The sequence below is a fragment of the Klenkia sp. PcliD-1-E genome (genome assembly GCF_024124375.1).
In the GTDB taxonomy this organism is placed as follows: Bacteria; Actinomycetota; Actinomycetes; order Mycobacteriales; family Geodermatophilaceae; genus Klenkia.
The window spans coordinates 1-57671 of record NZ_JAMXRZ010000004.1 but is presented as its reverse complement, the minus strand read 5'-3'; the positions used below and the strand labels follow the sequence as shown (position 1 = coordinate 57671).

50 protein-coding genes and 1 pseudogene (1 of these 51 running past the window's edge) are annotated in these 57671 nt (G+C 71.0%); 24 read left to right on the top strand and 27 right to left on the bottom strand.

Going from position 1 to position 57671, the window contains the following annotated elements; genetic code table 11:
• Window positions 1–2816 carry the 5' portion of a MobF family relaxase gene (mobF, locus tag NH342_RS01995; RefSeq protein WP_305884817.1) on the bottom strand. The gene continues 2305 nt to the left of window position 1, outside the view, so only the first 2816 of its 5121 coding nucleotides appear in the window; its start codon is at window positions 2814–2816; its stop codon lies off the left edge, out of view.
• Between the two features lie 42 nt (window positions 2817–2858).
• Here mobF and NH342_RS01985 point away from each other — a divergent pair, with 42 nt between their 5' ends.
• Entirely contained in the window at window positions 2859–3521 is a 663-nt protein-coding gene (locus NH342_RS01985) for an HU family DNA-binding protein (protein ID WP_253010728.1), read from the top strand.
• Between the two features lie 222 nt (window positions 3522–3743).
• Here the strand turns inward: NH342_RS01985 and NH342_RS01980 are convergent, their stop codons facing one another.
• From NH342_RS01980 to NH342_RS01960, 5 genes are all read right to left on the bottom strand, one after another.
• Entirely contained in the window at window positions 3744–4148 is a 405-nt protein-coding gene (locus NH342_RS01980) for a PaaI family thioesterase (RefSeq protein WP_253010726.1), read from the bottom strand.
• Complete coding sequence (locus tag NH342_RS01975; RefSeq protein WP_253010724.1) at window positions 4148–5242, bottom strand: ABC transporter ATP-binding protein; 1095 nt, start codon at window positions 5240–5242, stop codon at window positions 4148–4150. Before NH342_RS01975 ends, NH342_RS01980 begins: the two co-directional genes overlap by 1 nt.
• Window positions 5239–6138 carry an ABC transporter permease subunit gene (locus NH342_RS01970; RefSeq protein ID WP_253010722.1) on the bottom strand — a complete coding sequence of 300 codons (900 nt, stop codon included), beginning with the start codon at window positions 6136–6138 and terminating at the stop codon, window positions 5239–5241. The genes NH342_RS01975 and NH342_RS01970 overlap by 4 nt, the downstream gene beginning before the upstream one ends.
• Entirely contained in the window at window positions 6135–6968 is an 834-nt protein-coding gene (locus NH342_RS01965; RefSeq protein WP_253010720.1) for an ABC transporter permease subunit, read from the bottom strand. Before NH342_RS01965 ends, NH342_RS01970 begins: the two co-directional genes overlap by 4 nt.
• Window positions 6969–7045: 77 nt before the next feature.
• Window positions 7046–8188, bottom strand: coding sequence for an ABC transporter substrate-binding protein (locus NH342_RS01960; protein ID WP_253010718.1), 1143 nt, complete (start codon window positions 8186–8188; stop codon window positions 7046–7048).
• 698 nt (window positions 8189–8886) lie between these two features.
• Here NH342_RS01960 and NH342_RS01955 point away from each other — a divergent pair.
• Window positions 8887–9477 carry a TetR family transcriptional regulator gene (locus tag NH342_RS01955; protein WP_253010716.1) on the top strand — a complete coding sequence of 197 codons (591 nt, stop codon included), beginning with the start codon at window positions 8887–8889 and terminating at the stop codon, window positions 9475–9477.
• Here the strand turns inward: NH342_RS01955 and NH342_RS01950 are convergent.
• From NH342_RS01950 to NH342_RS23120, 11 genes are all read right to left on the bottom strand, one after another.
• The gene (locus tag NH342_RS01950; protein ID WP_253010715.1) at window positions 9451–11889 is read right to left on the bottom strand and encodes a cytochrome P450/oxidoreductase; all 2439 of its coding nucleotides are present in this window, start codon (window positions 11887–11889) and stop codon (window positions 9451–9453) included. The genes NH342_RS01955 and NH342_RS01950 overlap by 27 nt on opposite strands.
• Before the next feature lie 283 nt (window positions 11890–12172).
• Complete coding sequence (locus NH342_RS01945) at window positions 12173–12799, bottom strand: TetR/AcrR family transcriptional regulator (RefSeq protein ID WP_253010714.1); 627 nt, start codon at window positions 12797–12799, stop codon at window positions 12173–12175.
• Window positions 12796–14556: an acyclic terpene utilization AtuA family protein gene (locus NH342_RS01940; protein ID WP_253010713.1), complete on the bottom strand. Its 1761-nt coding sequence runs from the start codon at window positions 14554–14556 to the stop codon at window positions 12796–12798. Before NH342_RS01940 ends, NH342_RS01945 begins: the two co-directional genes overlap by 4 nt.
• Window positions 14553–15338 (bottom strand): TIGR03084 family metal-binding protein, encoded by a 786-nt coding sequence (locus NH342_RS01935; RefSeq protein ID WP_253010712.1) that lies wholly within the window; start codon window positions 15336–15338, stop codon window positions 14553–14555. Before NH342_RS01935 ends, NH342_RS01940 begins: the two co-directional genes overlap by 4 nt.
• A gap of 1 nt (window position 15339) precedes the next feature.
• The gene (locus NH342_RS01930; protein WP_253010711.1) at window positions 15340–16098 is read right to left on the bottom strand and encodes an enoyl-CoA hydratase/isomerase family protein; all 759 of its coding nucleotides are present in this window, start codon (window positions 16096–16098) and stop codon (window positions 15340–15342) included.
• Complete coding sequence (locus NH342_RS01925) at window positions 16095–18095, bottom strand: biotin carboxylase N-terminal domain-containing protein (protein WP_253010710.1); 2001 nt, start codon at window positions 18093–18095, stop codon at window positions 16095–16097. The genes NH342_RS01930 and NH342_RS01925 overlap by 4 nt, the downstream gene beginning before the upstream one ends.
• 5 nt (window positions 18096–18100) lie before the next feature.
• Entirely contained in the window at window positions 18101–19732 is a 1632-nt protein-coding gene (locus NH342_RS01920) for an acyl-CoA carboxylase subunit beta (RefSeq protein WP_253010708.1), read from the bottom strand.
• Entirely contained in the window at window positions 19729–21333 is a 1605-nt protein-coding gene (locus NH342_RS01915; protein WP_253010706.1) for an AMP-binding protein, read from the bottom strand. The genes NH342_RS01920 and NH342_RS01915 overlap by 4 nt, the downstream gene beginning before the upstream one ends.
• A gap of 11 nt (window positions 21334–21344) precedes the next feature.
• Complete coding sequence (locus tag NH342_RS01910; RefSeq protein WP_253010704.1) at window positions 21345–22499, bottom strand: acyl-CoA dehydrogenase family protein; 1155 nt, start codon at window positions 22497–22499, stop codon at window positions 21345–21347.
• 424 nt (window positions 22500–22923) lie between these two features.
• Entirely contained in the window at window positions 22924–24006 is a 1083-nt protein-coding gene (locus NH342_RS01905) for a BtrH N-terminal domain-containing protein (RefSeq protein ID WP_253010702.1), read from the bottom strand.
• Window positions 24007–24221: 215 nt separating this feature from the next.
• A complete protein-coding gene (locus NH342_RS23120) occupies window positions 24222–24707 on the bottom strand; it encodes a PaaI family thioesterase (RefSeq protein WP_256479168.1) in 486 nt (161 codons plus the stop codon).
• A 271-nt stretch (window positions 24708–24978) separates the two neighbouring features.
• Between NH342_RS23120 and NH342_RS01895 the strand changes: the two genes are divergently transcribed.
• Window positions 24979–25563, top strand: a complete 585-nt coding sequence (locus tag NH342_RS01895) for a TetR/AcrR family transcriptional regulator (RefSeq protein ID WP_253010697.1) — start codon at window positions 24979–24981, stop codon at window positions 25561–25563.
• 113 nt (window positions 25564–25676) lie between these two features.
• Here the strand turns inward: NH342_RS01895 and NH342_RS01890 are convergent, their stop codons facing one another.
• Complete coding sequence (locus NH342_RS01890; RefSeq protein ID WP_253010695.1) at window positions 25677–27086, bottom strand: acetyl/propionyl/methylcrotonyl-CoA carboxylase subunit alpha; 1410 nt, start codon at window positions 27084–27086, stop codon at window positions 25677–25679.
• A 314-nt stretch (window positions 27087–27400) separates the two neighbouring features.
• On the opposite strand from NH342_RS01890, the gene NH342_RS01885 reads away from it, so the two are divergent.
• The 8 genes from NH342_RS01885 to NH342_RS01850 all read left to right on the top strand — a co-directional run bounded on the left by NH342_RS01885 (window position 27401) and on the right by NH342_RS01850 (window position 36964).
• On the top strand, window positions 27401–27628 hold the full coding sequence (locus tag NH342_RS01885; protein ID WP_253010693.1) for a biotin/lipoyl-binding carrier protein: 228 nt from the start codon (window positions 27401–27403) through the stop codon (window positions 27626–27628).
• 93 nt (window positions 27629–27721) lie between these two features.
• Window positions 27722–29242, top strand: coding sequence for an acyl-CoA carboxylase subunit beta (locus NH342_RS01880; RefSeq protein WP_253010691.1), 1521 nt, complete (start codon window positions 27722–27724; stop codon window positions 29240–29242).
• Between the two features lie 27 nt (window positions 29243–29269).
• Window positions 29270–30436 carry an acyl-CoA dehydrogenase family protein gene (locus NH342_RS01875; RefSeq protein ID WP_253010689.1) on the top strand — a complete coding sequence of 389 codons (1167 nt, stop codon included), beginning with the start codon at window positions 29270–29272 and terminating at the stop codon, window positions 30434–30436.
• The gene (locus NH342_RS01870) at window positions 30433–32190 is read left to right on the top strand and encodes a class I adenylate-forming enzyme family protein (RefSeq protein ID WP_253010687.1); all 1758 of its coding nucleotides are present in this window, start codon (window positions 30433–30435) and stop codon (window positions 32188–32190) included. The genes NH342_RS01875 and NH342_RS01870 overlap by 4 nt, the downstream gene beginning before the upstream one ends.
• A gap of 5 nt (window positions 32191–32195) precedes the next feature.
• Window positions 32196–33548, top strand: a complete 1353-nt coding sequence (locus tag NH342_RS01865; protein WP_253010685.1) for a phenylacetate--CoA ligase family protein — start codon at window positions 32196–32198, stop codon at window positions 33546–33548.
• A 78-nt stretch (window positions 33549–33626) separates the two neighbouring features.
• Window positions 33627–34433 (top strand): enoyl-CoA hydratase/isomerase family protein, encoded by an 807-nt coding sequence (locus NH342_RS01860; protein WP_253010683.1) that lies wholly within the window; start codon window positions 33627–33629, stop codon window positions 34431–34433.
• Between the two features lie 170 nt (window positions 34434–34603).
• Complete coding sequence (locus NH342_RS01855) at window positions 34604–35578, top strand: hydroxymethylglutaryl-CoA lyase (RefSeq protein ID WP_253010681.1); 975 nt, start codon at window positions 34604–34606, stop codon at window positions 35576–35578.
• A 222-nt stretch (window positions 35579–35800) separates the two neighbouring features.
• Complete coding sequence (locus NH342_RS01850; protein ID WP_253010679.1) at window positions 35801–36964, top strand: acyl-CoA dehydrogenase family protein; 1164 nt, start codon at window positions 35801–35803, stop codon at window positions 36962–36964.
• A 61-nt stretch (window positions 36965–37025) separates the two neighbouring features.
• Here the strand turns inward: NH342_RS01850 and NH342_RS01845 are convergent, their stop codons facing one another.
• Window positions 37026–37646, bottom strand: a complete 621-nt coding sequence (locus NH342_RS01845; RefSeq protein WP_253010677.1) for a TetR/AcrR family transcriptional regulator — start codon at window positions 37644–37646, stop codon at window positions 37026–37028.
• Between the two features lie 67 nt (window positions 37647–37713).
• Between NH342_RS01845 and NH342_RS01840 the strand changes: the two genes are divergently transcribed.
• From NH342_RS01840 to NH342_RS01810, 7 genes are all read left to right on the top strand, one after another.
• Window positions 37714–38592, top strand: a complete 879-nt coding sequence (locus NH342_RS01840) for a CoA transferase (protein WP_308200596.1) — start codon at window positions 37714–37716, stop codon at window positions 38590–38592.
• Window positions 38589–39764: a thiolase family protein gene (locus tag NH342_RS01835; protein WP_253010672.1), complete on the top strand. Its 1176-nt coding sequence runs from the start codon at window positions 38589–38591 to the stop codon at window positions 39762–39764. The genes NH342_RS01840 and NH342_RS01835 overlap by 4 nt, the downstream gene beginning before the upstream one ends.
• Before the next feature lie 11 nt (window positions 39765–39775).
• Entirely contained in the window at window positions 39776–41473 is a 1698-nt protein-coding gene (locus NH342_RS01830) for a long-chain-fatty-acid--CoA ligase (RefSeq protein ID WP_253010670.1), read from the top strand.
• The gene (locus NH342_RS01825; protein ID WP_253010668.1) at window positions 41470–42246 is read left to right on the top strand and encodes an enoyl-CoA hydratase-related protein; all 777 of its coding nucleotides are present in this window, start codon (window positions 41470–41472) and stop codon (window positions 42244–42246) included. The genes NH342_RS01830 and NH342_RS01825 overlap by 4 nt, the downstream gene beginning before the upstream one ends.
• A gap of 10 nt (window positions 42247–42256) precedes the next feature.
• Window positions 42257–43411, top strand: a complete 1155-nt coding sequence (locus NH342_RS01820) for an acyl-CoA dehydrogenase family protein (protein WP_253010666.1) — start codon at window positions 42257–42259, stop codon at window positions 43409–43411.
• Between the two features lie 193 nt (window positions 43412–43604).
• Window positions 43605–43868, top strand: a complete 264-nt coding sequence (locus NH342_RS01815) for a type II toxin-antitoxin system Phd/YefM family antitoxin (RefSeq protein ID WP_253010664.1) — start codon at window positions 43605–43607, stop codon at window positions 43866–43868.
• Window positions 43865–44125: a type II toxin-antitoxin system RelE/ParE family toxin gene (locus NH342_RS01810; protein ID WP_253010662.1), complete on the top strand. Its 261-nt coding sequence runs from the start codon at window positions 43865–43867 to the stop codon at window positions 44123–44125. The genes NH342_RS01815 and NH342_RS01810 overlap by 4 nt, the downstream gene beginning before the upstream one ends.
• A 961-nt stretch (window positions 44126–45086) precedes the next feature.
• Here NH342_RS01810 and NH342_RS01805 read toward each other — a convergent pair.
• Window positions 45087–46712 (bottom strand): recombinase family protein, encoded by a 1626-nt coding sequence (locus NH342_RS01805; RefSeq protein WP_253010661.1) that lies wholly within the window; start codon window positions 46710–46712, stop codon window positions 45087–45089.
• On the opposite strand from NH342_RS01805, the gene NH342_RS01800 reads away from it, so the two are divergent.
• From NH342_RS01800 to NH342_RS01790, 3 genes are read left to right on the top strand one after another with little or no spacing between them, the layout of a single operon-like run.
• Window positions 46695–47282 (top strand): HhH-GPD-type base excision DNA repair protein, encoded by a 588-nt coding sequence (locus NH342_RS01800; RefSeq protein ID WP_308200595.1) that lies wholly within the window; start codon window positions 46695–46697, stop codon window positions 47280–47282. The two genes, NH342_RS01805 and NH342_RS01800, sit on opposite strands and share 18 nt — an antisense overlap.
• Before the next feature lie 58 nt (window positions 47283–47340).
• Window positions 47341–47676 carry a DUF3099 domain-containing protein gene (locus NH342_RS01795; protein ID WP_253010657.1) on the top strand — a complete coding sequence of 112 codons (336 nt, stop codon included), beginning with the start codon at window positions 47341–47343 and terminating at the stop codon, window positions 47674–47676.
• Window positions 47673–47897, top strand: coding sequence for a DUF3039 domain-containing protein (locus NH342_RS01790; protein WP_091062594.1), 225 nt, complete (start codon window positions 47673–47675; stop codon window positions 47895–47897). The genes NH342_RS01795 and NH342_RS01790 overlap by 4 nt, the downstream gene beginning before the upstream one ends.
• A gap of 69 nt (window positions 47898–47966) precedes the next feature.
• Here NH342_RS01790 and NH342_RS01785 read toward each other — a convergent pair whose 3' ends face one another.
• The 5 genes from NH342_RS01785 to ppgK all read right to left on the bottom strand — a co-directional run bounded on the left by NH342_RS01785 (window position 47967) and on the right by ppgK (window position 54230).
• Entirely contained in the window at window positions 47967–49022 is a 1056-nt protein-coding gene (locus NH342_RS01785; protein ID WP_253010655.1) for a YihY/virulence factor BrkB family protein, read from the bottom strand.
• A 56-nt stretch (window positions 49023–49078) separates the two neighbouring features.
• Window positions 49079–51190 carry a VanW family protein gene (locus NH342_RS01780; RefSeq protein ID WP_253010653.1) on the bottom strand — a complete coding sequence of 704 codons (2112 nt, stop codon included), beginning with the start codon at window positions 51188–51190 and terminating at the stop codon, window positions 49079–49081.
• 352 nt (window positions 51191–51542) lie between these two features.
• A complete protein-coding gene (locus tag NH342_RS01775; protein ID WP_091062590.1) occupies window positions 51543–51755 on the bottom strand; it encodes a hypothetical protein in 213 nt (70 codons plus the stop codon).
• 319 nt (window positions 51756–52074) lie between these two features.
• Entirely contained in the window at window positions 52075–53340 is a 1266-nt protein-coding gene (locus NH342_RS01770; RefSeq protein ID WP_308200593.1) for an RNA polymerase sigma factor, read from the bottom strand.
• A 146-nt stretch (window positions 53341–53486) separates the two neighbouring features.
• Entirely contained in the window at window positions 53487–54230 is a 744-nt protein-coding gene (gene ppgK, locus NH342_RS01765; protein ID WP_253010651.1) for a polyphosphate--glucose phosphotransferase, read from the bottom strand.
• Between the two features lie 73 nt (window positions 54231–54303).
• On the opposite strand from ppgK, the gene NH342_RS01760 reads away from it, so the two are divergent.
• The gene (locus NH342_RS01760) at window positions 54304–55119 is read left to right on the top strand and encodes an inositol monophosphatase family protein (protein WP_253010649.1); all 816 of its coding nucleotides are present in this window, start codon (window positions 54304–54306) and stop codon (window positions 55117–55119) included.
• Between the two features lie 58 nt (window positions 55120–55177).
• On the opposite strand, the gene NH342_RS01755 is transcribed toward NH342_RS01760, so the two are convergent.
• Both NH342_RS01755 and NH342_RS01750 read right to left on the bottom strand, forming a co-directional pair.
• Complete coding sequence (locus tag NH342_RS01755) at window positions 55178–55726, bottom strand: LytR C-terminal domain-containing protein (protein WP_253010647.1); 549 nt, start codon at window positions 55724–55726, stop codon at window positions 55178–55180.
• A gap of 52 nt (window positions 55727–55778) precedes the next feature.
• Window positions 55779–56825, bottom strand: coding sequence for a phosphotransferase (locus tag NH342_RS01750; protein ID WP_253010646.1), 1047 nt, complete (start codon window positions 56823–56825; stop codon window positions 55779–55781).
• Window positions 56826–57078: 253 nt separating this feature from the next.
• Between NH342_RS01750 and NH342_RS01745 the strand changes: the two genes are divergently transcribed.
• Complete coding sequence (locus NH342_RS01745) at window positions 57079–57378, top strand: DUF4193 domain-containing protein (RefSeq protein WP_091062581.1); 300 nt, start codon at window positions 57079–57081, stop codon at window positions 57376–57378.
• Between the two features lie 21 nt (window positions 57379–57399).
• Window positions 57400–57671 (top strand): annotated as a pseudogene (locus NH342_RS01740) (hypothetical protein); the annotation flags it as partial.

Below are 57671 nucleotides of genomic sequence, written 5' to 3'. Positions count from 1 at the left end.
TAGAGCTGCTGGCGGGACTCGGTGCCGGCAATGACGGTGTAGCTGGTGTCGGCGGTGACGCCTTGGGCGCCGTGCACGGTGCTGGCGTAGCCGAGGGTGACGTGGGCGGCGACGTAGTCGGTGGGCAGGGTGACCAGGGCCGCGGTCTGGGTGTGGACGACGTCGAGGGCGCCGGAGGGGCGGACGGCGGCGATTGTCCACCGGTCGCCGTTGGTGACCCAGCCTGAGGTGCCGTTGGCCAGGGTGCGGTCGTTGCGTCGGGTGATGACGACGTCCCCCGCGGATCCCGCGGTGCCGTCGGCGAAGGCGACCTCGCGGCCATGCCGGCCTTCTCCAGCGAGGCGTTCGGCTCGGGCGCGTTCGTTGAGCTGGCGGACCAGGTCGCGGGTGGGGGCGAGCATGAGCGCGTCCTGACCGGCGGCCCGGTCGCTGGCCCAGGCCTGGAAGGTCTGGTCCAGGCAGGTGCCGAGGTCGCCGACGTGAAGTCGGCCGCGGTCGGCGTAGTAGGCCAGCGCTGCCGGGTCGCCGTCGCGCAGGGCCAGGGAGACCGTGCCCTCGACGGTGTTGGGGGCGCCGGTGTCGGCGTGGGTGAACCGGACGACCTCGGTGAGGTGGACGGCGCCGTAGGTGCGGGCCAGGTCGGTGAGCAGGCCGCCGGCGCCGATGGCGCCCAGCTGCTGGTCGTCCCCGACCAGCCGCACCGATCCGCCCGCGGCCACGACGGCATCGACGACAGTGGCCAGGTCGCCGGTGGCCGCGGCGCCCGCTTCGTCGACGATGATCAGCGAGTCCGGCCCCAGGGATTCAAGCCAGTCGGGGGTGTCCGCGCCGGTGCGGAGGGAGTGCACGAACTTGGCGACGGTGTCGGTGGTGTCGGCGAGCTGGTGACGCAGAACGGCGCTTGCTGCGGCAGAGGGAGCCAGCCCGATGACGCTGCCGCCGCCGGCTCGCCAGGCTGCGGCCAGGACGCCGAGCGCGGTGGTCTTGCCGGTACCGGCGGGAGCTAGGGCTGCCTGGACCCGGGCGCCGGAGGTCGCCAGTTGCCGTACGAAGTCGGTCTGCCCGGTGTTCAGCGGCAGGTCTGCGTTCTCCAGGGCCACGTGCAGTGGGTGCGTCGGTGTGACGTGTCCGTCGAATCGTCCGGCGGCGTCGATGATCAGCCGTTCGGCGTTCAGCACAGTCGCCGAGGTGTGCACGCCGGCGCCGTCGACCTCGAACACCGAGGCGCCGTCGACGCGGCGTAGCGGATCCGGTTCGCCGTCGTCCCGGTCGGGGGTGACGCGCAGGGAGAACGGGGGTGACAGGGCGCGGGTGACGACCCGGTCGACGGTGGTGTCGAGTTCGACGTGGGGGACGCCGGCCTGCCGGGCTCGCCGTTCGGCTTCGGCGCGAAGGTGGGGTTCCTCCCAGGTGGCCCGGGTCAGGGCCACACGGTCGACCGTGGCACGGGCGACCTCGTGCACCCACTGGTCGGTGATGGCCGGTGGGGCCGATCGGTGCGCGGGGTGCAGGGCGCCGTCCACGTACCGGGTGAGCCCATCGGCGTCTCCGAGGACGACCAGGGCTTCGGCGCGCCAGGTAGCGCGCTGCTCGGCGTGGGATCGGGGTTCGTGCTTGTCGTCCCGGGTCTCCAAGTTGGCCTGCTGAGCGAGTTGGATGGCTTCCCGCGTAGTCGGTGGCCGGCCGTGGTCGGTTTGGAACTGGGCGGTGAGGACGGCGCGGCGGGTGTCGACGGCGGCGCGGCGGGAGGACCAGAGGCGGGGGAGGGGACCGTCAATCCCGACGATCTCCCGGATCGGACGCTTGCTGGGGTCTCCGTCGCGGCGTTCGGCGAAGCGCACCCCGAGGCGTTCGGTGAGCAGGGCCTCGATGCGGGTGTTGTAGCGCTCGGAGGCGGCAACGGTGTTCTTGTAGATCGGCCGGCCGTCCAGGGCCAGCCAGCGCCCGCCGACCAGGGTCTGGACCTTGTTGCTGATGGCGACATGGGTGTGCAGGTCCGGGTCGCCGGCGCGGGAGTCGCGGTGGGTGAAGGCTGCGGCGAGCAGTCCGTGGACGTCGACCTGGGCGATGCCGTGCCGGCCGGTGCGGGTGTAGGTGGCGTGCTCCTCCAGCCAGCCGATGACGTCGCGGACGGCGTCGTCGTGGGCCTGCTCGATGACCGCGGCGATCTCGGGTGGGGCGATGGCCCACAGCGTCGAGACGCTCTTGACCGGGCTGAACGTCAGGTCGTAGCCGGCGACCGCGGTGGTCGACTGGCGGGAGATCCGCGCCAGGTGCCCGGACAGCTCCCGGGGGTTCAGCGGCGCCCGGCCGTAGGTCTCGGAGAACATCTCCGTGGCGATTGACGTCCGAATCCGGGCCCGGTCGTCCGCCGGAATGGGTGTGCCACGGGCCTCGCCGTGGGCGGCGTTGTGCTCGCGGTAGGCGACCGAGCACCGCTGCCGGAACTCACCGGCCGCGGCGTAGACCCGGTACGGGGCGCCGAGCCGGGTCGCCCGCTCGACCTCTACCGCAGTCGCTCCCGCGGTGGTCAACGCAGCGGCAATGCGGTCGCGGTCGGGGTGACACCCCTCCCCGAACAATGCCCGCATCTGCGCCTCGGTGACCTGCGGACCAAGACCCTCCTCGGCGAGGGCCTCGATGCCGCGGCCCAGCCACCGGCCCGGACACTCTCCCTTGGCCGTGTAGTACGCAGACAGACCGCCGACGCCTGGGCCGTCGGCGTCCTGCGCGGCCACTTGCTTGCTGAGGTAGGTGTACCCATCCCCGGTGGTGAGCTTGTGCACCGTCATCACGAACACCGCAGGGCTCGTCAAGGGTCCGTGGGTGTCACCCGGCGTGCAGGAGGTGTGTCGGCCGTGTTCTGCAAGGCTTTGACGGGACATGCGGCCGAGCGGATCTCACCGCCGATCGCCGAGTCGCGGTGGCCGCAGTTTGGGTGGACGCTGTCCGTTCTCGCCGGGGCCAGCTCGGCATCCGGCGGCAGAGGGAAGAGCGCGTTGAACAAGACCGACCTGGTCAGCAAGCTGACCGAGCGTCTCGGCGGAGATCGTGCGACGGCCGTCGCTGCGGTGAACGGCGTCCTGGAAGAGATCGGGAACAGCGTGGCCCGCGGTGAGCGGGTCGCGTTGACCGGCTTCGGCACCTTCGACCGCCGCGAGCGCGCGGCCCGAACGGCACGGAACCCTCGTACCGGTGAGTCGGTCGACGTGAGAGCAACGACGGTCCCGGTGTTCCGGGCCGGGACGGCGTTCCGAGCTCTGCTGACCGAGGCCGACAACGCATCGAGTTCGCTGCGCTCGACATCGGTCGACGAGGACGAGCAGCAGGCGGCAGGCACGGAGACGGTCCCGGCCTCCATCGAACCCGACAAGGCCGACCCCGGTGCGGACGCCAAGAACGCCGTGCAGAAGGCCCGCGGCAAGACTGGCGAGAAGAAGAAGTCGAAGAACGCTGACGGGGCCCAGGCCGACGGGAAGGGCAGCAAGAAGTCGGGCAAGAAAGCGAAGAACAGCAAGTAGGACTTCGGACGGCCGCGCCGTCCTCGTCGATCGTCGGCAGCTGGCCGTCCGCGGCTCCGGAGCTCGCATCCTCCGGCTGCGCGTCGGTGTCCCCTCGACCGGGGTGGTGGACCCGGGCCGCTCCTCGAACCATGCCGTCGTCATGACCCTGGTCTGCCCGCTGGCGGGCGGGGCGTACCTGTCGGCAGACGAACACCCGGCGTTGCTACCCCGTCCGCCGGCTCAGCCCCAGGGCACGACTGTCTTGGTGATCTGGGCGCGGGCGACGACGACGTCGTCGACCTGGGCGACCGCGGTGACGAAGGCGCTCCGGCGGCCTCGGCGGTCGAGCTGACCGGTGGCGCGCACCTGGCTGCCCGCCGGGGCGGGGCCGATCAGCTGCAGCGCGACCGCGTGGGAGACGGCGTGCTCGTCGTCGGCGAGGGCCGGTGCCAGGGCGAGGTAGCCGGCCAGTTCCAGCACCGCGGACAGCGCCGAGGCGTGCGCGCCGCCGGCCCCGTTGGCCGACAGCGACCCGACCGGCAGCCACACCCCGGCCGAGGGCCGGGCGGGGTCGAGCAGCTGCACCCCCAGTGCCGCGACGAGCGGGACCGACAGCGCCAGCTGGACCCGCTGCTCGGCCTCCATCACGCCTCCGCGGCGGGCACGAGCAGCACCGGCCGGGCAGTCGGGGTGACCTGCACGGCGGTGCCCGGCACCAGCTCCGTGGACTCGGTGCTGACCACGTCGGCGGCGACCTCGGTGCCGTCGGGCAGGACGGCGGTGACCCGGGTGGTGCCGCCGGAGAACGTGCGGGTGACCACCCGGGCCGGTCCGCCGGCGTCGGGGCGCAGCACCACCTGCTCGGGCCGCAGCAACGCGACCACGTGGCCGGCGGGTGCCTGACCGGCCACCGGGCGGCTGGTGCCCAGGAGGTCGACCTGGCCGTCGGGGCGCACCTGCGCCGGGACCGCGCTGGTGGTGCCGACGAAGCGGGCGACGAACCCGGTCGCCGGCCGGGAGTACAGCTCGTCGGGGGAGGCCACCTGCTCCAGCTTCCCGGCCCGCAGCACCGCGACCCGGTCGGCCACCGACAGCGCCTCGGCCTGGTCGTGGGTGACGAAGATCGTCGTCGTCCCCAGCTCGATCTGGATGCGCCGGATCTCGTCGCGCAGCTGCACGCGGACCTGGGCGTCCAGTGCCGACAGCGGTTCGTCCAGCAGCAGCACCTGCGGGGCCACCGCCAGCGCGCGGGCCAGCGCCACGCGCTGCTGCTGGCCGCCGGAGAGCTGGTGCGGGTAGCGGTCGCCGCGGTCGGCGAGGCCGACCAGCTCCAGCAGCTCCGCGGCCCGGGTGCGCCGCTCGGCCCGCCCGCGCCGCCGGACGGCGAGGCCGTAGGCGACGTTGTCCGCGGCGGTCATGTTCGGGAACAGCGAGTAGGCCTGGAACACCATGCCCATGTCCCGCTTGCTCGGCGGGACGGTGGTGACGTCGCGCCCGCCGACGGTGATCGTCCCGGCGTCGGGCAGCTCGAACCCGGCGATCGCCCGCAGCGCCGTCGTCTTCCCGCAGCCCGAGGGCCCGAGGACGGCGAGGAACTCCCCGCCGGCGACGTGCAGGTCCAGGGCGTCCAGCGCGGTGGTCGTGCCGTAGGTGCGGGTCACCCCGGACAGGACGACGTCGGCCGGGGCCCGCTCCTGGAGCTCGGCGACCGCGGCCGGCCGGGCGGGTGCCGTGGTCACGGCGCGGTCCCGGTGCGGCGGCGGTCCAGGGCGGAGATGAGCACGAGCAGCCCCCAGGTGAGCAGCAGGGAGAGCACCGACACCGACACCGACAGCTGCGGTGAGGAGCCGGAGATCTCGACGATCCAGGTCGGGAAGGTGCGGAAGCCCAGCAGCGAGGCGATGGTGAACTCGCCGAGCACCAGGGCCAGGGTGAGGAAGGCGGCGTTGAGCACCGCGGTGCGCAGCGCGGGGACGACGACGGTGAGCAGCACCCGCGGCCACGAGGCGCCCAGGTTGCGGGCGGCCTCGGTCAGCGTGCGCAGGTCGACCGCACGCACCCCGGCGTCCAGGGCGCGGTGCACGAACGGCAGCGCCAGCACGACGTAGACCAGCACCAGGATCCAGGGCAGGTCCGGCTCCTGGAGGGCGAAGAGCGCATCGGCCAGCGGGGTGCCGTAGAAGTAGTCGGGCGCCCAGGACAGCACGCTGCGCACCCCGACGACCAGCGCGATCGGCGGCAGCACCAGTGGCAGCAGGCAGAGGAACTCCACCGTGCGGCGCAGCCGCGGCAGCCGCAGCACCACCAGCACGACCGTGGGCAGCAGCAGGAGCAGCGTCCCCGCCACGGTGAGCGCGCCGAGGGCCAGCGACCGGCCGAAGGTCTCGGCGAACCCGTCGGCCGAGGGGATGCCGGTGTACCAGCGGGCGGTGAGCCCACCGGTGCCGCGGTCCCGGACGGTGAACGCCACCGACGCCGCGATCGGGGCCAGGAAGTACAGCCCGAGCACGGTGAACAGCAAGGCCCGGGCTACCCGGAACCCGGGGCGTCGCGGGGCCCGCCGTCCGGCCGGTGCCGGGTCGGGGTCGACGGCGACGGCCGCCCCGAGCCCGGCCGCGGTGTCGACGGCGGTCACGCCGACCACCGGCTCGCCCGGCGCTGCAGCCAGCCGTAGACCAGCATCACCGCACCCACCAGGACGACCATGCCCAGCGCCAGTGCCTTGCCCTGCGCCTCCGAGCCGACCAGGACGTTGGAGGACAGCGCGTCGGCGATCTGCAGGGTGACCAGCGGGATGCTGCTGCCGACCAGCGCGCGGGCCGTGGCGTAGGCGGCGAACGCCGAGGCGAACAGCAGGACGAACGCCCCCAGCACCGAGGGCAGCAGGACGGGGCCGCCGACGCGGCGCCAGTACTGCCAGCCCGACCCGCCGAGGACGTCGGAGGCCTCCCGCCACTGCGGCCGCAGGCCCTCCAGGGCCGGGGTGATCGTCAGGACCATGAGCGGTACCAGGAAGTAGAGGTAGACCAGCGCCAGGCCGGTGGTGGAGTACAGCGAGGTGCCCACCGTGATGCCGATGTGGGCGAGCAGGGCGGTGAGGATGCCCTGCTGTCCGATCGCGGCGATGAAGGCGAAGGCCAGCGGGATGCCGCCGAAGTTGGCCAGCACCCCCGACGCGGTGAGCAGCAGCCGGCGCAGCAGCCGGCCGCGGCGGACCGACAGCATCGCGACCGCCAGCCCGAGACCGAGCACGGTCGCCAGCGCGGCGGTGATCAGGGACAGCTGCAGGCTGCCGAGGTAGGCGCGGCCGTAGGCGCCCGAGGTGACCGAGGTGATCGCCGAGGTGGACCAGACGTCGTCGTAGGTGACCGGGTCGGTGACCCGGAACGCCTCGACCGCGAGGACGACGACGGGCAGCAGCAGCACCAGCCCGACGAGCAGGAAGAACGGCAGGGTGCCCAGCACCGCGGGCAGGGCCCCCCGACGCCGGGGGCGCCGGGGGACCGCTGCGGTCGTGCGGGGGGTGGTGCCGAGGTCGGTGCTCAGCCGGAGATCTCCGTGTTCCACCGGCTGGCGACGACCTGCTGGGCAGCGGAGTTCTGCTCCTGGGTCGGGAACTCCGCGGTGCCCTCGACGGCGGGCAGCGCGGCGAGGGACTCGGCGTCGGCGGTGCCGGCCTGCTCCATCACCGGCAGCCGGACCGGGCGGGCGCCGCCGGCCAGCCAGATGTTCTGGCCCTCGTCGCTGTAGAGGAACTCCTGCCACAGCCGCGCCGCGGCCGGGTGCGGGGCGAAGGCGCTGATGGCCTGGCTGTAGTAGCCGCCGAACAGGCCGTCGGTGGGCACGTTGACCTCCCACGTGACGCCCTGGTCGGCCAGGTCGGACGTCAGCGCGGCGTTGAGGTAGTCCCAGTCGATGGCCAGCGGGGTCTCCCCGGACTGGATGGTGGCCGGGGTGACCTCGACCGGGTTGAAGTTCCCGGCCTCCTTGACCTGGCGGAAGAAGTCCACGCCCGGGCCGATGTCGTCCAGGCTGCCGCCGTTGGCCAGCGACGCGGCCCACACGCCGCCGAAGGCGGCCGCGGCCTGGGTCGGGTTGCCGTTGAGGGCGACCTGGCCGGCGTACTGCGGGTCGAGCAGCTCCTCGAAGCTGGTCGGGCAGGTGGTCACGACCGAGGCATTGCAGCCGATCGAGACGTAGCCGCCGTAGTCGTTGTACCAGAGGCCGGAGGCCTCCTTCTGGTCGTCGGGGATGTCGTCCCAGGTGGCCACCTGGTAGGGGGCGAGCAGGTCCTGGGCGGCTGCCTGCTGCGCGAAGGAGGTGCCCAGGTCCAGCACGTCGGGACCGCGGTCCTGGCCCCGCTGGCTGGTGACCGCGTTGAGCTCGTCCTGGCTGGAGCCGTCGGGGTTCACCGAGTTGATCTCGATGCCGTACTTCTGCGAGAAGGTGTCGAGCATCTCGCCGTAGTTGGCCCAGTCCGGCGGCAGCGCGATCACGTTCAGCGTGCCCTCGGCCCGCGCGGCCGCCACCAGGGCGTCCATGTCGCCGAAGTCGGCCAGCGAGGTCGCCGACGCGGCGTCGGCGTCCCCGCCGCCACCGCTGCCCGAACTGTCCGAACCGCAGGCCGTCAGCGCCATCGCCGCGGTGAAGAGCACGGCCGCCGGCCGTACCAGGGTGGTCCTCACGTCGTCTTCTCCCGTGCGCACAAGGGGCATCGCCCGGATCCCGCGACCCGGTGCGGTGGGCCCGGCTGAAGTAGGCGGTGCGCGACTGAACCGGCACCCACACCGAGGCGGGCAGCAGGTGAAGAACCGGTGACCGGAGCCCTCCGGGTCGGCCGTCGTCCGGCGTCACCAGATGTTCATCCGGCTCGCGCCGCGCGGGACGTGCAGCAGTCCCGCGGCAGTGTGGCCATCGATCTGTGCGCACCGGCGATGACGCGCCACGTGCGTCCGCTGCGGCGTCCAGCGGGACGGAGGTCCGTCGCGCCCGAACGCCACACCCTGGGAACAGGTACCCCGCCAGACGCGTGACGCGCATCAGGAGGGTGATTCCGACACGTGAAGCCGCCCCCGCCCTACGCGGCCGACCTGGCCCCGCCAGCGGCCTGCCACTCCAGCCGCCGGGCTGCTCAGGGCGAACCATAGATCGGGCTCACCCATGCGCGGGTGCAATCGACTACGGGGGGAGGGAGAAGAACCGATGTGCGCTGGCCTGTTCAACGTCGAGCAGCATCCCGGTGCGGCCGTCGTCGGGTGCGATTCAGTCTGCAGCCGGAGCTCCGGAGCCAGAACAGTACCCCTGCACCCGGTGCGCTCTCCCGGCCTCAGCCCAGCCTGCTGCGTACGGCGGTCGCACGAAAGGGGGGCCTAGGCTCGGAGTTGTGAGTGCGTCCGATTTCAACGCCGAAGTGCGTCTCCTGCGTCTGCATCGGGTGCTCGACGCGTCGGTGGAAATCATCACCGAGCGGGGCTGGGACGGGCTCAGCATGACAGCGGTTGCGCGGCGGGCGGGCGTGACCCGCCAGGGTCTGTACAAGGACGTGGGCGACCGAGCGGCACTCGGGAGGGCCGTCGTGGCCCACGAGGTGGCCCGCTTCCTCGGGTGGGTCCAGGAGGGGTTCGAGGCTCATCCGGGGCGCGTGGAGGACGGCATCTCGGCTGCGGCGCGTATGGTCCTGGAGCGAGGCCGGGACAACGCTTTGGTCCTGTCGATCCTCCGACCAGATCGCGACTCCGGGCTTCTTGCGCTCGTCACCGTGGACCCTGACGTCGTGCTTGGACACGCGATCGGCTTGATCCAGTCGATGGTGGGGGGTGCAGTGCCCGACGCCCTCATCGACTCTGTGGTGCGGTTGACGGTGAGCCATTTGCTGCAGCCCACCGTCGGCGTCGATGAAGCCGTCGACCGCATCTCGATGGTGGGCCGGGTCTTCGGGCGGGCGGCGCTACAGGTCGAGCACGAGCGTCGGTGAGAGCGACCTTGAGACGCAGGTCATGAGTGTGGCCCCGCGCTCCCTCTCCCGGCGGGACAGCACGGAGTCCCGGTGGTCGGGTACACCCAGCAGGACGTCGGCTTCGCAGGTCCCGCAGACGCCTTCCATGCAAGATCCGATCACGTCCACGCCGGCCGCGCCGACCGCGTCGAAAATTGTGGTGCCGTCGGGGACTGTGACGGTGACCCCCGATCGGGCGCACTCGACTGCGAAAGTGCCCAGCGCGGCCTCCGGAACTGCAATCTCCGCAGCAGCGAACCGTTCGGTGTGCAGGCTCCCGTCAGGCCACGCCGTGCACGCTTGTTCGACTGCGTCGAGCAGGGAGCCCGGACCGCAGCAGTAGATGGAGGCACCAGGTTCTGGATCACCGACGAACGCGCCCAGGTCAGGCCGATGCCCGTGCTCATCCGTGGCCCAGCAGGTGATCCGGTCGTTACTGTCGAGCTGGTCCAGGAAGGCCATCGAACCCCGCGAGCGTCCGACGTAGAGGAGGTTCCACTCCATCCCTGCGGCTTGAGCGGCCGCCACCATGGACCGGATAGGGGTGATTCCGATGCCGCCGGCGATGAAGAGGTAGCGCGATGCGGGGACGAGCGGGAATCGGTTCGTTGGACCTGTGACTTGGAGCGAGGTCCCCGCGCCGAGTTCGTCGTGGACGTGGATCGAGCCGCCGCGACCGTCGGGTTCACGCAGGACAGCGACCGACCACGACGACGTGTTGGCAGGATTTCCGCAGAGGGAGTAGTGCCGGCTCAGACCGGGGCGGAGGAACAGCTCGACGTGCGATCCGGGCGTCCAGGCAGGTAGGGGGTCTCCTGACGGGTCGACCAGGGTGAGCTCGACGACGTCGCGGGCGATGGTGCGCCGGTGTAACACCTGCAGCTCGCGGCGGTCGCCTTCGGCGTGACCGGGCCGGTCCGGAGAGGCCGGGCTTGAGTGTCGCGGTGTGCGCGATGGGTGCTGGGGGTCTGCTGCTTGTCCCACACGGTAAGGGCCCGGAGAGGGACGTCGTTCGCCCTTGCGCGTGAGCACCACCGACATGGAGCTGTACCCGCGCACGAAGTTCGATTGCACGCGCGCCGGCTCGGCCAGCACCTCGATGTCATCGAACCGGGCGAGCAACTCCTCCCAGAGGATCCGCAGTTGCATCTCGGCCAATCGACTGCCCATGCACCGATGTGTTCCGATGCCGAAGGCCAGGTGGCGACGGGCATTTGGTCGGTCGATGACGAAGGCGTCCGGGTCCTCGAAGATTCGCTCGTCCCGGTTGGCTGAGGCATACCACATGACGACCTTGTCGCCTTTGCGGATGAACTGGCCACCGACGACGGTGTCGCGTGTCGCGACGCGCCTCATGTAGGCCAGGGGTGTCTGCCACCGCAGTATCTCGTGGACGAGCTTCGTGACCAGGTGGGGGTCGGCACGAAGCCGGTCGAACTGCTCGGGAAACTGGTTGAGGGCCAACACCCCCCCGGTCATCGAGTTCCGCGTCGTGTCGTTGCCCCCCACGACGAGCAGGACCAGGTTGCCCAGGAACTCCATCGGCCGGTTGATCAGGTCCTTCGTGTCCTCGGAAAGCTGCATGAGCGTGATTAGGTCATAGCCGGGCGACTCGCCGGCCTGCAGACGAGCGGCCTTGGCGTGCCAGAGCGCGCTGAAGGCGCGGGCCATCTCGGCGGCCCCTCGGTAGATCTCGTTCGTGTTGTTCGAGCCGCCGGTGGCCGATGCGCTGGTGGCCACAAGGTCCGTCCACTCCACCAGCTTGCGTCGTTCGGCGTAGGGGAAGTCGAGCAGAGTGGCCAGCATCCGCGAGGTCAGCTCGACGCTGACCCGGTCGACCCAGTCGAATGGCTGTCCCACAGGTAGGCTATCGAGGACCTCCTGGACGCGCCCGCGAATCAGACCTTCCATCTCCTCCAGGTTCTCCGGTGCGACGACGCCCTGCACGGCGGCGCGTTGCTGGTCATGGCGCGGCGGGTCCATGGCGATGAACATCTCGATGTCCAGACCGCTGGGTGGCGCTCCGAGGATGATCTGCGGCTCAGCTGAGAACGTCGCGTAGTCCTTGTCGACCGCCACGACGTCGTCGTAGCGGGTCACCGACCAGAAGGGGCCGAAGGCGCTGGTGGAGTTGAAGTGAACCGGCGCCTCGTCGCGAAGACGGCGGAAGTAGCCGTGCCACTGCCCTTGCCGCCACAAGAACGGGTTGCTGACGTCGATCTCGGTCAGCCCGAGCTCCGAGACATCCGGGATGACGGACTCGGAGAACCGGGGCTGGTCATCCTGAGTGAACAGCTTCCTGGCCCTGTCGAGGACATGGAGGGCCTGGACCTGCCGACCCATCGGGACGGTGGACTGGGCTTTCATGACGAACCTGTCGAGGAACCGCATGACTGTCGCCCTCCCTATGGACGTCGGGTGACAGAAGTACATCATGTGTAGGCGCTGTTGACAAATGATCTACATCTGTCTCGGATGGGGCCAGTTGGTTGCTGAAGCCTTCCCAGCCGGAGCGACGGTGGGAGGCTCGTTCGTGCACTCGATGGATTGCACGATGGTCGGCGGTAGTGGTGTCGTGTTCTCGCGAGGTCGAGGAGGAGATCCGCACCACCTGTGCAGCCTTCCTTGTCCTGCGGCACCGCCAGGATCCGAATCATCACCCGCAGACTGGCGGTCAGGTCAGGGCTGAAGTCTCGTTGTTCGCCGTCGATGGGTCGTCGGCGAACAGACACGCCAACGCAACTGATTCCAGGAGCTCGTGCATTTGATGGCGCGGGAGGCCGCTGCGGTGCGCGGCGACCGACTGGATGGACCCGAATGCGCTGTGGACGAGGGTACGGGCGACTCCGTCGTCGAGCTGCGGGCGCAGCTCGAGCAGGACGTGCATCCACTCCTCGAGGTACCGACGCTGGCGACGGCGTAGTCGACGTTGATCGTTCTCGGGAAGGTTGTGTGCCTCTCGCAGGTACAACCGGAGGAGGGCTCGGTCATCGATCGCGAATGCCACCTGAGCGCCGACCAGATCTCGCAGTACGAGGTCCACAGGGTTCTGGGAGGTCGCAGCCAGATCGGCTGAGAGCTGCAGGCGGTCCATGACGTCGTCAAGCAGGGCGACGAGGACGGCGGCCTTGCTGTCGAAGTGCCGGTAGACCCCGGAGCCCACGATGCCCGCGGCGCCGCCGATGTCGGCCATGGAGACGCCGTGGTAACCGCGTTCGGCGAGCAGGTCGGCCGCGGCGCGCAGGATGCGGTCGCGCCGGTCGGGGTCGCGGGTGCGGACCGCTCTAGTACCAGTCGTCATGACTGGAGCAGTCTGACCGGGACCTCGACCATCCGGGACCGCAGATACTCCCCAAGCCCCTTGGCCTGCGGGTCGGGCCGGGTCGCCGAGGCGACGCCCTCGCCGAGCAGGCCCACGACCACCAGGTTCAGCGCCCGCAGGTGCGGCAGCTCGTACCGCCGGACGGCGAGCCCGGCGGCCTCGGGCAGCAGCTCGCGGAACCGCTCCGTGGTCAGCGTGGCGCGCAGCCAGGCCCAGCCTGCGTCGTCGCGGGCCCAGAGGCCGACGTTGGCGTTGCCGCCCTTGTCCCCCGACCGCGCGCCGACCACCCGTCCCAGTGGGACCCGCCGGGTCGGCTCGTCGGCCGGCTGCGCGTCGCCGTCGCCGGGTTCGACGACGGGCAGCGGACCGGTCGGTGGGTCCGCGATGACCCGCGACGTCCCGTCGGGCAGGACGACGACGTGCTCGACGGCGTCGCGTGGCACCAGGGCCGGCCAGTACACGCCGTAGGCGCTCTCGGCCGACGGCGGCGTGGTGGTGTGGAAGCCGGCGTAGCCGCCCAGGGCCAGCTGCATCGTGGCGTCGGAGAACCGGCGGCCGACCTTCTTCCGGTCGGGGTCCTTCACGGTGATTCGCAGGTGGGCGGTGGCGTGCGCGTTCAGCGCGGCGTCCGGGCTGTCGAAGCGCAGCAGCTGCACGTCGGTCTCGGCGAACGAGTCGCGCCCGCCGAGGATGTCGAACAGCTCGTCGACGGCCCAGGCCGCCTTCTCCTCGATGTCGAGGCCGGTGAGCACCAGGGTCATCGTGTTGCGGTAGCCGCCGAGGTGGTTGAGCGCGACCTTCAACCGGTCCGGGGGTGCCGACCCCCGGGTGCCCGAGATCAGCACCCGGTCGGGGGCCTGCTGGGTGACCTGGCAGCTGGCGAAGTCGGCGACCACGTCGGGGTTGGCGTACGCCGGGGAGTCGATCTCGTAGAGCAGCTGGGCGGTGACGGTGCCGACCGAGACGAGGCCGCCGGTGCCCTCGTGCTTGGTGATCACGCTGGAGCCGTCCGCGGCGACCTCGGCGATCGGGAAGCCGGGGTAGCGGCGGTCGACCACCTCGTCGAGGAAGGCGTAGTTGCCCCCGCACGCCTGCGGGCCGCACTCGATGACGTGCCCGGCGACGACGGCACCGGCCAGGGCGTCCCAGTCGTCGCGGGCCCAGCCGTGCCACCAGGCCGCCGGCCCGACCACGAGCGCCGCGTCGGTGACCCGGCCGGTGACCACGACGTCGGCCCCGGCGTCCAGCGCCTCGGCGATGCCCCAGCCCCCGAGGTAGGCGTTGGCCGAGACGGGCTCGACGCCGGCGTCGGCCAGCCGCTGCCCGGTGTCGAGGTGGGCGAGGTCGACGCCGTCGGCGAGCAGCTGGGGCACCCGGGGCAGCAGGTCGTCACCGTGCACGGCGGCCACCTCCGGGTGCAGGCCGAGCCGCTCGGCCAGCGCACCGATCTGCCCGGCCAGACCGGTCGGGTTCAGCCCGCCGGCGTTGCTGACGATCCGGATGCCCCGGTCCAGGCAGGTGCCGAGCACCTGTTCGAGCTGGATGAGGAAGGTGCGGGCGAACCCGGCGCCGGGGTCCTTCTGGCGGGCCTTCCAGAGGATGAGCATGGTGAGCTCGGCCAGGTAGTCGCCGGTGAGGACATCGATCGGCCCGCCCTCGACCATCTCGAGGGCGGCGGCCAGCCGGTCGCCGTAGAAGCCGGAGCAGTTGGCGATGCGCACGGGGTCCCGTGTCATGCGGGGGTCCTCCCGGGGCCGGGCGGGCCGGCGAAGGCCTGCGCGACGTCGAGCCAGTGGTCGGCGACCGGGCCGGTGGCGTGCAGCGCGAGGTCGGCGCGGTGCCGGCGCTGGGTGACCAGCAGGCAGAAGTCCAGCGCCGGCCCGGTGACCCGGTCGACGGCGTCCGCGGGGCCCCAGGTCCAGACCTCCCCGTCCGGGGCGGTGAGCTCCACGCGCACCGGCTCGGCCGGGAGCTCCTCGCCGCGCACCCGGTGGCTCCAGCCCCGGGTGGCGACGCCGAGGTGGGCGATGTTGCGCAGCCGGGCGGTGGGCTCGCGGGTGGCGCCGACGGCGTCGACGACGTCCTGGCCGTGCGCCCAGGTCTCCATGAGCCGGGCGGTGACCGAGGACGCCGCGCTCATCGGCGGGCCGTACCAGGGCAGCGGGGTCGAGGGGTCCAGGCCGCCGAACACCTGCAGGTACTCCGCGCGGGCGCCGCGCAGCCAGGCCAGCAGGTCGGCCGGCGTCCGGCCGCGGTTGGCCTGCGTGACCACCTCGGTGAAGTCGTCGCCGTGCGCGGTGAGCGCGTCGGCCTCGGCCCGGAACCGGTCGGGGTCGACGGCCGCGGTGGTGGCGGTCTCGTCGAAGTGGGCCAGGTGCACCACCTGGTCGGCGACGCTCCACCCCGGCGACGGCGTGGGCGTCGCCCAGGCGGCGTCGGGCAGCTCGGCGAGCACCCGGTCCAGGTCAGCGGACTCCGCGGCCAGGTCGGCGACCAGCGCGGCCATGTCGACGGCCACCTCAGCGGCCCTGCCAGACCGGGGTGCGCTTGTCCCGGAACGCGGCCGGGCCCTCCTGCGCGTCGGCCGACAGGTACACCGGCTCCCACAGCGCCTCGGCCTCGGCGTAGGCCTCGGCGAACCGGTGCCCGGCCATCAGCCGCACGGTCTGCTTGGCCGCGGCCACCGACAGCGGGGCGTTGGCCGCGATCCGCTCGCCGAGGGCCTGCGCGGCCTCGTGCAGCTGGTCGGCGGGCACGACCTCGTTGACCAGGCCCACCTCGCGCGCCCGCTCGGCGGTGATCGGGTCACCGGTGACCAGCAGCTGCATGGCGACGCGCGGGGGCACCAGCCACGACAGCGGCGCCGCCCAGGGGGCGCCGCGGCCGAGCTTGGCCTCGCTGACGGCGAACCGGGCGTGCTCGGCGGCGATCACGAGGTCGCACTGCTGGGCCAGCAGGAACCCCCCGCCGTAGGCGATCCCGTTGACCGCGGCGATCACCGGCTTGTCGATCTGCACGGTGCGGCCGGGCTGGGGCACGAAGTCCGGCGGCGGCACCGTCAACCCGGTGTCGGCCATCTCGCGCAGGTCACCGCCGGCGCAGAACGCCTTCTCCCCCGCCCCGGTCAGCACCAGCACAGCCGCGTCGGGGTCGGCGGCGAACCGCTCGAACCCCTCGGTGAGCAGCCGCCGGACCTCTGCCGAGAGCGCGTTGCGGGCCTCGGGCCGGTCGATGGTCAACCACGCGACCCGGCGCACCACCTCGTAGGTGACGGTCACCCCGCCACCTCCGCGGTGGCCTCGACGACGGCCAGCACCGCGCCGGTGTCGACCGCCTCGCCGACCGCGGCCCGCAGCTCGGCCACCGTGCCGTCGGCCGGCGCGGACACCACGTGCTCCATCTTCATCGCCTCCAGGACGACCACGGCCTGCCCCGCGGTCACGGCATCGCCCTCGGCCACGGCCAGCCGGACGACGGTGCCGGGCATCGGCGCCAGCAGCGAACCCTCGCCCGCGGCGCTGCCGGGCACCGGGAACCGCGGCACCTCGGTGAACGCCGTCGAGGCCCCGGCGCCGTCGACGAACACGTCGTCCCCGACCCGGTGCACGGTGCAGGGCCGACGCACCCCGGCCACGGTCAGCACCACCCGGTCGGGGGCGACCTCGACCCCGTCGACGGCCAGCCTGGTGTCCCCGACCGCGATCCGCCACCCGTCGCGCGCGCGGCGGTAGCGCACCTCCAGCTGGTCGTCCCCGAGCTGCAGGACGGCGACCTGGTCGGCGCTGGGCACGTTGCGCCACCCGCTGGGGACGGCGGCCTGCACCCGGGCGCCGTCCCGTCGCGCGGCGGCGTCGGCGAGCACCGCGGCGGCGGCGTGCAGCGCGGTGACCTCGGGGTCCCGCCCGGGCGAGGTCAGCTCGGGGTGCCGCTCCAGGTAGCCGGTGTCGATCTCGCCGGCCCGGAACCCCGCCTCCCGCAGCACCCCGACCAGCAGGTCGCGGTTGGTGGTGATGCCGTGCACCTGCGCCTCGGCCAGCGCGCGGGCCAGCCGCCGGCAGGCGTCGTCCCGGGTCCGGCCGTGCGCGATGACCTTGGCGAGCATCGAGTCGTAGTGCACGCCGACGACCGAGCCGTCGGCGACGCCGGTGTCCACCCGCACACCGGGCAGCGCCGGGACGACGAACCGGTGCACGGCGCCGGTGACCGGCAGGTAGCCGGCGGGGACGTCCTCGGCGTTGAGCCGGGCCTCGACCGCGTGACCGGTGACGGTGGCGTCGAGGACCTCCGGGGGCAGCGGCAGGCCCTCGGCGACCTGCAGCTGCACCCGCACCAGGTCCAGGCCGGTGACCAGCTCGGTGACCGGGTGCTCGACCTGCAGCCGGGTGTTGACCTCGAGGAAGAAGAAGTCGCCGTCGGGGGCGAGCACGAACTCCACCGTGCCGGCGCCGACGTAGCCGATGGCCTGTGCCGCGGCGACCGCGGCCTTGCCGAGCCGGGCGCGCAGCTCGTCGTCGACGGCCGGCGAGGGGGCCTCCTCCAGCACCTTCTGGTAGCGGCGCTGCACCGAGCACTCGCGCTCGAAGAGGTGGACGACGGTGCCGTGGGTGTCGCCGACGACCTGGACCTCGACGTGCCGCGGCCGCTCGACGTAGCGCTCGAGGAACACGGTGCCGTCGCCGAACGCCGAGACCGCCTCGCGGCGGGCACTGTCGACGGCGGCCTGCACCTCGCCGGGCCCGCGGACGATCCGCATGCCGCGGCCGCCGCCGCCGAACGCGGCCTTGACCAGCACGGGGTAGCCGATCCGCTCGGCCTCGGCGACCAGGTCCTGGCCGCTGTCGGTGTCCTCCCCGGCGACCACACCGGGCAGCACGGGGACGCCGGCCGCGGCCATCAGCTCCTTGGCCGCGGTCTTGGAGCCCATCGCGTCGATCGCCTCGGGCGTGGGGCCGACGAAGACCAGCCCGGCGGCCGCGCAGTCGCGGGCGAAGCCGGCGTTCTCCGACAGGAACCCGTAGCCGGGGTGGATCGCCTGTGCCCCGGTGGCCAGGGCGGCGGCGATGACCAGGTCGCCGCGCAGGTAGGTGTCGGCCGGGCTCGCACCCGGCAGCCGCACGGCCTCGTCGGCGGCGCGCACGAAGGGCGCGTCGGCGTCCGGGTCGGAGAAGACGGCGACCGTGGCGACGTCCATCTCGCGGGCGGTGCGCATGACCCGCAGGGCGATCTCGCCGCGGTTGGCGACCAGGAGCTTGGTGATCGTCAGGGGGATCGACATGGCGCTCACATCCGGAAGACGCCGTAGCCGTGGCGTCCCTCGATCGGGCCCGAGTGGGCGGCGGACAGGGCGATGCCGAGCACGGTGCGGGTGTCGCGAGGGTCGAGCAGGCCGTCGTCGTAGAGCCGGGAGGTCACGTAGAAGGCGTGCGACTCGGCGTCGATCTGGGCCTCGATGCCGCGCCGTCGTTCGTCGTCCGCGGCCTGGTCGAAGGGCCGGCCCGAGGCTGCGGCCGACGCCTTGCCGACGATGGACATGACCCCGGCCAGCTGCGCGGCGCCCATGACGGCGAGCTTGGCCCCGGCCCAGGCGAACATCAGCCGCGGACCGTAGGCCCGCCCGCTCATGCCGTAGTTGCCGGCGCCGAAGGAGGCCGCGGTGTTGATGGTGATGTGCGGGACCGTCGAGTTGGTGACAGCGTTGATCATCTTGGAGCCGTCCTTGATGATCCCGCCCTGCTCGTAGCTCTTGCCGACCATGTAGCCGGTGGTGTTCTGCAGGAACAGCAGCGGGGTGTCGACCTGGTTGGCCAGCTGGATGAACTCGGCGGCCTTCTTCGCCTCCTCGCTGAACAGCACGCCGCGGGCGTTGGCCAGCACGCCGACCGGGAAGCCGTGCACGGAAGCGAACCCGGTGACCAGGCTGGTGCCGTACTCGGGCTTGTACTCACCGAACCGGGAGCCGTCGACCACGCGGGCGAGCACCTCGCGGGGGTCGAAGGGCACCCGGATGTCGGCGGGCGCGATGCCCAGCAGCTCGTCGGGGTCGAACAGCGGCTCGTCGGCGGGCAGCGACGGGCCGGGGCCGGCCTTGCGCCAGTTCAGCTCCGACACGATGCGCCGGCCGAGCCGGATCGCGTCGCGCTCGTCGACGGCGAAGTGGTCGGCGACGCCGGAGACACGGGAGTGCATCGCCGCCCCGCCGAGCTCCTCGTCGTCGGCGTCCTCACCGGTGGCCATCTTGACCAGCGGCGGGCCGCCGAGGAACACCTTGGCCTGCCGGTCGACCAGCACCGAGTAGTCGCACATGCCGGGCACGTACGCCCCGCCGGCGGTGGAGTTGCCGAACACCAGCGCCAGCGTCGGGATGCCCAGCGACGAGAGCTGGGTCAGATCGTGGAAGATCTGGCCGGCCGGCACGAACAGGTCGGCCTGGCTGGGCAGGTCGGCGCCGCCGGACTCGACCAGGTTGATCACCGGCAACCGGTTGAGCCGGGCGATCTCCAGGGCGCGCAGCGTCTTCTTCAGCGAGATCGGATTCATCGCGCCGCCGCGCACCGTGGGGTCGTGCGCAATCACGACGCACTCGACGCCGGCCACGACGCCGATGCCGGTGACGATGCTGGCGCCGACGGTGAACTGCGTGCCCGAGGCGGCCAGCGAGGAGAGCTCGAGGAACGCGGAGTCGCGGTCCAGCAGCAGCTCGACGCGCTCGCGGGCCAGCAGCCGGCCGCGCTCGCGGTGCCGAGCGGCGTACCGCTCGCCCCCGCCGGCGCGCACCAGGTCCAGCTGCTCCTCGAGCTGGTCGAGCACGGCCAGGGAGGCGGCCCGGTTGGTGCGGTAGGCCTCGCCCCGGGTGTCCAGGACGGAGCCGAGCACGGTGCCCTCGGTGACCCGGGGGTGGGTGGCGGCGGTCATGCGGTCCCTCCGGAGTAGTGGTCGGCCAGCCGCCGGCGCAGCACGTTCTTCTGCACCTTGCCGGTGGAGGTGCGGGGCAGGTCCGTTACGACGACGACCGCCTTGGGCACCTTGTAGGGGTCCAGGTGCGCTCGGACGGCGGTCAGCAGCTCGGCCTCGTCGAGGACCGCGCCGGGGACGGGGACGACGACGGCGGTGATGGCCTCGCTCCACCGCTCGTGCGGCAGCCCCACCTCGACCACCTCGGCGATCCGCGGGTCGGCGGCGTAGAGGGCTCGCTCGACCTCGATGGAGGCGACGTTCTCCCCGCCGGTCTTGATGACGTCCTTGGCGCGGTCGGCGAACCAGAGCACGCCGTCGTCGTCGAAGCGGCCGATGTCACCGGAGTGGAACCAGCCGCCGGCGAAGGCGGCCTCGGTGGCGGCCTCGTCGTGCAGGTAGCCGGTGAGCGCCTGCGGGCTGCGGTAGACGATCTCGCCCTCCTCGCCCGGCCCTACCCGTTCGCCGCCGGGCCCCAGCAGCGCCACCCGCACGCTCACCGTCGGCGTGCCCACCGCACCGGCGTGGGTGAGCTGGTGCTCGGGGCGGAACAGCGTGGTGGTCGGGCTCATCTCAGTCTGCCCGAACAGCAGGAAGAACTCGCAGCCGACCACGTCGATCGCCCGGCGCAGCTGTGCTTCGGGCATCGGCGCCATCGCGTAGCAGGCCCGGCGCAGGCTGGACAGGTCGCGCTGCCCGATGTCGGCCCGCTCGGTCAGCGCCCGGTACATCATCGGGAGGCCGAAGACCTGGGTGACCGACTCGGCCTCGACGGCGTCCAGGAAGCGGTCGGGGTCGAAGCCGCGGTGCACCACCAGCGTCGCGCCCAGCACGACGGCCGGGGTGCAGAAGCAGTTCAGCTGCGCGGTGTGGAACATCGGCATCATCGCCAGGAACCGGTCGTCGTCGGTCCAGCGTGCCTCCATCGCCATGGTCAGCGACTCCACCACGACGGCCAGGTGGGTGCCGACCACGCCCTTGGGGGCGGAAGTGGTGCCCGAGGTGTAGAGGTAGGTGACCGGCGCACGGTCGGGGACGACGACCTCCACCGGCCCGGCCGCGGCCGCCCCGGCCCAGTCCTCGAGCGTGCCGGTCGGCCGCCCGGCGAGCTCGGCGGGGACGTCGCCGCCGGTGCCCGGGGCCACCACCACGTCGCGGACGCCGTCCACCCCCGTCAGGGCCTCGGCGACCCAGCCGGCGAGCTGGGCCTCGACCACCACGCCCCGGACGCCGGCATGGCCCAGCACGTAGCCGGCCTCGTCGGGCCGCCAGCCCAGGTTGAGCGGGACGCAGACGACGCCGGCCTTCGCGCAGGCGTAGTAGACGGCCAGGAACTCCGCGCTGTTGCCCGAGGCGAGGGCGAGAGAGTCGCCGACCGTGTAGCCGCGGTCGACCAGGGCGCGGGCCAGCCGGTCGGTCCAGTCGTCGAGCTCGCGGTAGGTGATCCGCCGGTCGCCGTCGACCAGCGCCGTCCTCGTGGGCACGCGGTCGGCGGTGCGGGTGAGGGTGTCGCCGACGTTCACCCGGTGGATCAGGTTGTCGGCGAGCGGGCTCAGGGTCACGGTCGCCGTCCTCAGTGCGAGCGGGGGAGGCCGAGGGTGTGCTGGGCGACGTAGTTGAGGATCATCTCCCGGTTCACCGGGGCGATGCGCAACAACCTGGCCAGACCCCAGTACGGGATCAGTCCGTACTCGGTGGACATGCCGTTGCCGCCGTGGGTCTGGATGGCGGCGTCGACGGCGGCCAGCGCGGCCTCGGCGGCGGCGTACTTGGCCATGTTGGAGGCCTCGCCCGCGGGGATGCCGGAGTCGTGGGCCCAGGCGGCCTTGCGGGTCATCAGGGCGGCGAGCTCGGTCTCGATGGCCGCGCGGGCCAGCGGGTGCGACACGCCCTGGTGGGTGCCGATCGGCGCCTTCCACACCGTGCGCTGGGTCGCGTACTCCGCAGCCCGGCCCAGGGCGTACCGGGCAATGCCGACAGCGATGGCGGCGCCGGTGATCCGCTCGGGGTTCAGCCCGTGGAAGACCTGGGCGAAGCCGGCACCGACCTCGCCGACCACCATCTCCGGGCCGACCCGGACGTCGTCGAGGAAGAGGGTGAACTGGCGCTCGGGGAGCATCGCGTCGACCGGCAGCGGCTGGGCGACCAGGCCGGGGGCGTCGGTGGGCACAAGGAACAGCGACATCTGCGCCCGGCCGGTGACCTCGTCGGTGCCGGTGCGGGCGACCATGAGCAGCGTCTGGGCCTCGTCTACGCCGGAGATGTAGTACTTCTGGCCCGAGATGAGCCAGTCGTCGCCGTCGCGGCGGGCGGCGGTCGAGAGCTGGTGGGAGTTGGAGCCGGCGCCGGGCTCGGTGATCGCGAAGACCACCTTGGCCGAGCCGTCGGCCAGGCCGGGCAGCCACCGCTGCTTCTGCTCCGCGTCGCCGAACCGGCTGATCACCTCGGCCGAGATGGCCGCCGACACCACCAGCAGCAGGATAGGACTACCTTGCGCCGCGATCTCCTCGCAGACGATCGCCAGCTCGACCAGGCCACCGCCCCCGCCGCCGTACTCCTCGGGAACGTTGATCCCGATGAACCCACCCTCGGCGAGGTCGGCCCACAGCTCGGTGAGCGGTTCGTGCCGGGCGGCGCGCTCGACGTAGTAGGAGCTGCCGTAGCGGGCGGCGATCTGGCCGACCGTCTTGCGCAGGGCCTGCAACTCGGGCTTCTCGGCGAACTCCATGACGTCACTCCCTTGTGATGCGCCGATCACTATCGGACTGAACCGTAGCGACCGCAGAGGCCAGGTGTCCACGAACACGCCCGCCAGAAGGTCATGGTTCGGCGGTCCGCCGCCCGCTCGAGGATTCCGATTCACATGTGGTCGTGACGGTGCTCGGTGCCCCGGACGGTCAGCGACCGACGACCACAGGTGCTGCCCCGGTGCCGACGGCATCCAGCATCCGGTCATCGGTGGTCGGGCCTGTCTGCGCCGCGAGTCACGGTGTCGATGCTCAGGAGGCCACTGAAGGGCGAAGCGGTCCTCGTCCGCACGTCAACCCCGCCGTCGATCAGGACGCGCCTGTCGGGCTCGGGTCAGCCTGCATCGACAGCCGGCGGTGGCTGTGCACCCACTCGAGGCATCTGCCCGCAGACGACACCGCGGCTCACCCGGGACCGTCCGGTCGGTTGCCGTGGCCCAAGTTCTGCAGCGACCTGGACGCAGACTCCAGGGCGACGACCAGATCCTCCTCGGCGGCGGGGATGGCTGCGGCTGCCCGTGCGATCGCTGCTGTGCGTGTCTGCGTCGACGTCCCACGGTCCTTCGCGATGCCGGCCAATTCAGACCAAGCGTCCGAGCATCGGCGCGCACACGAGGCGACTCTCTGCGTGGGGAGGTCACCCGTCAGTCGGGCGATCTCTGTTGAGCCATCCGCGAACAGGCGGCGGAACAGGCCCCCTCCCGTTCCTGCCTTCTCGATGAAGGCATACAGCGCAAAAAGGAGTCGATCCACATCGGGTGGTGGCACGTCCACCCAGCTGCGCAGCTCGGTCACGAGGTGGTTCGCCGCGGACAGCCCTCGTGATCCCGTTCCAGTGACTCCGGCGATGCCAGGACCGCTGGGATGACGCATGGCGTTCGCGGATCGTCGGAAGGCATCCGCCGCGACGCCGGCGATCGGAGGAAGCTGACGGGGCCAGACGATGCGGTAGGTGCGGTGCATGGTGGGTTCCGGGAAGCCGTTCGAGGCCCTCGCGCGCGCCAGGGCGGTCAGCGGGACGAGCTGGGCCTCAGCGCGGTCGTTGTCGACCACGAGTGCTGTCTGTCGGTCCAGGTCGTACCCGATCACGACGACGTCGTGGCGGCTCATCTGCAGCTGGACGTTCAAGTAGGGCAACTCGGCGATGTCCGCCCAGATGAGGACTGGCCGACCGGCGTCGACCTCCCTCGTGACCCACGTCCAACCCGTCTCGGGGTCGTCGGTCGCCAGCACCTCGACCTGGGCGCCGAGCCGTCGGGGCAGCGCGACTTCGTAGTCGGTCTCCCTGCCCACCAAGTACACAGGGGGGCTCAGTTGCGACGAGCGGACGAAGGAGAGGCCGAGCGCGCCGCCCAGCGCGAACACCAGACCTTCGCCCGGTGGACCGGCCCACCCGAGCCCCTGCCAGTGCAGCAGGTCGCGCAGCGCCCCCGAGCCGCAGTGGCCAGCCATCCGATGGGGGTAGCGGTCGGCCAACTCTCCGGACATGCCTCACCTTCCCAAATCCGACCTTCTTGACACCGTTCACTCATCGACCGTGGGGGGGCACCAGCTGACACAGCTCCACTTCGCAGTCGAACCGGCAGACACCGGTCACCTGAGGTCGACTGGGGCGCCCAGTGTGCCCAACAGCTCGCGGGTTTCGATGATCATGGGCCCGGTGGCGCCCTGCTGGGGTCTGCACGGGTGCCTGTCCGGAACGGTCAGGGGTGCTCAGGGCGTCGACGAGCGCGGTCGAAGTGCTCCAGCTCGACCACGATGAAGAGGGCCGATGCCTCAGCCAGCACGAAGCCCTGGGCATCGGCGACCTCGGCGACGAGGAAGAGCTTTCGACCTTCTCGCCGCTCGAGGTGCGCGCTGACGCGGTACTCGACCCCAAGCAGCACCGGCGCCCGGTAGGAGACCGACAAGGTGCGGGTCACGGCTGGCTGTCCCACGCCGTAGAGGAGGAATCCGAAGAGGTCGTCGACCACGGTCGCGACCGCACCGCCGTGCGCGATGCCCGGGGCGCCGACGTGCCGTTCCCCGAACGTGTGGCTGGCTCGGACGCGGTCACCGTCCTGCCACACGGCGAGGTGGTGACCGTTGGGGTTGTCCGGCCCGCACCCCAGGCACGTCGGGTGGTGCGGGGGGAGCTGGCCTGTGCCGTCGTGGCGCGGCAGACCATTCCACTCACGCTCAGTGGGCATCGACATGTCCTGATCGTCTCCTCGGGTTCTCGAGCGGCGCGCGTCACCGGGGGTCGCCCTCGCGTCCTCCGGTGACGACTCTGCGCTCCCCGTCGCGGTCGCATCTTGCAGGGCGGCATTGCGATCGCCGAGATGGGCACGTGCATGCAGTGCACTGTGGGGGTCGGGCTCGACCAGACGCCCGCGCGGAGGACGGTGCGAGTTAGGGTTCCGGGGTCGATCACTGCATTCTCTCCCTGCCCAACCGTGACCGGCGAGAGTGGAGGAGTCGGTGAGCAGCGCCCGCACGTCCGACACCATTCGCGAGGCCGCTCGAGACCTCTTCTACGAGAAGGGGTACGAGGCGACGAGCCTGCGCGAGGTCGCAGCTGCAGTCGGGGTCAAGGTCAGCAGCCTGTACAACCACATCGACGGCAAGCAGAGTCTCCTCGTCTCGATGATGGACGCCATCATGGGCGACCTCGGACGTGCGCAGGCGGATGCTCTGGCCAACCGGACCGACAGTCTGGACCGGCTGCGCGCGGTGCTCGACTGCCATGTCCGGTTCCACGCGGAGCGGGCCCAGGACGTGTTCATCGGCAACTCCGAGCTGCGTTCGCTCCATGCGGAAGCCCGAGGGAAGATCGTCGCCCTCCGTGATGCGTACGAGCGCCAGATCAGCGCGGCCATCGCCGCGGCCTGTTCTGAAGCCGGTGTCGAGCTCATCGATCTGCGCCTGCAGACCTACGCGGTGGTCGCGGCGGGCAGTCACGTCTCTGCGTGGTACAGACCCGGGGGCACGATGACCTTGGACGAGATCGTGGACATCTACACCACGATGGCGTTCCGCCAGCTCGGCCTCCAGCCCGCGGCGTGATCGTCCAGTCGAGGTCTCCGGCCGCCGCACCCTCGACCGATGACTGCCGAGGAGCTCACTGCTGACCAGGGACGGGGCGGTGCAGGGTAGGTGCCCAGGGCAGATGTGCAGAGTCACGACCGGCCGCTGTCCCGTCGGGTGGCGACCGTCGCGCCGCGCTGGCCGTCCGTTGCCAGCAGGGTAGCGAGGGGCAGGGATTCCAGCCAACGAGTACTCACTGCACCGTCGATGAAGTCGGCATGCTCCAACACGACTCGCACGGCTGGCAGCGTGGTCCGGATACCGACCACGCTCAACTCGTCGATCGCCGCGAGCAGCCGACGGCGCGCATGCTCACGGGTGGGTGCCCAAGCGATCAATTTGCCGACGAGGCTGTCGTAGTAGGGCAGGATCTCGTCCCCCGAGGAGTAACCGGCGTCGAGCCTCACCCCGGCGCCGGTCGGTGCCGCGAGACGCTCGAGGACACCTGGTGAGGGGAGGAACCTACCCCTGGTGACGTTCTCTGCGTTGATTCTGCACTCGATGGCGTGCCCCCGCGGGGCGAGTTCGCTGCGTGTAAAGGACAGGGTATGGCCGGCCGCCACCAGCAACTGCTCAGCGATCAGATCGACTCCGAGCACCATCTCCGTGATCGGGTGCTCCACTTGGATGCGGGTGTTCATCTCGAGGTAGTAGTAGTTGTCGTCCTCGACGAGGAACTCCACCGTGCCGGCCCCGACGTAGTCCACTGCACGCACCAGACGCAGCGCCGCCTCCCCCATGGACCGCCGGAGATCGTCGGACAAGCCGGGCGCCGGGGCCTCCTCGACGAGCTTCTGGTGACGGCGCTGCACTGAGCAGTCCCGGTCTCCGAGGAAGACCGAGTTCCCGTGCCCGTCGGCGAAGACCTGCACCTCGACGTGTCGGGCACGGGGGAGATACCGCTCCACGTACACGTCGTCCTGCCCGAACGCCGTCCCTGCCTCGCGCTGAGCCGACAGGAATGCGTCAGAGACCTCGCCGGGATCGGCGACGACACGCATCCCACGGCCACCTCCCCCGAAGGATGCTTTGATGAGCAGGGGGAATCCGTGGGCTGCTCCGAACTCGAGCACCTCCGCGACCTCCTGGATCGCGCCCCGGGTGCCCGGTACCCCGGGCACACCGCAGGACTCAGCCACCGCACGGCCGGCCACTTTGTCGCCCATGGTGCGAATCGCGCTCGGGGAGGGACCAATGAACGCCAGGCCGGCCGCGAGGACCGCTTCGGCGAAGTCGGCGTTCTCGGCGAGGAAGCCGTACCCGGGGTGAACGGCGTCCGCGCCGACGGTGAGTGCGGCCGCCACGATCTGGGCGATGTCGAGGTAGGGACGGGACGTCGGCACCCCGTCCAGCGCCACAGCTTCATCTGCCGCCCGTACGTGCAGCGAGTGGCTGTCATCTGCAGAGTGCACCGTCGCGCTCCTGATGCCCAGCTCTTGGCACGTGCGTGCGATGCGCACCGCGATCTCGCCACGGTTGGCGATCAGGACCTTCTCGAACACAGGTTCCTCCTCTTTCCCTTCGATGCGTGGTCTCGGACGACGTCGGGGTTGTACCGGGCACACCAGCAGCATCGTCGCCGGTGCGCCTGAGGCCGTCGTCTCCAGTCGCGGCGCAGCCGGAAACTAACGAACGCTAGTTCGCTAAACGCTAGCAGTCCATCCATTTATCCGCATGTGCGATCCGGACAACCCTGCAGGTGCCGGGCGATCCCGACTGGACGGAGCGGGTCGGCCGGTCTTGACACTCACCAGGGGCGAGCCTAGCTTTTGCCGAAGCGAGCGAACGTTCGTACGTTTCGGTGTGGAGGGCCTTCGTGGACGAGGTGCTGACGGCGGAGATGGCCGGGAACGTGTGGAAGGTCGAGGTGCAGTCGGGCCAGGAGGTCGAGGTGGGCGACGTATTGGTGATCTTGGAGTCCATGAAGATGGAGATTCCTGTCGAATCCCCCGTGCGTGGCTCGGTGACCGCGCTGCTGGTCGCCCCCGGTGACGTGGTGGCCGAGGACCAACCGCTCGTACGCATCGCTGCCGATCCTGGATGAGCGACTGATCACCCCGACCACGACGACCGAAGACGGAAGAAGGCTCAGTTGACTCAGCAGTCGGACCTGGCATCCGGGGCTGCCCGTGATCTCGTGGCCGAGCTCTCGGAGCGCACGGCACGCGCCAAGGCGGGTGGAAGCGAGCGGTACCACCGTCAGATCGAGGAGACAGGGAAGATCTTCGTCCGATCGCGTCTGGACATCCTGCTCGACCCCGGGTCCTTCGTCGAGAACGGCTTGCTCGCCCGCACGATGGACGAGGGTCTCGCTGCCGACGCAGTGGTGACCGGGACCGGCACGGTCGGCGGTCGCACCGTCGCCGTCATCGCCAACGATCCGACGGTCAAGGCGGGTGCATGGGGCCGGGAGACCATCCGGAAGATCATCCGCCAGCAGGAGGAGGCTGCACTCGTTCGATGCCCCCTGTTGTACCTCGTGGACTCCGCAGGGGCACGCCTGGATGAGCAGTTCGACCTGTTCATCGATCGCCACCATGCTGGGCGGATTTTCTGGAACCAGGCACGACTGTCCGGCCAGATCCCGCAGATCTGCGTGCTTTTCGGACCCAGCCCAGCCGGCGCAGCCTACCTGCCCGCCTTCTGCGACGCAGTGGTCATGGTGGACGGCAACGCGAGCGCTTTTCTCGGCAGCCCTCGGATGGTCGAGATGGCAACGGGCGAGAAGGTGTCCGCAGAGGAGATGGGCGGCGCCCGCATGCACTGCGAGGTGTCCGGTCTGGGGGACCAGATCGCGCGGAACGACGAGCACGGATTGCGGCTGGCGCGCCAGTACCTGGAGTACCTCCCTGATCACGCGGAGGCCCCTCTGCCGGTCCACCTACCGATGGATCCGGTCGACGGGGAACCCATCGACCAGCTGATCCCGCAAGCGCAGAACCGCGCGTTCGACGTGATGAACGTGATCCGCCGGCTCATCGACGCCGACAGCTTCTTCGAGCACCGCGCTCTCTTCGCCCGCGAACTGGTCACGGGCTTCGCGCGGTTGGACGGGAAACCCGTCGGGCTCGTGGCGAACCAGCCCATGCGTAAGGGGGGGACCATCGGGAGCGATGCCTCCGAGAAGGGTGCCCAGTTCGTGCAACTGTGCGATGCCTACGGCATCCCGCTCGTCTTCCTGTCCGACACTCCCGGCTTCATGGTCGGCAGCCAGGTCGAACGACAAGGGATCATCCGACGCGGAGCCAAGTACCTGGCCGCTATTGCCGAAGCCAGCGTCCCGCGGATCTCGGTCATCCTCCGGAAGTCGTACGGCGCCGGTTACATGGCCATGTCCGGCGCGACGTTCGCGCCTGACGCCACGATCGGCTTGGCGCACGCGAAGCTCGCGATCATGGGTCCCGAGGCAGCCATCAATGCGATCTACTTGAACAAGATCAACGCGATCGAGGACGAGCAGGACCGAGCGGACTACGTCGCCCAGCTCAGGGCCGACTACATGGTCAACCTGGATGTCTTCCGGGCGGCCTCGGCGACCTACCTCGACGCCGTGATCGCAGGCAGCGATCTCCGCGCCGAACTGGTCAACCGTCTCGAGCGGTATTCGCACAAGAGCCGTGAACGGCTTGCCCGTCGCCACCCGGTCATCCGCGGCTGACCGAGTCAGGAACATCGAGGAGATCCCATGTTCTACGGAGAATCGGCTGAACTGACGCTGCTGAGGGACTCGGTCGCTTCGGTTGCCGGTGAGTTCGGCCCGGAGTACTTCCTCTCAGCAGCGCGAACGGGCCGGAAGACCGACGAATTGTGGTCGGCGCTGGCCAAGCCGGGGTTCTTGGGGGTGAGCATCCCCGAGGAGTACGGCGGCGGGGGCGGGGGCATCACCGAACTCACTGCGGTGGTCGAGGAGACCGCCGCGGCCGGGTGCCCGCTGGTGCTCTTGATGGTGTCGCCAGCGATCTGCGGAACGGTCCTGGCGCGCTACGGGAGCCCCGCACAGCGAGAGACCTGGCTGCCCGGCATCGCCGACGGCACGGTCAAGATGGCGTTCGCGATCACCGAGCCGGACGCCGGCTCCAACAGTCATGCTATCTCCACGACGGCCACCCGCGGCAGCGACGGCTGGACCCTGCGCGGGACCAAGTACTACATATCCGGCGTGGACGAAGCCGCTGCCATCCTCGTGGTCGCCGCGACGAAGGACGAATCAGGCCAGCCGTTGGGCACGTCGTTGTTCGTGGTCCCGGTCGATGCTCCTGGGCTGCAGAGGAGCATGATCACCATGGAGATCGTCGCGCCGGAGAAGCAATTCACGCTGCACTTCGACGACGTCCTCCTCCCGGCGGAGGCCGTCGTCGGGAAGGTGGGGGGAGGATTCCGTTCTGTCTTCGAGGGCTTGAACCCCGAGCGCATCACGGGAGCGGCCATCGAGACGGGCATCGGCAGGTATGCACTCCGCCAGGCGGTCCGTTACGGGCTGGAGCGCTCCGTGTGGGGTGCACCCATCGGCACCCATCAGGGCCTCTCGCACCCGTTGGCCAGCGCCAAGATCGAGCTGGAACTCGCCCGGTTGATGATGTGGAAAGCGGCAGGTCAGCACGACGCAGGCACCGATGCCTCCGAGGCGTCCAACATGGCCAAGTACAGCGCTGCCGAAGCTGCCCTCCGCTGTGTCGACCAGGCCATCCAGATGCACGGGGGCAACGGCCTGGCCAGCGAGTACGCCCTCGCGCCCTACTGGGGACTGGCTCGTTTGATGCGGATCGCACCGGTCAGTCGTGAGATGGTCCTGAACCACGTTGCACAGCACTCGCTCGGACTTCCCCGGTCCTACGGCGGAGCACGCTCATGAATCGCGCGGCGGCGCAGAAGCAGCTGGACTCCGACTACAGTCCGTGGGAGCGATTGACGCTCGCGGACCGGTTCGACCGTCTCGCCGAACGCTACAGTGATCGCCCGCTGATCATGACGGACGACCGGGACTGGTCGTACACCGAGGTCTCTGCCGCCTCCCGCAGGGTTGCCGCCGGGCTGCTGGCCCTGGGCGTCGAGCGTCGAGAGCACGTGGCCATGATCATGGCCAACTACGCGGAGTACATCGTGGTCCGCTTGGCCATAGCTCGGATCGGAGCTGTGGCTGTGCCGCTCAACTTCGCCCTGAAGGCCGACGAGTTGGCCTACCTCCTACGGCAGTCGGATTCTGCCTGCCTAATCACGATGGACTCCTTCCGCGGCGTGGACCACCTCGCCGAGCTCGACACCGTCGCCCCAGGCTGGCGCTCCGGTCGACAAGAGTCACTCCCGAGGCTTCGCCATACCATCGTGTTCGAGACCGGGGCAGGGAGCGGCGCGGCTCCCTGCACGTTGAATGCCCTCATGGAGATGGGGAACGCCATCGATCAGGCCGTGGTCGATGCGCGTCAGGCCGAGTCGGCCTATCCCGAGGAAGTCGCCGACATCCTCTACACGTCAGGTACCACGAACCTGCCCAAAGGCGTCATGTTGACCAACGACATGTTGTGGCGGAGCGCGATGGCCACCGCCTACGGCCGCAGGTACGCCGATGGTTGGCGCCTGTTCTTCCCGATGCCTCTCTACCACGTGTTCGGGTACGTGGAGGGCATGCTCGGCGCGATGCTGGTCGGCGGAGCTGTCATCCCGCAGGTGCAGTTCGACCCGGTCGAAGCTTTGCGCCTCATGACCGACAAACAAGCCAACGAAGCCCTCTTCGTCCCGACCATCCTCCTGGCCCTGATCAACGAGCCCGGTTTGGCCACGACGGACTTGTCATCCCTCCGCTCGATCTTCTGCGCATCGGCTCCCGCACCGGTCTGGCTGTGGGAGAGGGCGAAAGAGGCCTTCGGCCTGGACGAGATGCACACCGGGTACGGGATGACCGAGGTCAGCGCCGCGACGATTGCAACGAGACCTGGCGACGCGGTCGAGATCGTGTCCAGTCGGGTGGGGGCGGTATTGCCCGGGGGGCCCGGGGGGTTGCCGGAGTTCGGCGGCGCGAACACCCAGTACAAGACCGTCGATCCCTCGACCGGCGCTGACCTTCCTGACGGCGTGGAGGGGGAGCTGTCCTGCCGCGGGAACATCGTCACCCGAGGGTACTACGCAAAGCCCTCCGAGACGGCTGAGGTGATCGACAAGGATGGCTGGCTCCGCACGGGAGATCTCGGCCGTATCCACGCCGACGGCCTCGTCGAGCTCACCGGTCGCAGCAAGGACCTGTACAAGCTGAACGGGGAGAACGTCATACCCCAGGAGATCGAGGATGTGCTCGCCTCGCACGACGCGGTGGAACAGGCCTTTGTCGTCGGGGTTCCGGACATCCGCTCGGGCGAAGTGGGGGTTGCGTTCGTCATCCTCCGACCGGAGATGTCCGTCGATGCAGAGCACCTGCGCGCGCACGTGGCCGACAGGCTAGCGCGGCACAAGGTACCCTACGCGGTCCTGTTCACGACGGCCGCCGATCTGCCGACCACTGCTTCGGGGAAGGTGCAGAAGTTCCGCCTCCGCGAACGTGCGGTGCAGGAGCTGGGGAGGTCTGATCTCGTCAGCCAGATGACCGGTGGTGGCGGTCCAGGGAACGCAGCATGATGCCAGTGACGCGGACGCCCCGATCGACCAACTTCTGGAGTGAGGTCGAGGTGTGGCCCGCGGAGCGCATCCGTCGAGAACAGGACACTGGACTGCGCCGTCTGCTGGACTACCTGTCGCGCAACAGCAACCTGTACAGGGACAAGGCCGCCGTCGCAGGCGTGCCGCTCAGCAGCATCACCTCGGTCGGTGACCTGCACCGGTTCCCGTTCACGGAGAAGCACGAGCTGAGGGAGAGCTTGGGGCAGCTTCCACCCCTGGGCCGTCACCAGGCAGCTGCTGATCAGGACATCGTCCAGATCCAGGCATCGAGCGGCACGACCGGCAGCCCGTCGTACGTCGGTCTCACCCGCTCGGACCAGATGATCTGGAACGAGATGGGCGCGCGGGTGTTCTACGCGAACGGCTTGCGCCCCGGGGACCGGGCTCTGCACGCCTTCGGGATGAGCAAGGGGTTCGTGGGCGGGCTGCCCATCGTCCAGGTGTTGCAGTACATGGGCATCTGCGACATCCCGATCGGAGCCGAAGCGGGCGCGGAGAGGCTGCTGCGCGTCCAGGCGGACCAGCGCGCCGCAGCCCTGGTCGGGACCCCCAACTTCCTCGTCCATTTGGCGCAGCAGGCCCCTCGTGTGCTGGGCGTGACAGCCGACACCCTTGGGGTCAGGGTGATCAGCACAGGCGGGGAACCCGGAGGGAGCATCCCGGCGATTCGCAACCAGCTGGAGGCCCTATGGGGTGCCACTGCCCGGGAGATGCTGGGTGGCACAGACCTTGGCTGCCTGTACTGGGGGGAGTGCGAAGAGGGGTCCGGCATGCACCTCCTGTCGCCCGACCTGATGATCGCGGAGCTCATCGACCCGGACACGGGTGACGTGCTGGAGCCGGCGGCGGGAGTTTCCGGCGAGCTCGTCTACACCTCACTGGACCGTCAGGCCAGCCCCGTCCTGAGGTTCCGTACCCGGGACCGCGTCGTCGTGATGGGCACGTCGTGCCCGTGCGGTCGAACAGGGATGACCATCCGGTGCGTCGGCAGGACCGACGACATGTTGATCGTGCGCGGCATCAACGTCTTCCCCAGCGCCATCCAGGAACTGATCACTGGACTGGTGCCCAGGACCAGCGGCGCGCTGCGCATCGTGGCGGACTTCGAGGGTCACAGCACCCAGAAGCCGTTACCGCTCGACGTCGAGCGCGGGCGAACGGCGTCACCGGCCAGCGACGATGAACTGCGCGCGTCCATCACCACGCTCATCAGCAGCGCGCTCAACATCAAGACGGCGGTCACCATTCGCCCGTTCGGCACGTTCGACACCCCCGGCGCCGCGAAGGTCCAACTCGTCCAGCGAGTTGTCCGATGACCGCCTCGGTTCGGGGATCTGGCCGACCGTTCTCTCTCACCCCCCTTGGCCGGCACACGCACGAGGAGGTCCAGCAGGATGACCTACGAGGACTACGAGCAGTTGCGTTTCGAGATGCAGGACAACGGTGTCCTTCTCATCACCATCGATCGACCGGACAAGTACAACGCCGCCGATGAGCAGATGCACGGGGAACTGGCTCGCGTGTGGGCGGAGGTCTCGCGGGACCCGGCCACCCGGGTGGCGGTCGTGACCGGAGCCGGCAAAGCGTTCTCGGCGGGTGGCGATCTGGCGATGGTTCGCCGGATGACGGGAGACTTCGACCGGGTCCATCACATGCTCGGGGAGATGAGCGACCTCGTCTACAACATGGTCAACTGCGAGAAGCCCATCGTGTCGGCCATCAACGGAGCAGCGGTCGGGGCCGGCATCGTCGTCGCGTTGCTCGCTGACGTGTCGATCTGCGCTGAGGACGCGAAGTTGGGGGACGGACACGTGAAGCTGGGTGTCGCTGCAGGAGACCATGCAGCGATCATCTGGCCACTTCTCGTCGGCATGGCCAAGGCGCGCTACTACCTCCTCACGGGCGAGATGCTGACCGGTGCGGAAGCAGAGCGGATGGGGCTCGTCACGAAGTCCCTGCCGAAGGGCGAGGTCCTGACCGAAGCCATGCGAGTCGCGCAGACCCTGGCGACCGGTTCGCAGCCTGCGATCCGCCTGACGAAACGTGCGCTCAACAATTGGCTGAGGATGGCCGGTCCCATCTTCGACCAGTCCGCTGCCTACGAGATGCTCTGCTTCTTGGGGCCGGATGTGGTGGAGGGGGCGGCGGCGTTCGAGGACAAGCGCCCGCCTCGATTCCCCTCCGCGTTCCCAGCGGTGTGACCGTCGGGTCCACCCGCCCCATCGCGCGGACCGGCAGACGAAGTGAGCCGACCCTCGTGGCTGATCGGAGCCGGATGGGCGTGAATCCGGCCGCCGTAGTGCGACGACGCAGATGTGCCGAACAACCCTGGTCGTGCAGTTCACGACCTTGAACGATTGCGGAGGATGACATGAACAGTGGTGATGAGGACGACGCCGTCCGGGAGCTGTCGGATCGTGTTCCGCGGGAGGTTCACATCCGCGAAGAGGGACCGCGGGATGGTTGGCAGAACATCGAGGACGTGGTCATCCCGACGTCTGTGAAGGTCGACTACATCCAACGGCTGGTCAGGGCCGGGCTGCGGCGCATCAGCGTGACCGCCATGGTCCACCCCAAGTGGGTCCCTCAACTCGCCGACGGGCCGGAGGTGCTCGCTGCACTAGAGGCCGTGCCGGGTGTCGACTTCGGCGTGCTGGTGCCGAATCCCCGAGGTTGGTCTCGGCTCACCGGCCTTCTGGACGACGGTGCACCGATCACCGAGATCACGACGGTGGTGTCGGTGAGCGAGGCGCACAACCAGGCGAACGTGAACATGTCGGTTGCTGACTCGTTGCGACAGCTGGAGCCCGTGATCGGGGCAGCGCGGGAGCGAGGTCTCCACGTCAGTGCCGGTGTCGCGACCGTGTACGGGTGCAGCCTGTCCGGAGCAGTGGACGTGTCCGACGTGATCGCGGTGGCGCGCGCACTGGTCGACATGGGAGCCGGTGAGTTGACGCTCGGGGACACCACCGGCATGGCCAACCCTGTCCAGGTGACCGAGGTGCTCGGCCGGCTCCGACAAGCGGTGCCCACCACTCGGTTGACCCCGCACTTCCACAACACCAGGGGAGCGGGGCTGGCCAACGTGCTCGCCGCGCTCCAGCTAGGTGTCGACTCCTTCGAGTCGGCGTACGGAGAACTCGGCGGCTGTCAGTTCGCCCGCGGAGCTACGGGCAACATCGCAACGGAGGACCTGGTGAGCATGCTCGAGGAGATGGGTGTTCGCACCGGGGTCGACCTCCTCCAGCTGATCGACGTCGTGACCGACATGGAAGCATTCCTGGGCCGGCGCCTGGACAGTCATGTCAGCCACGCAGGGCCGGTCGACTGGAACGGGCGGCCGTGACTGCGGGTGCTGTCGGCCAGTGATCGTGCCGGGACGGCGCCGTGGGCGCGCCCCGCCGTATCGAGCCGGCGCCGTGGTCGTCCATCCAGGTCCGGCCACCGCAGCCTTTGGTCGTCCGAGACCGTGTCCATCCATCACATCAGCGCCCGGCAGCAGCGTCGGGCTTCGTCCAGAGGGAGCCGCTCCGGTGGCCGTCCCTCTCATCACGCGAGGATGACCCCTGTGCCGCAGCACGTGTTGGACCTGTTGACTGTCGATGCATTGCTGACCGAGGAAGAACGAGCCATTCGGGACACCGTGCGTGCCTTCGTCGACAAGCGCGTGCGCCCCGAGATCGGCCAATGGTTCGAGGACGGCACGAGTCCGAAGGAACTGGCTGGGGAGCTCGGGGAACTGGGCGTTTTCGGCATGCATCTCGAGGGCTATGGCTGCGCGGGTACCAACGCAGTGAGCTACGGCCTAGCCTGTATGGAACTCGAAGCTGGCGACAGTGGGCTGCGCAGCATGGTCTCGGTGCAGGGATCGCTGTCCATGTACTCGATCTGGAAGTACGGCTCCGAGGAGCAGAAGCAGGAGTGGCTGCCGCAGCTGGCCGCGGGCCTGGCCATCGGCTGCTTCGGCCTCACCGAGCCCGACTTCGGCTCCAATCCTTCGGGCTTGCGTACGACAGCGGTCCGCCGGGGTGGGGACTGGGTGCTCAACGGTTCGAAGATGTGGATCACCAACGGTTCGGCCGCCGCAGTCGCGACGATCTGGGCGCGCACCGACGAGGGCATCCGAGGATTCGTCGTCCCCACCGCGACGCCTGGCTTCACGGCTACCGACGTCCACCACAAGCTCTCCCTGCGGGCATCGATCACCTCAGCGATCTACCTAGACGACGTCTTGCTGCCTGCAGACGCGATGCTGCCGCGTGCGCAGGGGTTGTCGGGTCCGCTGGGCTGCCTCAGCGAGGCCCGATTCGGCATCATCTTCGGCGCCATGGGTGCGGCCCGTGACTGCTTGGATAGTGCGCTGGGGTACGCGACCTCGCGCGTCCAGTTCGACAAGCCGATCGCGGCCTTCCAACTGACCCAGGCCAAGCTCGCCGACATGTCCGTCGAGCTCTACAAGGGCGTCCTCCTGGCCCTGCACCTGGGCCGGCTCAAGGACAACGGTGGCGTACGACCGGAGCAGATCAGCATCGGCAAGCTGAACAACGTCCGCGAGGCGATCGAGATCGCCCGCACCTGCCGCACGATCCTCGGCGGATCGGGCATCACCACCGAGTACTCGCCTCTGCGTCATGCCAGCAATCTGGAGTCGGTGCTCACCTACGAGGGCACCAGTGAGGTCCACCAGTTGGCTCTCGGCCAGGCCCTTACCGGCATTTCCGCCTATCGCTGACTCGCCGGTCCAGCCACGGATGGAGCTCGCCGGAGAAGGGTCGAGTTCCTGGGCGGGGTGCCTACGCCGAGCTTGCGGCCGACCTCGAACCGCGGAGCCCGACGACCAGCTCGGGGCTGTGGCTCTCCCCGAACTGTTGGCTGACACGCTCGACGAGCGGCTGCAGGAGCAGGCGTCCGAGTTGTCGGACGAGGATGACGTTGACCTGGGTGGCGACGCTCGACCGGTTGGACGCCAGTCCTTGGGCGCGCAGCTCCACGACCTGCTGAGCGGTGAGCTCGGCCAGGCGTTCGAGCAGGTCTCCCTCGCGTCGTCTGCCGTTCAAAAGTGCTCGCCGCAGGTGCGAGACCACATCGGGCTGGGTGGCGAGCATCCGAGCCACAGCCGCGTCCCGCGCGGCCACCACGTCGGTCGACGAGGACCCGACCGCGGCTGAGGCGATGGCTTCGGCGAACTGCTCGACGATGCGTCCCTCGACGGCCCTGATGAGGGCGTCCTTAGTGCTGAAGTGGTGCACGACCAGCCCGACCGTCACGCCGGCTGCGGCGGCGATGGCCCGCATCGATGCCCCAGCCTCGCCGTGGCTGGCGAGCAGGTGGAGCGCGGCGGTGCGGATGCGCGCCTTCGCTGTCAAATCCCCGGGAGGGGTCGCGACAGGACCTAGATCGGTTGTGGGCGGCATAGAAATAGTCTAATCGCTTGTACGACACTGCGGTGAACTGTACGCTTGTGCAGCGCACATTCCTCCAATGTTCCGGAGAGCCATGACCGTGCCGTCCAGCGCACCTCTGTCCGGGGTCGTCGTTGTGTCCGTGGCGACCAACCTGCCCGGTCCGCTCGCCGCCGCGCGTCTCGTCGAGCTCGGCGCCTCGGTCACCAAGGTCGAGCCACCGAGCGGGGATCCGTTGCGGGCCATAGCACCCGGTTGGTACGACGAGCTGGTGGCCGGCCAGTCCGTCCTGGCGCTCGACCTGAAGGACGCCGTCGACCGCGACCGGCTCGAGGACCTGCTGCGCGGCGCCGACCTGCTGCTCAGCTCCATGCGTCCCTCGGCCCTGGCGCGCCTGGGCTTGCCGGCCAGCACCCGCCGGCACGGTGTCGCGCTCGTGGAGATCGTCGGGGGCGACGGCGACCGCGCCGAACTCCCCGGCCACGACCTCACCTACCAGGCCACCCACGGCACCGTCCTCGCGCCGGCGATGCCGGTCGTACCGGTGGCCGACGTGCTCGGGGCCGAGCGTGCTGTCACCGCAGCGCTGACCGCGCTGCGACTGCGGGACGCCGGCGACGCGGCAGCCCACACCCGGGTGAGCCTGGAGGCAGCCGCATTCGCCGCGGCGGGCGCGGTCCGGCACGGACTCACCGGACCCGGCGACCCCCTGGGAGGCGGGTTGCCGGGCTACGGCCTCTACCCGGTGCAGGACGGCCACGTCGCCGTCGCGGCCATTGAGCCGCACTTCGCCGAGCGCCTGGCGACCTACCTGGGGGAGACCCGCCAGGAGCTCACCGCACGGTTCGCCACCGGGTCGTGCGCCTCGTGGGAGGCGTTCGCGGCCGACCACGACATCCCGCTCGCCGCCGTCCGGGCACCGGGCTCGACCAGCCAATCCAGAGGAGACCGTCCATGACCCGCGAGGCCGTCATCGTCGACGCCGTCCGCACCCCCGTCGGCAAGCGCGGGGGGCAGTTGCGGGACTGGCACCCCGTGGACCTGATGGCCCACACCCTCCAGCGCCTCGTCGAGCGCAGCGGCGTGGACGCCGACCATCTGGCCGACGTCATCGTCGGCTGCGCGATCCAGCGCGGGGAGCAGTCGGGCAACGTCGCCCGCAACGCCCTGCTCGGCGCCGGCCTGCCCATCGGGCTGCCGGGCACCACCCTGGACCGGCAGTGCGGGTCGGGACAGCAGGCGGTCCACTTCGCCGCCCAGGCCGTCCGGTCCGGTGAGTACGACTTCGCCATCGGGGCCGGGGTTGAGTCGATGTCGCGGGTCGACCTCGGACCCCTGTTCACCCCGGGCGGCCCGCGCGGTGAGTGGTACGGCGACCGCGCCCTGGCCCGGTTCGGCGGCAACCTGCCGGCCCAAGGGCCCTCGGCGGAGCTCGTCGTGCAGAAGTGGGGCTTCACCCGGGAGCAGCTGGACGCCTTCAGCGTCGAGAGCCACCACCGGGCAGCAGCCGCCACGGAAGCCGGCCGCTTCGTCGGGGAGCTGGTGCCCATCGAGGGCCGCACCAGGGACGGCGCCCCTGTGACCATGACGCGGGACGAGGGCATCCGGGCGGACATCGACCCCGCCAGGATGGCGGCACTGACGCCGGTGTTCGCCGCCGACGGCGCGATCACCGCCGGCAACGCGTCGCAGATGAGCGACGGCGCCGCCGCGCTGCTCGTGGCCGACCGGGCAGCCGCGGAGGCCGCCGGGCTGCGACCGCGAGCCCGGATCGTGTCGATGGCGGTGGCCGCCGACGACCCGGCGCTGCAGTTCACCGCCATCGTGCCGGCCAGCCAGCAGGCCCTGGACCGGGCCGGGCTCGCCGTCGGCGACCTGGACCTCGTCGAGGTCAACGAGGCCTTCGCCCCGGTCCCGCTGCTCTGGCTGGCCGAGTTCGGCTACCCGGCCGACCAGCTCAACGTCAACGGCGGGTCCATCTCCATCGGCCACCCCCTGGGCTCCACCGGCGCACGCCTGCTGACCCAGCTGGTCACCGAGCTCGAGCACCGCGAGGCCCGCTACGGGCTGCTGACCATCTGCGAGGGCGGCGGCATGGCCAACGCCACCGTCATCGAACGACTGCCCTGAGAGGACCCACCATGCAGATCGACACCCCCATCCCGGCCGCCGGCACCCGACGCGTCGTCACCGGTCACCCCTCGACCATGGGCGACGACGTCCAGCTGAACACCACTACCCTGATCCGGCACGCCGCCCGCACCCACGGTGATCAGGAGATCGTCTACCGCACCCCCGACGGCGGCTGGGACCGCTACACCTACGCGAACGCCTACGACCGGGTGCAGCGCGGTGCGAACGCGCTGCGCGACCTCGGCGTCGAACCCGGTGACAAGGTAGGCATCCTGGACTGGAACAGCCGCCGCCACTACGAGCTCTACTGGTCCATCCCCGGGTTGGGCGCGGTCATGGTCCAGCTCAACCTGCGACTGGGGCCCGAGGACCTCGCCTACGTCATCGATCACAGCGGCACCAGCGTCGTCGCCGTCGACGAGACCCTGCTCCCGGTCGCCGAGGCCATCGCCGACCGCGTCCCGTCGGTGCGCGCCTGGGTGGTGCTCACCGACCGGCCGCTGTCGGAGGTGCAGACGTCACTCAGCCCGGCGCACTCCTACGAGGAGCTGGTGGCAGCCGCCGCACCGACCATCGACTGGCCCGAGGTCGACGAGCGCTCGGCCTACAGCGCCTGCTACACCACGGGCACGACCGGGCGGCCCAAGGGCGTCTACTACTCCCACCGCGCGATCGTCCTGCACTCCTACTCCATTGCCACCAACATCGGCATGACGCTGGATGACTGCACGATGCTCATCACGCCGATGTTCCACGGCCAGGCGTGGGGTCTGCCCCAGGCAGCCACTCTCATGGCCAACAAGATTGTGTTGCCCGGCCGCTACGTCGCCGAGGACACCGCCCCGCTCACCGACGCGATCATCGGCGAGGGCGTCACGATCACCAACGGGGCGCCGGCGATCTTCCTGCCGATGCTGGCGCACATCCAGACGCTGGCCGACAGGCCGGACCTGAGCCGGCTGCGCCTCATGTCGGGGGCGACAGAACCGCCGCTGACGATGATGCGCGGGTTCGCCGACCTCACCGGCGCCGAGGTCGTGCACGCCTACGGCGCCACCGAGACCACCCCGCTGGTCACGATGAACCGCTACAAGCCCGGCGTCCGCGCGCGGCTGGGCCAGGAGGACCTCTGGGACCTCAAGCGCAAGCAGGGCCTGCCCGTCACCGGGGTCGACATCCGGATCGTCGGACCCGAGGGGGAGGACCTGCCCCACGACGGCACCAGCCAGGGCGAGATCTGCCTGCGCGGGCCCTGGATCACCAGGGCCTACCACCGGCTCGACGACGACCAGGACCGCTTCCTGGACGGGTGGTGGCGCAGCGGGGACGTCGGCTGCATCGACCCCGACGGCTACCTCAAGGTCACCGATCGGCTCAAGGACGTCATCAAGAGCGGCGGCGAGTGGATCTCCTCCATCGACATGGAGAACCTGCTGCTCAGCCACCCGGCCGTGGCCGAGGCCGCCGTCGTGGGCATCGCGCACCCCCAGTGGCAGGAACGCCCGTTCGTCCTCGTCGTCCTCCGCCCCGGCGACCACCTGACCCTGGAGGAGATCCACACCCACCTGGCACCCGCGTTCGCCAAGTGGCAGCTCCCCGAGCGCTTCGAGGCGGTCACCGAGCTGCCCAAGACCAGCGTCGGCAAGCTGGACAAGAAGCGGATCCGCGCCGGCTACGCCGACCTCTACCAGCCATCGGGCCGATGACCGGCACGGTCGTCGGCCGCCGGCAGCACGGCGCCGTCGCGATCCTGACCCTGGACCGGCCCGCCGCCCACAACGCGCTGAGCGCCGAGCTCGTCCAGCAGCTCACCGAGCACCTGTCCGCCGAATCCGACGACGACACCGTGGGCGCCGTCGTCCTCACCGGTTCAGCCACGGCGTTCTGCGTCGGCGCCGACATCTCCGAGATCCCCCGGATGCTCGGGGCGGCGGCCACCGACCCTCTGCCCTTCGACCGGCTCTTCGACGCCATCACCACCTCACCGAAGCCCGTCGTCGCCGCCGTCCGCGGTCTTGCCCTGGGCGGAGGGTGCGAGCTCCTGCTCGCCTGCGACACCGCCGTGGCCGGCACCGGTGCGCAGTTCGGCCTGCCCGAGGTGCGGCTGGGGGTCATCCCCGGAGCCGGTGGCACCCAGCGCCTGGTGCACGCCATCGGCAAGGCCAAGGCGATGCGGCTCCTGCTGACCGGCGCCCCGGTCGACGCCGGCTACGCCTACGACGCCGGCCTGGTCGCCGAGCTCGTCCCGGACGACGAGGTCCTCTCCCGCGCCGTCGAGCTCGCCGAGCAGATCGCCGCGAACGCCCCCCGCGCCGTCGCCCTCGCCGCCGACGCCGCGCGCGCCGCCCACGACACCCCGCTACGGCAGGGCATCGCGCACGAGCGCCGCAACTTCCTGCTCGCCCTCGCCACCTCCGACGCCCAGGAAGGCGTCGCCGCCTTCACCGAGCGCCGCCGCCCCACCTTCACCGGCCGATAGGAGCCCACCCGTGATCCTCGACGACCACCGCTCACCCTGGATGACCGACGAGCACGACGACCTGCGCGACCTCGCCCGCACCTTCTTGGCCAAGGAGTCGGTGCCCCACCACGAACGGTGGGCCGACCAGCACGCCGTGGACCGGGAGTTCTGGCGCGCCGCCGGCGCCGCCGGGCTGCTCTGCGTCAGCATCCCCGAGCAGTACGGCGGGGGCGGCGGCACCTTCGCGCACGAGGCCGTCATCGCCATCGAGCAGGCGATGGTCGGTGACGACGCCTGGGCCAACAGCGTGCACAGCACGATCGTCGCCCACTACCTCAACGCCTTCGGCAGCGGGGAGCAGAAGCAGCGGTGGCTGCCCGGCATGGCCTCCGGCGAGCTCGTCGGAGCCATCGCGATGACCGAGCCGACCACCGGCTCGGACCTGCAGCGGGTGCGCACCCGAGCCGTCCGCGACGGCGACGACTACGTCATCAACGGGTCCAAGACGTTCATCTCCAACGGCACGCACTGCGACCTGCTCATCGTGGTGGCCCGCACCGGGGACGAGCCCGGCGGCCGCGGACTGTCCCTCGTCGTCGTCGAGACTGCGGACCTGCCCGGCTTCTCCCGCGGCCGGGTGCTGCAGAAGATCGGCATGCACGGCCAGGACACCCGCGAGCTGTCCTTCGTCGACATGCGGGTGCCGGTCGCCAACCTCCTCGGCCCGGCCGAGGGGCAGGGCTTCGTGCAGCTCATGCAGCAGCTCCCGCAGGAGCGGCTGATCATCGCGGTCAGCGCCGCCGCGACCTGCGAAGCCGCCGTCCGCGAGACCGCGCGGTACGCACGCGAGCGCGAGGCCTTCGGTGCCGACCTGATGTCCTTCCAGAACACCCGGTTCGTCCTCGCCGAGTGCGCCGCCGACGCGCTGGCCGCCCGCACCCTGGTGGACTCCCTCATCACCCGGCACATGGCCGGGGGACTGGACGCGGCCGCAGCCTCGCTGGCCAAGTTCTGGTGCACCGACGCACAAGGCAAGGTCGTCGACCGGTGCCTGCAGGTCTTCGGCGGCTACGGCTTCATGACCGAGTACCCCATCGCCCGCATGTACGCCGCCGCCCGGGTCCAGAAGATCTACGGCGGTACGAACGAGATCATGAAGGAGCTCGTCGCGAAGGCGCTGTGAGGGGTCATCCATGCACGGACAATGCGGTGGGTGGCGGGTGCTCGGGCTGTGTTCCACGCCGGGCTCGTCGGACGAGGCGTGCGACTGCCGCGCGGACCAGGGAGCTTCGGTCTGCGGTGCGGGGAGATCCGCCATGGAGGCTCATCCGTGTCGACTGTGTACACAGTTGCATCTTGCGTTGTACTCTTCGACCATGGATACCATCTCCGGTGAGGTCACCACCCGCGAGTTGCGCGGTCAGCTGTCCGACGTGCTGGGCCGGGCGATGTACGGCGGGGAGCGGATCGGGGTGACCCGCAACGGCAAGCTGGCTGCCGTGGTCGTCGGCGTAGCGGACCTGGAGGCGCTCGAGGCGCTGGAGATGGCGCAGGACGTCGCGGCCTACCGGGCCGCGAAGGCTGAGGACGCCGGGGAGCGGGTGTCGCTGGCCCAGGTGCGTGATGAACTCGCCGGGTGACCTACCTCGTCGAGTTCACCGCCGGAGCTGCGCGGCAGCTGCGCAAGCTCGACCGACCGGTGCGCCTCCGGCTGATCGCGGCCATCGACGGCCTGGCAGAGGATCCGCGGCCGGCAGGTGCGACGAAGCTGGTGGGGGAGCAGACGGCCTGGCGCATCCGGGTGGGCGACTACCGCGTGATCTACGACGTCCTCGACGAGACGCTCGTGGTGACCGTCGTGCGAGCAGGGCACCGCCGGGAGGTCTACGACAGATAGCTGTTGGGGACCGCTGGTGTAGCAACCGGTGTAGCAACGCGGTCCGGATGCGGGCCGTCGGATACGTACACCCGCGAACGCCGAACCGCGCTGACCAGGGCGAACAGCCTGCCCACGGACACCGCCGGACATCGCGGCGGAGGCTGGGGGGTAAGGGGCCGCAGCCTCCTTGCATCCCCGAGCCCGGTCGACCAGCAGAGCCATCGGCGCCATTACTGGTCCCGCCGCGGCCGCCGCTCGTCACGAACGTGAGCTCTACCGGGGCACCCCAACAGTCTCGCTATCGTCTTCTGCGTCGATGTCGTCCTGCGAGCCAATGCCTCTGGCTCGAGCCCTCAGGAAGTACGGCCCGGACCAACTCGTGCGGCTTGCCGCACCGGGACTGGCCCAGGTCACGCAGCGGTCATGGCCGGACATCCGAAACACCCCCGCCGAGCTGCGCGGATGTCACCCTGCCGTGACCAATCCATGACCTAACGGGCGGAAAATGCCGGTCTGTCAGGGGGAACTACGGTCAATTGGTGAGGGTCGCCGGCGAGTTCCGAGTAGCACGAGTCGGCATCTGACCTGCCGTTTTGCGTGGAGCGGGTGACCGGGATCGAACCGGCATGGCCAGCTTGGAAGGCTCACCACCATCGGCCGTGGCTCCTTCGTCTGCGCAGCTGATGCTGGCCGCCCCATGCCGCGGTGTGGCGACGCCCTTGCGTGTTCCTCGCGCAGCTGGCCCTGTAAGGCGCAGACGTTCCCGGGTGGCGACGGGGGACCTCCGTGACAGTTCTGCGAGCCCGGAGAGACCAGTTACGGGCATGGTGACACCTGCGGTCGGGCTTTCCCCACGTCGTGATGAGCTTCGTCTGTCCCATCGACAGGTATCTGCCGCGGAAGCAGTCGTGCGTCTCCTTGAGTCGGCACCTCGCATGACGGCTGATCGATGGCGGAGGTTGCGACCGCTGCTCGACGCTCAGGCGATCGCCGAGGCGGCGCCCGCGTCCGGGCCTTCCTTCCAGACGACTGAGAGACGGGTGTAGTCGAAGCGGTTCATCTTCCGGTCGGCGGGTCGGACGATGATCGCGCTGATCTCGCCGCGGACGTAGAGGCGCTGCTTCTCCACCGTCAGCGCATTGAACTGCTCCGGTCCGACGGATGCGTGGCGGACGCGGTGACGTTGCCCGTCGAGCCACGTTGCACGCTCGGCATGCAGCTTCTCAATCAGTTCGGAGAGCTTGGTGAACTGCGCGCTCAGGAGGCGCCTGGCGTCGCCGCTAGACTCGGTGAGCTCGGGGACCAGGCCGGCAATCGTCGTCTTGAGGTCCGCCAGCTCGTCGGTGCGAGGCCATGGCGCCACAGGCGCCTCGATCGAGCTGGGCGGCATGCGGGCCTTCACCGCCTGCCTGATCAGTTCGTCGGCCGGCGGTCCCGAGCAGGACACCTTTCCGCAGCCTGCCTGGCCACCCTGCCCACCGCGAATCTGGCAGGCGTAGAAGTGTCCGAGATCCTTGCGGGCGTTGCCCCTCATCGGTCCCAAGCACTCCGAGCACCGCAGAATGCCCGAGAGCAGGTAACGACGGTTCGCGTCGGCCCGCGCTGTCCGGGCCGAGCGCCTCCGCAACGTGTCGTGGACCTGCTGCCACACGTCCTCGTCCAGGATGGGATCCCACCCACCGCGTACGAAGCCGGTTCCCGTGCGATCGGGCAGGAACGTGCCCTTGTGCACCCGGTACCCGGCCAGCCGCGGGCTCTCGAGCAGGAGCCGGAGCGGCCCAGGACGCCACTGGTTGCCTCGCGTGGTGCGGATGCCCCGCTCGTTGAGGTCTCGGCAGATGGTGTTGAGCGAGACCCCTAGCAGGATGTCGGAGGCGGCTCCCTGGATGATGGCCCTCTCCTCCTCGTCGACTACGTGCTGGCGGTGGCCGGCGGGTACGACGCGGCCGTCCTGCAGGGTCAGTGGCTCGCTTCCGTCGGTCCAGCGCCACCCGAAGGGCCGGGTGCCGCCGACGGGTCGGCCGGTGAGGGCAGTGGCCTTGTGCTTCGCTGCGACCCGGCGTGCGGTGTCCCGGCTGGACTTATTCGCGAACGCAACCATGACGCGGGCAAGGGTGAGACCGTCAGGGCTGGAGAGGTCGATCTTGTCGTGGACGGTGGCGAACCAGAGCCGCCGTCCGGACTTCCCGGCGGCGTCGAAGATGTCGATGACCCGTTCCAGGTCTTTCGGTCGTCGAGCGAGCCGGTCGAGGTCGTAGACGACGATGCCCTCGACGACACCGTTAGCGAGGTCGTCGAGCAGTCGTTCAAAGTCGGGTCTTACGACGTCCTTGAACGCGCTGATGTCGTTGTCCGTGTAGTGCTGGTGGACGGTCCAGGTGGACGGTCCCGAGCTGGTCAGCATCTGACACAGGAGCTCGAGCGCCTCGCGTTGCCGGGAGACGCCGGCGCCCCGGTCCCCGGTGAGCTCGTCCTCCTGGTCGTCGCTAATCCGTTCGTACGCGCCGAGGCGCAGGGTCCGCGCGGCCAGTTGCTCGGCCTGGCGTTCGTTCATCAACGTCCCGGCGCCCTTTCGGAAGATCGCGCCGTGGTCGACTCGTCCCATGTCCGCCCCAGGTTGCGGAGGAGTGATCCCACTGACGTGGCCCTCCGAGGTCCTGCCCACCGAACATGCTGTGACCAGCAGTTCCCCATGGAGCGCGCCTTCGCGGGCCCCGCCCTCCTGGCGCAGCGGCTCGGCACCGACACCCTGTCGGCACCCGCCATCGCCCAGGCCGACCCCGAGGTGCTCAAGGCCGCCTTCACCGGGCCGCCGGCGGTGCACCGCTACCCGGGCTCCATGGCCGAGCGGACCCAGGCGGTGTGCCGGCTGCTGGTCGAGCGGTACGACGGCCGCGCGGAGAACCTCTGGGCCGACGTTCCCGACGGCGCCACCCTGCTCGGGCGGGTGGGGGAGCTGCCCGGCTTCGGGGCGCAGAAGGCGAAGATCCTGGTCGCCCTGCTGGGCAAGCAGTACGGCGTCACCCCGCCCGGGTGGCGGGAGGCGGCCGGCGACTACGGCACCGACGGCGCCCGCCGCTCGGTCGCCGACGTGGTCGACCCGACCAGCCTGGCCGAGGTGCGCGCCTTCAAGCAGGACGCCAAGGCCGCGGCGAAGGCGGAGAAGACCAGCTGAAACGGGATTTCCCGCCACGGCGGGCGAGGGTGCCCGCAGCGGTGGCACGATGGGCCGTGTGACCACGAACCGGGAGACCCGCAACGAACCGGTGCTCATCACGGAGGCGCAGCCGAGCCTGGGTGACCAGCACGCTGCCCGCAAGAAGCGGTACGTGATCACGATGATGATCCGCATCGTGAGCGTGATGCTCGCGGCGGTCTTCTACCAGACCCTGTGGCTGATGGCGATCTTCGCCGTCCTCGGCACCGTGCTGCCGTGGATCGCGGTGGTCATGGCCAACGACCGGCCGCCGAAGAAGAAGATCGACGTCAACCGGTACCAGGTCCCCGCTCCCGACCGGATCCTCGAGGCCCGGCCGAGCGCCGGGCGGGTCATAGACTCGGAGCCGTGAGCACCGAGATCCTGGAGCGCCCGGACGTCCGCGAGAACACCACCTCGCAGCCGCCGGAGGTCTTCCACTACGTGAAGAAGAACCAGATCGCCGAGAGCGCCGTCATGGGCACCCTGGTCGAGGCGCTGTGCGGCGAGGTCTTCCCCGTCACCAAGAGCCCCAAGCCGGGCAGCCCGGTGTGCGAGCCGTGCAAGGAGGTCTACGCGCAGCTCAAGAAGTGAAGGACCCCGTCGCCCCCCACGACGCGCTCCGCACGTCGCGGGTCCCTGCGACGGGGCCGTTCCAGTACGTCACCTCAACCCGAGTTTCCTGGCCTCCAGCTCGATCTTCGCCGCGCGGCGGCGGCGCCGGCGACGGTCGTGCCGGCGCTGGCCGGAGGGCCACCGGGCCTCCACGGTGGCGTTCAGCTCCGCGCCCAGCAGCACCGCCATGCCGAGGAAGAAGCAGAACAGCAGCGCGGCGATCGGGGCCGCGAGCGCCCCGTAGGGCAGGGCCGTGGTGAGGATGTCGGCCACGTAGGTGCGCAGCACGAGCGCCGCGGTGATGAAGAACGCGGCGGCGAAGACCGCGCCCAGCAGGTGCCGCACCCACGGCAGCCGACGGGGCAGCGTGACGTGGTAGAAGCTCGTCAGCGCCAGGATGAGCACGACCGCCACCAGTGGCCAGTAGACGGCGTTGACCAGCACTGTCGCCGTCCCCTGCACGTTGGCCGGCAGCAGCGCGACCAGCGCCCCGCGGCCGAGGACCAGCAGCGGCAGCGAGAGCACCGCGATGACCAGGGCCACGACGAACAGCCCGAGGGCCATCAGGCGGGTCCGGATCGGACCGCGGACGTCGCGCTGGTCGTAGGCGATGACGCTGGTGTTCATGAACGTCGCCACCCCCGAGGACCCGGCCCACAGCGACAGCAGGAAGCCCAGGCTGACGACGTCCAGCCGGCCGGAGGTCAGGATGTCGTTGAGCGTGGGCTGCACCAGGCTGTCGACGACCCCGGGGGTGAGGGCCTCCGAGGCCAGCTGCACCAGCCGCTGCTCGATCTCGTTGACCGCCGACTGCCCGATGAAGGAGCCCAGGTAGCCCAGGGACCCCAGCAGCCCGATCAGCAGCGGCGGGATCGACAGGATCTGCCAGAACGACGCCTCGGCCGAGAGCCCGAGGATGCGGTCCTGCCAGGCCTTGGCGACCGTGCGCCCGAGCACCTGCAGCGGCACCCGCACCGGCGTGGGGAGCCGGGACACGACCGAGCGGCGCCTGGCGGGCTCCTCGTGGTCGGGGGACGCCTCCGCGCCGCCGGCCCCGAGGGCACCGGCGGAGGCCGGGGAGCCCGAGGGCAGGACGGTCGCCACCTGTCCAGTGTGCCGGAGCGGACGCGTGCCCGTACGGACACGCCCACCCGGAGGGGTCAGGACCGGCGGGGACGGCGGGCGGTCGGCTGGGCCGGCGCGCCCGGTGCGGTCGACTCCGGTGCCGGCGGGGCGACCGGCACGCAGCGGATGACCGGCTCGGCCGCGTAGCGGGTGTCGAACTCCTCGGTGCGCAGCTGCTCACCCGTCGTCGGGTCCTCGAAGATCCGGGTGACGGTGATGTCGAAGCCGTTGGCGCCGCCCTGCGGGGTGCAGTTCCCGTCGTCGGGCTTCTCCTGCACCACGGGGGTGCGGACGTTGTACCGATCGCTGCTCACCGACTCGACGTCGTAGCGCTTCGTGCCCCAGAAGGTGACCGTCAGCGCCCCGGGCACCCACTGCGTCTGCACGTACACCCCGGTCGGGCTGTCGTTGCGCCACTGCAGGTCGATGGAGTCGTAGTAGACCGTCGCCTCCCGGCCGGCCGGGTAGCGGCTGATGTAGTAGCTGTGCGGCTTGTGGTAGACGTCCTCGAGCCCGGCGAAGAAGACGGCGTTGAACATCGTCGTGGCGAACTGGCTGATGCCGCCGCCGACCGCCTGGGTGAACTCGCCGTTGTTGATGACGCCGGCGGGCACGTAGCCCTGCGCCTCGCCGCGGGGCCCGGTGTAGCCGTTGAGGCTGAACGTCTCGCCCGGCAGCACCACCGCGCCGTCGACGAACTCGGCCACCACCCGGATGTTGGTGCCGCTGGCCGAGTTGGTGAAGTTCGTGGTGAACGTGCTGATCGGCTCCACGATGCCCAGGGCGTTGGCCTCGTCGGTGGTGAACTCGGCCGGGACGGCGCCCAGGCTGGCGGTGACCGATCGGGGAGCGGGCTCGGTGAGGACCGGGCGCAGCGAGGAGGCCAGCGCCGCCGGGTCGACCCCGGTGCCGTCCACCGAGGGGACGACGGAGATCGTGTCGCCGGAGATCTCGAACCGGGCGTCCTGCGCCGGGGTGCCGAACTCCCCGAGCTGGTCGCCCAGGGCGGTCTGCAGGGCCGCCGGGTCCAGCGAGACGTCCAGCGCGCCGCCCTCGCCGGGGCCGAACCGCAGCGCCGAGGCGATCTCCTCGGGGCCGAGCTCGGCGGTCGTGCCGTCGTCGCTGGTGACGGTGACCGGGGCGGCCACGGCGGGCGTGACGACCTCGTCCAGGGCCTGCTGGGCGGCGTCGTCCTCGACCTGGACGTCGACGGTCTCCACGGGCAGCTCGATGGGGGTCTCCGGGTCGCCGCCGGAGGCCAGCGCCTCGGTGACGGCGTCGCCGGCGGCCTCCCGGTCCAGCAGCCTCCCGGTGACCGAGGGGACGAGGGAGGCGGTGGTGCCCTCCAGCGCGAGGGTGGCGTCGACCGGCGCGCGGTCCACCGTCTCGGCGAACGCGTCGACCTGCGCCATGAGCGCGGTCTCGTCCCCGGTGATGACGGGGGTGACGTCGCGCTCGGAGAACACCGACACCAGCCGGGTCCACGGGTTCCACGGCTGGCCGGACGCCGCCTGCACCGTCTGGTCGACGTCGAGGGTGATGCCGGCGGTGGCGGGGGAGAGCACGCCCTGCACGTCCCCGGCTACCAGCACGTGGTCGGCGGTGACCCGGGGGGCCAGCTGCTCGGTGAGCGCCTGCGCCGCGGCGGCGGGGGACAGGCCGCCGATCTCCACCCCGGCGACCACCGTGTTCCGGGGGACGTCGTCGCCGGCCACGGCCAGGTCGACGGCGTAGGCGGCGCCGAGCACCAGCAGGACGGCGGCGGGCACCAGGACGGCCGGTCGACGCCAGCGCGGGCGGGGGGGTCCGTCGGCCGGACCGACGAGCGGGCCGGCCGGCTCGGACGGCGGGGCGTCGTCGGTGCGGGTGGGGGCGGGGTCGTCGAGGACGTCGCGCGGGACGACGGCAGCGGGCACCTCGGCGGTCTGCTCGACGTCGGCGGCGTCGTCCGGCGCGGGCTCGTCGCCGTCCGCGGGCGCCGCAGCGGCGGACGGTTCGTCGGCGACCTCGGCCGGGACCGCGCCGATGACCTGGGTGGAGTCGGACTCATCGGGGTGGGCGCCGGTGCGCACCTCGCCCGTCGGGGTCTGGTCCACCGGCAGCGGGGCCGGGGCGTCGGCGTCGGTCGCGCGGCGCCGCGGGTTCATCGGCAGCGGCTGGCCGGGTGGGACGACGGGGGTCTGCCGACCCCAGCCGGGGGCTGTCGGCCCGGGTCGGTCGGCGGCCGGCGGGGCGGAGGGGCGACCGGACCCGATGGTGCCGTCGGGCTGCAGCCGCGCGGTGCGGTCGTCGCCAGCGGCCGGTGTCTCACCCTCGGGCCGAGGGTCAGGCTCGGCACCGGGCTTCTCGTCGCTCATTCGGGGTCACGCTCGCTGTCGGTCGGCTGGTGGGGGACCCCCGGACGCGGCGACGCCGCCGGTTCCGCGCCCGTGGTGGGGTGGGAGCCGGCGGCGTCGTCGGGTGAGAGCTCCATCGCTGTGCGCGACGATAGCGCCTCGGTCAGGCGGTGACGGGCTGCTCGCTGTCCGCGTCGATGATCTCGATGGCGATGTCGCGCAGCTTGGCGTCGTACTCGCGGGCGTGGTGCCCGCAGAACACGAGGTCGCTGCCGCTCGCGAGCACGACCCGCACCTTGGCCAGTGCACCGCACCGGTCGCAGTGGAAGGGAACGACCAGGTCATCGGTGGAACGGTTCGTCAGGGTCTGGGGCATCTGGTCATCACTCGCTCTCTACCGCACGGACCCGCGTTCGCGGATCGGCCTCCTGCACAGCGCCAGGATGACCCCCGGTGTTCCCGATCCGGTCCTCCAGCCCTCCGACGCGCCGTGGGCGGTGTGCCGGGTGGTGCAGGACCTGGTTGGTGGAACGGGTGAGCAGGGATCGCACTGGACTACCGGTGTTGCGTGGTTCCGCTGCTCTCGTTGACGGCTCCACGCTACAACCGATGCCCGGCCGCTGCCGCCGTCAACCGCGTCGTCCCCCACCGGAGTGGGAAACGTGATGGGCCCGTGACCCGGTCCCCACCCAGGCTCAGTCCAGGTAGTCGCGCAGCACCTGCGAGCGGGACGGGTGCCGCAGCTTCGACATCGTCTTGGACTCGATCTGCCGGATCCGCTCGCGGGTCACGCCGTAGACCTGGCCGATCTCGTCGAGGGTGCGCGGCTGGCCGTCGGTGAGGCCGAACCGCAGCCGGACGACGCCGGCCTCGCGCTCGGACAGGGTCTGCAGCACCGAGGTGAGCTGGTCCTGCATGAGGGTGAAGCTGACCGCGTCGACGGCGACGACGGCCTCGGAGTCCTCGATGAAGTCACCGAGCTGGCTGTCGCCCTCGTCGCCGATGGTCTGGTCGAGGCTGATCGGCTCCCGGGCGTACTGCTGGATCTCCAGCACCTTGTCCGGGGTGATGTCCATCTCCTTGGCCAGCTCCTCCGGGGTCGGCTCTCGGCCGAGGTCCTGGAGCAGCTCGCGCTGGATGCGGCCCAGCTTGTTGATGACCTCGACCATGTGCACCGGGATGCGGATGGTGCGGGCCTGGTCGGCCATCGCGCGGGTGATGGCCTGGCGGATCCACCAGGTGGCGTAGGTGGAGAACTTGTAGCCCTTGGTGTAGTCGAACTTCTCCACCGCGCGGATCAGGCCGAGGTTGCCCTCCTGGATCAGGTCCAGGAAGGCCATCCCGCGGCCGGTGTAGCGCTTGGCCAGGGAGACCACGAGGCGGAGGTTGGCCTCCAGCAGGTGGTTCTTCGCGCGCTCGCCGTCGCGCACGATCCAGTTCAGGTCGCGGCGCATCTGCGGGGTGAGCTTCGCGCCGGTCTCCTCGACCTGGCGCAGCCGCTCGGAGCCGTAGAGGCCGGCCTCGATGCGCTTGGCGAGGTCGACCTCCTCCTCGGCGGTCAGCAGCGCGACCTTGCCGATCTGCTTGAGGTAGGCGCGGACGGAGTCGGCGGAGGCGGTGAGCTCGGCGTCCTTGCGCGCCTTGCGCAGCGCCTCGGACTCCTCCTCGTCCTCCCACTCCGACTCGGCGACCGGTGCGGCCTCCGCCTCGTCGTCGTCGGGGTCCTCGGCCACGCCGTCCTTGCCGACGACGGCGGACTCGTCGAGCGCCAGGCCCCGCCCGGGGCCCGTCCCGCCCCCGACGACGGCGACGGTCCCCTCCCCGGAGCCGACCGCGGTCAGCACGGTGCCCTCCTCGGGCTCCTGACCGGGGGAGGGCGTGATCGTCGGCTTGCTGCTGCGGGAACGCTTCGCTGCGGCGGGGGCCGGGGCGCTGGCCTTGGCGGACTTGGCGGCGGGCACTCGAGTTCCTTCCCGTGCTGCGGCGCGCTCCCCGGCACCGTCAGGCTGGCCGGCGACGCTGGGGGACGCCGACAGTGTAGCGACGGTCACGTCCGCGCAACCGGGATCCGGCACGGGCCCGCCCCGCAACGGACCCGGCCGCGCCGCTACTGCCCGATGCGCTGCTCGGCGGCCAGGGCGGCGCCGACGATCCCGGCGTCGTTGAGCAGCTGGGCCGGCACCACCGGGGTGCGGGTCGAGAGCAGCGGCACCCACTTGTGCGCCTTCTTGCTCACCCCGCCGCCGACCACGATGAGGTCGGGCCAGAGCCCGCGCTCCAGGGTGTCCAGGTACCGGTCGACCCGCGCGGCCCAGTCGGGGTAGGAGAGGTCCTCGCGCTCGCGGGCCGCCGCGGAGGCCGCCTTCTCGCCGTCCTTGCCGTCGACCTCGATGTGCCCGAACTCCGTGTTGGGGACCAGGACGCCGTCGATGAACAGCGCACTGCCGATGCCGGTGCCGAAGGTCAGCATGAGCACCAGGCCGCGCTGCCCCTTCCCGGCGCCGTAGGCCATCTCCGCGAGCCCCGCGGCGTCGGCGTCGTTGAGGCTCTGCACGGTGCCCGGGATCCGGGTCTCCACGGCCGAGGCCATGTTGGTCCCGATCCAGGAGGGGTCCATGTTGGCGGCGGTGTAGGCCACGCCGTTCTTCATGACGCCGGGGTAGGTCACCCCGACCCGGCCCTCGTACCCGAACCGGCCCACGACGTCGGCGACCACGTCGCACACCGCGTCGGGGAGGGCGGGTTGGGGAGTCGGGATGCGGACCCGTTCCCCGATGAGCTCACCCCGGTCCAGGTCCACCAGGCATCCCTTGATGCCGCTGCCGCCCACGTCGACTCCGAAGCCCTGCACGCGGACAGGCTAGTGATCCCCGTCGCGGTCGGCCGCACCAGCCGTGCGCGGACCCACCCGGCAGGATCACCGCGTGACCTCCGACGCGCGTCCCGCCCCCACCGACCTGCTGGACCTGGCCCTGGCCACCGCCCGGGAGGCGGCCGCGCTGGTCGCCGACGGCCGGGCCCGCGCCGCCGACGACGTGCAGAGCAAGACCACCACCGTCGACGTCGTCACCGCGGTGGACAAGGCCAGCGAGCAGCTGGTCATCGACCGGCTGCTGTCCGCCCGCCCGGAGGACGGCGTGCTGGGCGAGGAGGGTGCCTCCCGGCCGGGCATCAGCGGGGTGCGCTGGGTCGTGGACCCGATCGACGGCACCGTGAACTTCCTCTACGGCCTGGGTTCCTACGCCGTGTGCATCGCCGCCGAGGTCGACGGCGTGCCGGTGGCCGGCGTCGTGGCCGACGTCCCGACCGGCGAGGTCTACGCCGCCGTGCGGGGTGGCGGTGCCTGGGTGGAGCGGGACGGCGTGCGCACGCCGCTGCGCTGCTCGGACCCGGCCAGCCTGGAGGTGACCCTGGTGGGGACCGGGTTCGCCTACGACCGGGGGATCCGCACCTGGCAGGGCGAGGTGCTGGCCCGGCTGCTGCCCGAGGTGCGCGACGTCCGGCGGTGGGGGTCCGCGGCGGTGGAGATCTGCCTGGCCGCCGCGGGCCGGATCGACGCGTTCTACCAGCTGGACCTCAAGCCGTGGGACTTCACGGCCGCCTGCCTGGTCGCCGCCGAGGCCGGGCTCGAGGTGCAGGTGACCACCGGCCAGCGCATGGCCGACCCCCTCGTCACCGCCGCCCCGGCGAGCATCGCCGAGGCCTTCCGGGCCCTGGTGACCCGAGCGCACGAGTCCTGACGCGCTCAGCTCACCAGGGGTACGGCCGTTGGCCGCGGTGCGATCCGGAGGATCGCGATCAACACACGGCGGAGGCGCTCGCGGCGGGGGTGAGGGCGGCGGCGACGGCCTCGGCGCCGGCCAGCTCGGTGAACTGCGGCCCGATGACCAGGTCGACGGTCGCGTCGGCCCGGGTGTCCTGGTACTCCGCGGCGCCGGGGATGAACAGCTCGACGTAGCGCGCGGCCTCCGCGCCGCGCGGCCCGAAGCGGAGCTCCCCGATCCCGGTCACGTCGGCGCGGCGCGGGGAGGAGTCGTTGGCGGCCTCGGTGACGACGAACCCGCGCGACTGCATGGTCGCCGCGACCGAGCCGGCCAGGCCCGCCGTGTCGGTGGCGTTGAGCACCCGGATCTGCACGGTGGTCGGGTCCAGCGAGGGCGGGGCGGCCTCGGCGCTGGAGCAGGCCGCGGCGTCGGCACGGGCGTCGGCGGCCTCGGTGCGGAACACGTTCCACCACACGCCGAGGGCGGCCAGCGCGAGCACCAGCAGGAAGATGACCGGGACCAGGGGACGGCGGTCGCGGCGGGCGCGGACCGGGCGCCGCTCGCTGGTCTGGGTCAACTGCACTCCACTCGGGGGAGGACGGGGATCGCCGCGATGGTAGTGCGGGCCGTGCAGGTCAGACGGCACCCGTGGTCAGCGCGGCGCGCCCCAGGGCGACGCAGGGGGCGATCTTCTCGGCGTAGCCGGTGGTGTCCTTGCCGGCCATCGCACCCGCGGCGGAGCGGGCCACGATGCCGGCCAGGATGGCGGCGAACTTGAAGTAGGCGAACCCGACGTACCAGGACAGGTCACCCAGGTCGGCGCCGGTGCGGGCGGCGTAGCGCTCCGCGACCTGCGCGCGGGTGGGGAACCCCGGCAGCGTGGTGACCGCCGACAGCGCGACCCCGCGCTCCTCGCCGGCCTCGGGCCAGTAGACGAACAGCATCCCCAGGTCGGTGAGCGGGTCGCCGAGGGTCGACATCTCCCAGTCCAGGACCGCGCGCACCCGCCCGGGGACGTCGGGGTCGAGCAGGCAGTTGTCCATCCGGTAGTCCCCGTGCACGAGTCCGCTGCGCCGGGTCTCCGGGACGCTGGCCGCCAGCTGCGCGGCCAGCTCGTCGAGGTCGGGCCGGTCGGTGTCGCGGGTGGCCTCCCACTGCGTCGTCCAGCGGCGGACCTGCCGGGCGAGGAAGCCCTCGGGCCGGCCGAAGTCGGCCAGGCCCACGGCGGCGGGGTCGACGGTGTGCAGGTCGGCCAGGACGTCGACCAGCCCGTCGCCCAGGGCCCGGCGCTGCTCGGGCTCGTCGGCGTAGCCGGCCGGCAGCTCGTCGACGACGTGCAGGCCCCCGACCCGCTCCATCACGTAGAACGGCGCCCCCAGCACCTCGGGGTCGGTGCACAGGTGCAGCGTGCGGGGTACCGGCACCGGCGTCCCGGCGAGCGCGCTGATCACGCGGTGCTCGCGGCCCATGTCGTGCGCGGTGGCCAGCACGGCGCCGGTGGGCGGACGGCGCAGCACCACCGCGTCGGACGCCGGGCCCCCGGCGGGGGTGACCACGTAGGTCAGGTTGGACATGCCCGCGGCGATCAGCGACACGTCGACCTGCTGCCAGCGCGGGTCTCCCAGGACGGTCGCGAGGTAGGGCCCGACGACCCCCGGATCGGCACCCACGCTGGCGGTCACCGGCGCAGGGTAGCCTCTGGCGCTCCCGCCCCGGACGACACCGTTCCCCGGCCGCGCGACGACGCCCACCGCACCGGTGTGTGACGCCCGCCGACCCGGGCACAAACGCGGCACCCGCCACGTTGGGTGGCCTGCCGGAGTCCGGCAGCACCGCGAGCGGGGTCCGCAGGGCCCGCCCGAGACCGCGGCGGCCGGACGGGGCGAGGACAACGGGCCAGCGGGCCCGCACGACGAGGAAGAAGAGGGGCACACCATGGCCACCGACTACGACGCCCCACGACGCAACGAGGCCGACGAGCTCGGCGAGGACTCGCTGGAGGAGCTCAAGGCCCGCCGGGCCGAGGCGCAGTCCTCCTCGGTCGACGTCGACGAGACCGACTTCAACGAGGCGCTGGAGCTGCCCGGCGCCGACCTGTCCAACGAGGAGCTCACCGTCCGGGTGCTGCCGAAGCAGGAGGACGAGTTCACCTGCTCCAGCTGCTTCCTGGTGCACCACCGCAGCCGGCTGGCCAGCACCAAGGGCGACCGGCTGATCTGCCGCGACTGCGCCTGACCGGACGGACCGGGGGTCACCGTGCAGGAGGAACCGCGCACCGCGCCGGCCAGGGACGTCCCGCGTCCCCGGCCGGTGACCGACGACGCCGACGACACCGGTGGCCCGCTCGCGCGGGCGGCCCGGTCGGTGGCCGACGCGGTGGGTGGTCTGCTGGGTGACCGGGCGGGTGAGGACGAGCCCGCGGGCAAGGGTGGCCGGGCAGGGGCGGTGCTGCGCGACGTCGTCGGTGCCGTCGCCACCGCCGCCCGGGCCGGCCGCGGGGACGGGGCGGTGGACGGGGCCGACGAGCG

Coding starts and splice junctions, on each gene's coding strand:
- NH342_RS01775 (WP_091062590.1), bottom strand. CDS start 51,755: ATGCCCCAGACCCTGACGAACCGTTCCACCGATGACCTGGTCGTTCCC.
- NH342_RS01920 (WP_253010708.1), bottom strand. CDS start 19,732: ATGACCGCCGCCACCCACCCCCGGGTCACCGAGGGCACCGTGCTCGGC.
- NH342_RS01830 (WP_253010670.1), top strand. CDS start 39,776: ATGCAGATCGACACCCCCATCCCGGCCGCCGGCACCCGACGCGTCGTC.
- NH342_RS01745 (WP_091062581.1), top strand. CDS start 57,079: ATGGCCACCGACTACGACGCCCCACGACGCAACGAGGCCGACGAGCTC.
- NH342_RS01840 (WP_308200596.1), top strand. CDS start 37,714: ATGTTCCGGAGAGCCATGACCGTGCCGTCCAGCGCACCTCTGTCCGGG.
- NH342_RS01845 (WP_253010677.1), bottom strand. CDS start 37,646: ATGCCGCCCACAACCGATCTAGGTCCTGTCGCGACCCCTCCCGGGGAT.
- NH342_RS01870 (WP_253010687.1), top strand. CDS start 30,433: ATGAATCGCGCGGCGGCGCAGAAGCAGCTGGACTCCGACTACAGTCCG.
- NH342_RS01980 (WP_253010726.1), bottom strand. CDS start 4,148: ATGGAGGCCGAGCAGCGGGTCCAGCTGGCGCTGTCGGTCCCGCTCGTC.
- NH342_RS01815 (WP_253010664.1), top strand. CDS start 43,605: ATGGATACCATCTCCGGTGAGGTCACCACCCGCGAGTTGCGCGGTCAG.
- NH342_RS01855 (WP_253010681.1), top strand. CDS start 34,604: ATGAACAGTGGTGATGAGGACGACGCCGTCCGGGAGCTGTCGGATCGT.
- NH342_RS01860 (WP_253010683.1), top strand. CDS start 33,627: ATGACCTACGAGGACTACGAGCAGTTGCGTTTCGAGATGCAGGACAAC.
- NH342_RS01835 (WP_253010672.1), top strand. CDS start 38,589: ATGACCCGCGAGGCCGTCATCGTCGACGCCGTCCGCACCCCCGTCGGC.
- NH342_RS01910 (WP_253010704.1), bottom strand. CDS start 22,499: ATGGAGTTCGCCGAGAAGCCCGAGTTGCAGGCCCTGCGCAAGACGGTC.
- NH342_RS01950 (WP_253010715.1), bottom strand. CDS start 11,889: ATGCGGTTCCTCGACAGGTTCGTCATGAAAGCCCAGTCCACCGTCCCG.
- NH342_RS01825 (WP_253010668.1), top strand. CDS start 41,470: ATGACCGGCACGGTCGTCGGCCGCCGGCAGCACGGCGCCGTCGCGATC.
- NH342_RS01945 (WP_253010714.1), bottom strand. CDS start 12,799: ATGACGACTGGTACTAGAGCGGTCCGCACCCGCGACCCCGACCGGCGC.
- NH342_RS01905 (WP_253010702.1), bottom strand. CDS start 24,006: ATGTCCGGAGAGTTGGCCGACCGCTACCCCCATCGGATGGCTGGCCAC.
- NH342_RS01925 (WP_253010710.1), bottom strand. CDS start 18,095: ATGTCGATCCCCCTGACGATCACCAAGCTCCTGGTCGCCAACCGCGGC.
- NH342_RS01940 (WP_253010713.1), bottom strand. CDS start 14,556: ATGACACGGGACCCCGTGCGCATCGCCAACTGCTCCGGCTTCTACGGC.
- NH342_RS23120 (WP_256479168.1), bottom strand. CDS start 24,707: ATGCCCACTGAGCGTGAGTGGAATGGTCTGCCGCGCCACGACGGCACA.
- NH342_RS01805 (WP_253010661.1), bottom strand. CDS start 46,712: ATGGGACGAGTCGACCACGGCGCGATCTTCCGAAAGGGCGCCGGGACG.
- NH342_RS01875 (WP_253010689.1), top strand. CDS start 29,270: ATGTTCTACGGAGAATCGGCTGAACTGACGCTGCTGAGGGACTCGGTC.
- NH342_RS01780 (WP_253010653.1), bottom strand. CDS start 51,190: ATGAACCCGCGGCGCCGCGCGACCGACGCCGACGCCCCGGCCCCGCTG.